This is a genomic window from Streptomyces sp. Tue6028, from assembly GCF_002300165.1.
Taxonomy (GTDB): Bacteria; Actinomycetota; Actinomycetes; order Streptomycetales; family Streptomycetaceae; genus Streptomyces; species Streptomyces siamensis.
In genome coordinates this window covers 288073-345421 of record NZ_MLCE01000031.1, presented here as the reverse complement: position 1 = coordinate 345421, position 57349 = coordinate 288073, and the positions used below count along the sequence as shown (strand labels likewise).

Below are 57349 nucleotides of genomic sequence, written 5' to 3'. Positions count from 1 at the left end.
GGACTCCGACTCGTCCACGGCCGTGCTGTCCTCGATCGAGCCCGACGACGGCTGGGCCTCGGGCTGGTGGTCGGACCGCTGGGTGTGGACCGCGATCGGCGGTGTCCTCGCGGCGCTCGCCGGCATCGGCGGTTACGCGCTGACCCGGGGCGCGGGGCGGCCGTCGCGGGTGCCGCCGGGCGCCTGAGGCACCATCGGAACCACCTGAGGGGGCCCGCCGTACCGCACCGGTACGGCGGGCCCCGGTTTGGTCCGGCACCGCCCCCGGCCTCCCGGCCAAGTCCCGGCCCGGATCTCCCGACCGGCGCCGGGACCGCGCCCGGCGGGCGATGCCGAGGCCAGGTCTCCCCGACCGGTCCTGGGGCCGGCGGCCTCCGTGATCGGCCCGGGGGCTCTGACCTCCCGACTTCGTCCCGGAGCAGGGGCTCAACGATCCGCCCCGGAGCCAGGCGGCCTCGCCGAGCCATCGGCAGACCCGGCGCCTCGCCTCGCCTTCGGCAGGATCGGTCTCCCCGACCCGCAGGCGGGCGTCCGTCCTCCCCGCTTCACCCTGACCCGCCCGGGTACGGGCCGGCACCGCGGGCCGGCCTCCGGCGGCGGCGGTGCGGCAGCGGGGCCGCTCGCGGGCGGCCCGTCAGTCCTCGCGGAGCGCCTTGGCCGGTGCGCCGTCTCCCGTCACCTCGATGCGCCCCTGCCGGACGGCTTCCCGCAGGCCCAGCGCGCCACGGCTCACGGCCTCGCAGGTCTCGCTGTCCAGCGTCAGGCGCGCGTCCGGCTCGCCGTGGGCGGGGCCCTCCCCGTAGACCGGCCCCTCCGCGGTGCCCAGCCACATGTGGAACACGCCTTCGTCCAGGCGCACTTCGACCAGGCCGTCCCCTTCCAGGGCGCGCAGCAGCGGCAGCGCGAACCAGTGCGCCCGCACCGCGTCGGTGGGTCGCCGCTCGTCCAGCACGGGCGCGCCCCACTCCCCGAGCGCCTGGAGCACGGGGAGCAGGTCACGGCCCCGGCGGGTGAGTTCGTAGACGTACGCCGCGCCCGGCGGGGGCAGGCGCCGCCGTGTGGTCAGCCCGTCACGCTCCATGTCCTTGAGCCGGGAGGCGAGGACGTCCGTGCTCACGCCGGGCAGATCGGCGTGCAGGTCGGTGTAGCGGCGCGGTCCGCCGAGCAGCTCACGGACGATCAGGAGGGTCCACCGGTCACCGACGGCGTCGAGCGCACGGGCGGCGGAACAGTACTGGTCGTAGCTTCGGCGAGGTGACATGCGGCGCAGTCTAGCCATCTTGTTGGACTTTCCAAGCTCACACTTGGTAAAACCAAGCAACACCACGAACCGGAGGGCGCACGCATGGAGTTCCGGCAGTCGAGCAAGCTCAGCGAGGTCTGTTACGAGATCCGCGGCCCGGTGATCGAGCACGCCGACGCACTGGAGGCGGCCGGCCACAGCGTGCTGCGCCTGAACACCGGCAACCCCGCGCTCTTCGGCTTCGAGGCGCCGGAGGAGATCCTCCAGGACATGATCCGGATGCTGCCCCGGGCACACGGCTACACCGACTCGCGTGGCGTCCTCTCCGCGCGCCGCGCCGTCGCCCAGCGCTACCAGGACCGCGGTCTCGACGTCGGCGTGGACGACGTCTTCCTCGGCAACGGCGTCTCCGAACTGGTCTCCATGGCCGTGCAGGCGCTCGTCGAGGACGGCGACGAAGTCCTCATCCCCGCACCGGACTTCCCCCTCTGGACGGCCGTCACCACGCTCGCGGGCGGCAAGGCGGTGCACTACCTCTGCGACGAGCAGTCCGACTGGTACCCGGACCTGGCGGACATGGAGGCGAAGATCACCGACCGGACCCGGGCCGTCGTGATCATCAACCCCAACAACCCCACCGGCGCGGTGTACCCGAAGCAGATCGTCGAGGGCATCCTCGACCTGGCCCGCCGTCACGGGCTGATGGTGTTCGCCGACGAGATCTACGACCAGATCCTGTACGACGACGCCGTGCACCACTCGGCCGCCGCGCTCGCCCCCGACCTCGTGGTCCTCACCTTCTGCGGGCTGTCCAAGACCTACCGGGTCGCCGGCTTCCGCTCCGGCTGGCTGGTCGTCACCGGCCCCAAGCAGCACGCCCGCAACTATCTGGAGGGCCTCACCATGCTGGCCTCCATGCGACTGTGCGCGAACGCCCCCGCCCAGTACGCCATCCAGGCCGCGCTCGGCGGCCGGCAGTCCATCCACGAGCTCACGGCGCCGGGCGGACGGCTGCGCGAACAGCGCGACCGGGCCTGGGAGAAGCTCAACGAGATCCCCGGCGTCTCGTGCGTCAAGCCGAAGGGCGCGCTCTACGCGTTCCCGCGGATCGACCCCGAGGTGCACAGGATCCACGACGACGAGAAGTTCGTCCTCGACCTGCTGCTGCGCGAAAAGATCCAGGTCGTGCAGGGCACCGGATTCAATTGGCCGCGCCCCGACCATTTCCGCATCCTGACCCTGCCGCACGCCGACGACCTGGACGCGGCGATCAGCCGGATCGGACGCTTCCTGAGCGGGTACCGCCAGTAGGGCCGACCGGCGCAGCCGGTGCTGCGCCCGCCGCCGGCCGGTGACACCGTACGGAGGGACGGCGGGACAGAAAGGGTTCGGCGATGGGTGACCTCCTTCTCGTGCGGCACGGTGAGACCGAGTGGTCCTTGTCCGGGCGGCACACCGGCTCGACCGACATCCCGCTGACCGACCGGGGCCGGGAGCAGGCGCGCAAACTGGCCCCGCTGGTCGCCCGGCACCACATCGCCGCGGCCTTCGTCAGCCCGATGCAGCGGGCCCGTGAGACGGCCTCGCTGGCCGGGGTCGACGGCGCCGTGGTGGACGCCGACCTCTCCGAATGGGACTACGGCGGCTACGAGGGAATCACCACCGTCGAGATCCACCGCAGCAGGCCCGACTGGTTCCTGTTCACGGACGGCGTCGCGGCCGGCCCGCCCGAGCACCCCGGGGAGGGCCCGGACGAGGTCGGGGCGCGCGCCGAGCGCATGCTCGCCAGGATCGACGCGGCGCTCGCGGAGTCGGAGGGCAGCGTGGTCGTGTTCTCGCACGGGCACTTCCTGCGGGTGCTGACGGCGCGGCGGCTGGGGCTGCCCGCCCAGGCGGGGGCGCTGTTCCAGCTCGGCACCGGCACGCTGAGCCGGCTCAGCACGGAGCACCGCCGCCATGTGGTGGCGGGCTGGAATGTCAGACCCGACGCGTACTGTTCCCATGGGCCGCTCTCCCCGGCGGGACAAGGGCCCGCGGAGCACTGACCGGCGGCGGAGCGCCGCCGACGACGCCGGAGGGAGCGCGCCGTGACCCGACCCCCCACCGCCGCGCAGCGGCGCGTGATCGACACCGCCGATCCGGTGACCGGCCGGCTGAAGGGCACCCCGGCGCAGCTCGCCGCGCTGGTGCAGCGCGGGCTCGCCTTCCGGCATCCCCGGCCGCCCCACGACCACTTCCTGACCCCCGCCGGCCATCGCATACGCGAGGCCCCGGAGCCGGCCGGAGCACCGCCGCCGCCATCCGCCCCGGCGGACGCCGGTGTGTTCGCCGCGCGGACCGGCGGCGAAGGGCCGTCCGACGCCGGGCCCGCGCGCGGGCGTGAGGTGCACAGCGCCTGGCAGGGACTCCTGGAGCTGCGCCGCATGACCAATCCGGGCGGCGACACGGACCGGCCGTGCGGGTGGGAGCGCACGCATCTGGTGCAGGCCGCCGCGCTCGCGCTGGAGGCGGCGGGGCACCGCCCCGCGGGCCCGGAGGGCGGGGGCTACCGGGTGCGGGCGACGCCGCAGCCGGAGGCCGTCGCCGTGCGCGAGCCGGACCCCGAGGCGCTGCGTGCCTGTGCGGCGACCCTGGAGAAGGCGGGCTGGCAGGTCGGCGAGCACAGCGAACCCCGCACGGGCGCCCGATACGTGCTGGCCTCGCCGCGACGCGTGTGAGCAGCCCCGGCACGCCGCACCGGACCACGGCGCCCGGAGTCCGGAAGTGCCGTGCGGAGCAAGGGGACAGGGCACCGTTCATACAGGTGTGCCGCGTAGGGTTGCGCCGTTCCGACCGTCGTAGAAGGGGAAGTCGTGGCCGAGCCGTTTTCCGTCCCGGTGACCGTCCGCGGGTATGAGACCGACATGCTGGGACACCTCAACCAGAGTGTCTATCTCCAGTACGCCGAGCACGCGCGCTGGTCGCTGCTCCAGGCCGCCGGGATCGGCCAGAGCGAGCTGATCGGCCGGGGCGTGGGGCCGGTGGTCCTGGAGACGACGCTGCACTACCGGCGCGAGCTGCGCGCGGGGGACGGGGTCGAGGTGTCCTGCGCCTTCGTCTGGGGCGAGGGGAAGACCTTCCGTGTCGAGCAGACCATTCGGAAGACGGACGGCACGGTGGCCGCCGAGGTCACGGCCGTCGGCGGACTGCTGGACCTGCAGAGCCGCAGGCTGCTTGCCGACCCCCGGAAGGTGTTCGAGTCGCTGGCGGCGGATCCGGCACCGTTCGGCCGCTGAGCCCCACGTCGGCTCCGGCGGCACCGCGGGAGGGTGCGGCCGGCCGCGCGCCGGCTCGCACGGGCGGGGCTATGCGGCCGGCAACTCCGGGCTGTGCTCGGCGTCGTAGGCCGCGCGCGACTCGGCGACGGTCACCCGGTGCCGCTCCGCCCAGTCGGTCAGGGACAGCAAGGTCGCATGCAACTCCCGTGCCACCGACGTGAGTTCGTACTCGACCTTGGGCGGGACCGTCGGATGGACCGTGCGGGTGACGAGTCCGTCGCGCTCCAGATTGCGCAGGGTGAGGGTCAGCATGCGGCGGCTGATCCCCTCCACGCTGCGCTCCAGTTCGGTGAAGCGGATCGGGCCGTGGGCCGCCGCCACGATGATCAGCACGCTCCATTTCCCGGCGACCCTGTCAAGAACTTCGCGGACCGGGCACGCCTGCGCGAGCACTGCCTGCGAGGTAACACCGGTGTTCCCCTGGGACATCCAAGTGCCTCCTTATGCCGGCCTCCATGGTCTTCCACGATGTACCCCGTTACAAGTCGTGCACCTTTGGAGAAGGCCGAGGTCATCGCCATGTCGTCGACGAGTGGGTCACCGACACCACGAACGTACTCCCGCTGGGCCGCGCTCGTCGTGCTGTGTGCGGGCACGCTGATGACGATCCTGGACGGGAACATCGTCACGGTCGCGATGCCCGCGATCCAGAGCGATCTGGGCTTCTCCGGCCCGGGACTGGCCTGGGTCGTGAACGCGTATCTGATCCCCTTCGGCGGACTGCTGCTCCTCGCGGGGCGGCTCGGGGACCTGGTGGGCCGCAGGCGGATGTTCGCCGCCGGGCTCGTGGTGTTCACCGTCGCGTCCGCGCTGTGCGGGATCGCGACGGACCGGGGCGTGCTGATCGCGGCCCGCGCGCTCCAGGGCGTCGGCGGGGCGATGACCTCGGCCGTCGTGCTCGGCATGCTGGTCGCGCTGTTCCCGGAACCCCGCGAACGGGCCCGTGCCATCGCCGTGTTCAGCGCGGTCGGCGCGGCGGGCGGCGCGCTCGGCACGTTCCTCGGAGGGGCCCTCACCCAGGGCCTCGGCTGGCACTGGATCTTCCTGATCAACCTGCCGATCGGAGTGGCGGCGTGGGTCGCCGCGCTGCGGATCCTCGCCCCGGACGACGGGCTGGGGCTGGGCAAGGGGGCCGACTACCCCGGGGCGGCCCTGGTCACGGGTGCGCTGATGCTGACCGTGTACACGATCGTGAGCGCCGGGGACCACGGGCCCGGCACCACCCTGGCCCTCGCCGCGCTCTCGCCGGCTCTCCTCGCCGCCTTCGCCGTGCGGCAGGCGCGTGCCGCCCGCCCGCTGCTGCGGCTGCGGCTCTTCCGCTCCCGGGTCCTGGTGAGCGCCAACGTCGTGCAGATCCTGATGATCGCCGGCATGTACGGCTTCCAGTACATCGGGGCGCTGTATCTCCAACGGGTGCTCGGATACGACGAGTTGCTCACCGGCACGGCCTTCCTTCCCGCGCCGGTGCTGATCGGCGTGCTGATGCTGAGCCTGTCGGCGCGCACCGTCGCCCGCTTCGGCGCCCATCGCGTCCTGTGCGCCGGGCTCGTCCTCATCACGGCGGGCATGGCGCTGCTGAGCAGGATCCCGGCGGACGGCGCCTACCTCGCCGACGTGCTGCCCGCGATGCTCCTGCTCGCCGCCGGTTTCGCGGCCGCGATGCCCGCGGTCACGGGACTCGCGATGGCGGGCGCCCGCGAGGAGGACGCGGGTCTCGCCTCCGGACTCTTCAACACCACACAGGTGGTGGGTGGTTCGCTGGGTCTCGCGGCCCTGACGACGCTGGCGGCAGCCCGCACGGAGCGCCTGACCGCGCGGGGCGGACAGGTCGTGGCGGCGACGGCGGACGGCTATCGGCTCGCCTTCACGGTGGCCACGGGGATCGCGGCGCTGGCCCTGGTGCTGGCGGCGGTGCTCCTGCGTCCGAGGAGCACCCCCTCCTCCCCTGCACCGGAGGAGGCACCGGTGCCCGCCAGGGCCCCTTCGGTGTAGTCCTCGGACCGGCCGGCCTCGGTGAACCGGGCGCGGAGAGCGTCCGGTTCACCGAGGCCGGCGCCTGCGACCGGTCGCACACAGGGCGGCCGACTTCCGCACACCGACGTGCGTCCCGCCGACGTACTGCTTCACCGGGCGTCGCCCGGCAGCACGGCCTTGTCGGGCTCTCGGGTCGGTACGGGTACCTGGTTGAACCCGTAGTAGACCGCGAGCAGGCCGTGCGCGGCCAGCGTCAGCGGGGCGGAGACGTAGGCGAGGCCGACCGTGGCCGGGTAGGCGAGCGATCCGAGGGCGAAGCGGACCCGGGTGCGGCGGGCGGCGGCCACGTCGACCCGGCCGTCGAAGAGATGGCCGGTGCGGGTCAGGTGCCACCACAGGGCCTGGAAGGCGAGGGCCATCGCGACCATGACCAGGCTGTAGACCGCGGCCGCGACATGGGAGGCCTCGTCCTCGCGGAGGTACTCCGCGAGCATCGCGGTCGGCCAGGGCACGGCGGCCACCACCATCAGCACGAGCAGGTTCAGGAACATCAGCGTGCGGTCGACCCTGACGACGTAGCCGAAGAGCTGGTGGTGGTTGATCCACATGATGCCGATGACCAGGAAACTGACCACATAGGCGGCGTACGAGGGCCATTGCGCACCCAGCGCGTGCCACAGGCCGCCGTGCTCCCCTGCCTCCGGGACCTTGATCTCCAGGATCAGCAGTGTGATGGCGATGGCGAAGACACCGTCGCTGAAGGCCTCCACACGGCCCGACTCGTTCATGACACGCACTCCCCCTCGTGACCCCGACCCCGGTGCGCCGTCCCGACCGCGCGCTCCGACCGTAACGGAGCGATCGACGCCCGTCTCGCACCAACTCGCTTTGCCCGTACGGGTGTACGGCCTTCCCAATCTCTGGTAGGAAACTTTCCTAACAGTACGCGGAACCACACACCCCACTCCGGAGGTACCGTGCACACCCCCCACATACGGACGTCGCGCCGCACCCTGCTCGCCCTGATCGGAGCCTCGCTGGTGGCAGGTCCCCTCGTCGCCACACAGTCCGCGACCGCCGCGCCGGCCGGTCTGGACGACCCCGCGAAGAAGGAGATCGCGATGAAGCTGGTCTCCAGCGCGGAGAACTCCTCGCTGGACTGGAAGGCCCAGTACAAGTACATCGAGGACATCGGCGACGGGCGCGGCTACACCGCCGGGATCATCGGCTTCTGCTCGGGCACCGGCGACATGCTCGACCTGGTGGAGCTCTACACCCGGCGCAAGCCCGGCAACGTGCTGGCCAAGTACCTGCCCGCGCTGCGCGAGGTGAACGGCAGCGACTCGCACGACGGCCTCGACCCCGGTTTCCCGGGCGACTGGCGCAGGGCCGCGCAGGACACGGCCTTCCAGCAGGCGCAGAACGACGAGCGCGACCGGGTGTACTTCGACCCGGCCGTCCGGCAGGGCAAGGCCGACGGCATCGGCGCACTCGGCCAGTTCACCTACTACGACGCCATCGTGATGCACGGCGACGGCGGCGACAGCACCGGTTTCAGCAGCATCAGGCGGCGCGCGCTGGCCAAGGCGAAGCCGCCGTCCCAGGGCGGCGACGAGGTGACCTGGCTCAACGCCTTCCTCGACGCGCGCGTGTGGGCCATGAAGCAGGAGGAGGCCCACTCCGACACCAGCCGGGTCGACACCGAGCAGCGGGTCTTCGTGCGCAAGCGGAACCTGAACCTCGATCCGCCGCTGGACTGGCAGGTCTACGGCGACAGTTACCACATCGGCTGACGGGTCCGGGAAGGCCGAGGGCGCGGCACGGTTCTCGTGCCGCGCCCTCGGCGGGCCCGCCGGGCGGGTGCGCCCCGGTCAGTGCGCCGGGACCGCCTTGAGGTCCTCGCCCGCCTCCATCGGGTGCGTCACCTCGCCCGCGTCGTGGCATTCACCCTTGCCGAGGTGGTTGAAGACCAGGTTGAGGACCACGGCCGTGACACAGCCCGTCGAGATCCCCGAGTCCAGTACGATCCGCGCGGTCTCGGGGAACGCGTGGTAGAACTCCGGCGCGGTGATCGGGATGATGCCGACGGCCAGCGAGACGGCCACGATCAGCACGTTGTTGTCCTTCTCCAGGCCGGCCCGGACCAGGGTCTGGATGCCGCTCGCGGCGACCGAGCCGAACAGCACGACGCCCGCTCCGCCGAGCACCGGACGGGGCACGACGGCGATGAGCGACGCGGCCATCGGGCACAGGCCCATCAGCACCAGGAAGCCGCCGCCGGTGGCGACGACGTACCGGCTGCGGATCCTCGTCATCGCGACCAGACCGATGTTCTGCGCGAAGGCGCTGCACATGAAGCCGTTGAACAGGGGGCTCAGCGCCGAGCCGAGGGTGTCGGCGCGCAGGCCGGCCGCGATGGTCTTCTCGTCGGCGGGCCGCTCGACGATCTCGCCCAGCGCCAGCATGTCCGCGGTCGACTCGGTCATGGACACCACCATCACCACGCACAGCGAGAGGATCGCGGCGAGCTGGAACTGCGGGGCGCCGAAGTGGAAGGGCGTCGGGAAGCCGACCACGTCCGCGTCGGCCACGGGGCCGAAGTCCGTGACGCCGAAGGGGATCGCGACGAGCGTGCCGATCACCAGGCCGAGCAGCACCGCGATCTGCTTCACGAAGCCGCGGGTGAAGCGGCGCAGCAGCAGGACGACGACGAGCGTGGCGGCGGCGAGGCCGAGGTAGGTCGTCGAGCCGTAGTCGTGGGCCGCGGGGTCGGGGCCCTGCGCCCAGCCGAAGGCGACCGGCAGGAGCGAGACGCCTATCAGGGTGATCACGCTGCCGGTGACGACGGGCGGAAAGAAGCGGACGGCCTTGCTGAAGAAGGGGGCGGCGACGAACCCGAGGACACCCGCGACGATGACCGCGCCGAAGATGATCGGCAGCGCGTCGCTCTTGTCCTTGGCGGACGCGACGACGGCGGTCATGGGGGCGACGCCGGCGAAGGTGACGCCGTTCACGAACGGCAGCCTGGCGCCGATCTTCCAGAAGCCGAGGGTCTGCAGGAACGTGGCGAGGCCCGCGGTGAACAGGCAGGCGCCGGTGAGGAAGGTCAGTTCGGTGGCGGACAGACCGACGGCGGCGCCGACGATCAGCGGTGGGGCGACAACTCCCGCGTACATCGCGGCCACGTGCTGGAGGCCGCTGGTCGCCATCTTGAGGGCGGGCAGTTTCTCGTCGACTGGGTGCTTGGACTGGCCAGTCGGTCGTGCATCGGTGCGGGGCGCGGGCTGAGCGGCCACAGCGGCTCCTCCGGTCGGGTACACGTCGGCATTGACGCGGGTTTCAGGGAGGTGATGCGCGGTCGTGCGGGACCGGGACGGATCCGTTCGGGGCGAACGGCACCCGTTTTCTGGGGACGGGGACCGTTCCGGGGCGTGCACGTCCATGCCCGCCCCGGACACGGCCGCCATGGACCCCGCTCGGGTCCACGGCTACCGGCAGAGGGCCGTCCCCCTCTGCCGGAGATCTCCGGTTGCCGGGCCCGCGCGCCGGACGGCGCACGGGCCGGCGCGTCACTCCCGCCCGGCGATGCCCGCCAGGCGCTGCGCCTCTTCTCGCGTGGAGCGGGCGATGGCGTCCTCGTCGACGTGCAGCAGACGGCCGTCCTCGACGACCGGCCTGCCGTTCACGAGCGAGAGCGTGACCGGTGCGGCGGCGCCGAAGACCAGCGCGGTCACCGGGTCGGCGATCGAGGCGTGGGCCAGGGTGTCCAGCTTCCACAGGACCAGGTCGGCGAGCTTGCCCGGTTCCAGGGAGCCGACCTGGGAGGCGCGGCCGAGGACCTGGGCGCCGCCGTAGGTGCCGAGGCGCAGCGCCTGACGGGCGTTCAGGGCGGCCTCGCGGTGGGCGCCGAGCCGGTTGATGAGCAGAGCGTTGCGCAGTTCGGTGTGCAGTTCGCCGGACTCGTTGGAGGCGGTTCCGTCGACGCCGAGGCCGACCGGGACTCCGGCCGCGAGCATGTCGGGGACGCGGGCGATGCCGGCCGCCAGGCGGGCGTTGGAGGACGGGCAGTGGGCGACGCCCGTCCTCGTACGGGCGAAGGCGGCGATGTCGGAGTCGTTCATGTGGACGCAGTGCGCCATCCACACGTCCTCGCCGAGCCAGCCGGTGGACTCGAAGTAGTCGGTCGGGCCCATGCCGAACAGTTCCTTGCAGAACTGCTCCTCCTCGACGGTCTCCGATCCGTGCGTGTGCAGCCGTACGCCCTTGCGCCGGGCGAGTTCGGCGCCCTGCCTGAGGAGTTCGGTGGAGACGGAGAACGGCGAGCAGGGCGCTACCGCGATCTGCGTCATCGCGTCGAAGGAGGCGTCGTGGTGCTCGTCGATGGTCGCCTCGGTCGCGGCCAGCGCTCCGTCGAGGGTCTCGACGGCGAAGTCCGGGGGAAGGCCGCCGTCCGACTTGCCACGGTCCATGGAGCCGCGGGCGAGGGTGAAGCGGACGCCCGTCTCGCGAGCGGCCCGGATGATGGCGCCGGACAGGTCGCCGGAGCCCCTCGGGTACACGTAGTGGTGGTCCATGGCGGTGGTCACACCGCCGCGGGCCATCATGGCGAGGGAGCCCTGCGCGGCGGAGTACGCCATCTTCTCGTCGATGCGCGCCCAGGTCGGGTACAGCGCGACGAGCCAGTTGAAGAGGTTGTGGTCCGTGGCGAGGCCGCGGGTGATCCACTGGTAGAAGTGGTGGTGGGTGTTGACCAGGCCGGGCGTGGCCAGGTGCCCGGTGCCGTCGATGCGGCGTACCACGTTCTCCAGGTCGTCGGGGGCCCTGCCCGCGCCGACCGACTCGATCCTGTTGCCGGCGACGACGATGTGGCCCGAGGCGTACTCGGTGTCGCCTCCGTCCACGGTCGCGATGGCGCAGTTCTCGATGACGATGCGCTCGACTGCCACGGCGGTTCCTCGTTCTTCCCATTGGTGGACGGATCCGGGGGTCGAGCGGGGTGACGACCGGATCCGTGGTGCTGTTGTTGCGCAGATGCCCCCGCTCTCCCCTGGGACTCGACGCCGGCGCACGCGTCGGGGAATCGGGCACGTAGTCCCGCGGAGCAGTCCTACAGGTTGGTGAGGTCCACCGGGATGCGCGGCTCGCAGCCGTCACGCAGGATGGTCGCCTCGATGAGGCCGTACGGGCGATCGGCCGCGAAGTAGACCTCGTTGTCGTTCTCCAGCCCGAACGGCTCAAGGTCGACGAGGAAGTGGTGCTTGTTCGGGAGGGAGAAGCGCACCTCGTCGATCTCACTGCGGTTGTTGATGATGCGCGCGCCCATCTGGTACAGCGTCTGCTGCAGCGAGAGGGAGTACGTCTCGGCGAAGGCCTGGAGCATGTGCTTCTTCACCTGGTCGTAGGACTTCTCCCAGTTGGGCATCTTCTGCTCGTCGCCGCTCCAGTTGAAGCGCCAGCGGCCGGACACCTGGGTGGCCAGGATGCGGTCGTAGGCCTCCTTGAGCGTCGTGTACTTGTCCTTGACGTAGCCCCAGAACTCGGAGTTCGTGGAGTTCATCACGACGAGGTCCTTCAGCCCGGAGATGACCTCCCAGTTCTCACCGTCGAAGGTGATCTGGGTGACGCGGGTCTCCTGGCCCTTGCGGACGAAGGAGTGCTTGACCGCGTCCGCGCCGATGAACTTGGAGTTCGCGTCCGAGGCCTCGATTCGCTCCCAGGCGTACTCCTCGATGCGGATGCGCGCCTGCTTGATCGGCTCCTGGCTGGTGACGAAGTGCCGGGCGAGGTGGATGCCGAACTGCTCGGCGGACTCGATGCCGTACTCCTTGGCGAAGGCGTACACCGTGTTCTTGGTGGTGTCCGTCGGCAGGACGTTCGCGTTGGAGCCCGAGTAGTGGACCTCCTCCATGTCGCCGCTCAGCGCGACCGACACGTTCAGGTCCTTGATGTGGTGCGTGGCGCCGTCGCGGGTGATCCTGACGACTCGGTTCTCGGCCTTGCCGTACTGGTTCTGTCCCAGAATCGTGGGCATGTCTGCTAGCTCCCTCGGTAAACGGAGTAGCCGAACGGGTTGAGCAGCAGCGGTACGTGGTAGTGCTCGCCCGGCCGGACGGCGAAGGTGATCGCCACCTCCGGGAAGAACACTCCGGGCGCGCCGCTGTCCCGATTCGCGGGGGCGTCCTGCTGCGCATCGGCTTGCTTCTTTTCGAAGTACTGCTCGACGGCGAAGTCGAGCCGTACGTGGGTCGTCCCCTCCGGCAGTGCCGGAAGGTCCTTGCACCGGCCGTCCGCGTCGGTCGCGGAGCCGCCGAGCGCTGCCCAGTCCGCCTCGCTGCCGGCGCGGGCGGCGAGTCGGACGGCGACGCCCTCGGCGGGGCGTCCCGCGCTGGTGTCCAGGATGTGCGTGGACACGGAGGCGGTGGTGTCGGTGCTCATGCCTCATCTCCCTCTACGAGACCGGCCAGACGGATGCAATTGATCTTGCCCAGTTCGGAGCGGACGATCTCCCGCTCCTGCTCGGGCGAGTTGCCGATCCGTTCCTTGACCGCGTCGCGCATCTGCTCCCCGGTCCGGCCGGTGGCGCAGATCAGGAAGACGTGGCCGAACTTCTCCTGGTAGGCCAGGTTCAGTTCGAGCATCTCCTCCTTGAGTTCCGCGGAGGCGCCGGCCATGCCGCGCTGCTCGCGGGAGGAGGTGGGGTCCCCCGGCTTCGGGCGCCCGATCGGCGGGTGTCCCGCCATCGCCTCCGCCAGGTCCGCGGCGGTCAGTTCGCCCATGGCGGCGTCGCTCGCCAGGTGCAGATCGTCGGTGGTGGCGTAGGGGCGCCGGGCGAGCAGGATGCGGGCCCACGCGGTGGAGGCGCACACCTCGTGGAGTGCAGCGAGGGCCGCGTGCTCCTCCAGGGCGTTGAACCGGGCGAGGCCGCCAGGTGTCGTACTCGAAGTCACGGGAAGCCTCCGTGGCCTTGTGCTGGACGGGCTGCGGATAGCTAACGCCCTCGGAAACACCACGTCAACACTTTGTTGAAAACTTCGGGTAACAAAAACCGCCGCCCGGCAGTCCGGACGGCGGTGCCTCGCGCGCGAGCCGACCCTCGCCGCGTCGTGCCTGGTCAGGCCCCTTTTTCGCGGTTCAGATAGTTGTAGACGGTGAACCGGCTCACGCCGAGCGCGCTCGCCACGGTCTCCACGCCGTGCCGTACGGAGAATGCTCCGCGCGCTTCCAGTATGCGCACGACCTCCTGCTTCGCCTTGCGGTCGAGATCGGCCAGCGGCCGACCCCGCTTGCGCTCCAGGGCGGCCAGGATGTGGTCCAGCGAGTCGGCGAGCTGAGGCAGGCGCACGGCGACGACGTCCGCACCCTCCCAGGACAGCACGACGTCGTCGGCCCCGGCCTCGCCGGGCGGCAGCATCTCGCCCCCCATGGCGTCGACCAGCGGCTTGACCGCCGTGACGAAGGGGTCGTCCCCGATACCGGTCACTTATCGCCCTCCCCGACCACGTTCACCTGGAGCGAGACCCGGGTGGCGCCCGCCCCCAGGGCCTTGCGCAGCAGTGCGTCGACCGCGGTGAGCACCGCGTCCGCACCGCCCTCCGCGGTGTTGCCGAACGGGCCGACGTCCACGGCGTCCAGCTCGGCCGCCTCGATGACCTCGCGGGCGACCAGCGCGTGCGGGGGCGCCTCGTCGAGGTCGAAGGGCTCGGTCGTGAACTCCACTCTCAATCGCACGGGCTCAACCTACTGCGCGCCACGGTTTACCCGGCAGCCCCCTCCACGCCGGGCCCCCCGTACGGGCCGGTTTCCTGCGGCACCCCCTTGACAAGCCACGACGGCCGACGGCAATCTTCCATTAAGCAGAAACGAACTTCCGTAATACGGAATCTCGACAACGGAAGGGAGCGCCGACCCCCATGGGATTCGCAGACCAGCGCTTCAACGTCAACCTGTCGATCCTCTTCACGGAACTCCCGCTCCTGGAGCGCCCCGCGGCCGCCGCCGCGGCGGGCTTCACCGCGGTCGAGCTGTGGTGGCCCTGGGTCGACTCCCCCACCCCCGAGCAGTCCGAGCTCGACGCCCTGAAGAAGGCGATCGAGGACGCGGACGTCCAACTGACGGGCCTGAACTTCTACGCCGGGCAACTGCCGGGCCCCGACCGGGGCGCACTGTCGATCCCCGGGTCCGAGTCGGAGAAGTTCCGCGCCAACATCGACGTGGCCGCGGAGTTCGCCCGGTCGCTCGGCTGCAAGGCGCTCAACGCGCTGTACGGCAACCGCGTCGAGGGCGTGGACCCCGCCGAGCAGGACGCCCTCGCGCTGGAGAACCTGGTCCTCGCGGCGCGTGCCGCCGACCGGATCGGCGCGATCCTCCTCGTGGAGACGCTCAACCAGCCGGAGTCCCCGGCCTACCCGCTGGTCAGCGCACCGGCCGGCATCGGCGTGGTCGACAGGGTCAACGAGGCGACGGGCCTCGGCAACGCCAAGTTCCTCATGGACCTGTACCACCTGTCCATGAACGGCGAGGACCTGCCGCAGGTGATCGCCGAGTACAGCGACCGGACCGGGCACGTGCAGATCGCCGACAACCCCGGCCGCGGCGCCCCGGGCACCGGGACCCTCCCGCTGGAGGACCTCCTCGACCAGTTGAGGAAGGCCGGTTACGAGGGCTGGGTCGGCCTGGAGTACAAGCCCGGCGACCGCCCGAGCGCGGAGGCCTTCGACTGGCTGCCCGCACAGGCCCGCGCCGCCCGCTGACGGACCCCGCCCCCACCGCACGGCACATACGGACCCAGCCGCCCGCCGCGCGGACCTCGCAGCGGCAGCCGCGCGGCACCCGTGACCGGCGCGGCCGCCCGCCCTGCGGCACCCCCAGACGCAGCACAGACGCCAGAGAGGCACCCTCATGAGCAACAACCCCGCAGACTCCGCCCGCCCGACGGTGGCCTGGATCGGCCTCGGCATCATGGGCTCGCCCATGTCGGAGAACCTGATCAAGGCCGGCTACGAGGTCACCGGCTACACGCTGGAGCAGGACAAGCTGGAGCGTCTGGCCGCCGCCGGCGGCACCGTGGCCGGCTCGATCGCCGAGGCCGTGCGCGACGCCGACGTCGTGGTCACGATGGTGCCCGCCTCCCCGCAGGTCGAAGCCATCGCATACGGCCCCGACGGCATCCTGGAGAACGCGAAGTCCGGCGCGCTGCTGATCGACATGTCGTCGATCACCCCGCAGACCTCCGTGGACCTGGCGAAGGCGGCCAAGGACAAGGGCGTTCGCGTCCTGGACGCCCCGGTGTCCGGCGGCGAGGCCGGCGCCATCGAGGCCGTGCTGTCCATCATGGTCGGTGGCGAGCAGGCCGACTTCGACCAGGCCGAGCCGATCTTCGAGGCGCTCGGCAAGACCATCGTGCTGTGCGGTCCGCACGGCTCGGGCCAGACCGTGAAGGCCGCCAACCAGCTGATCGTCGCCGTGAACATCCAGGCGTGCGCCGAGGCCGTGGTCTTCCTGGAGAAGTCCGGCGTGGACCTGAGGGCCGCGCTCGACGTCCTCAACGGCGGTCTCGCCGGCTCCACCGTGCTGACGCGCAAGAAGGACAACTTCCTGAACCGCGACTTCAAGCCGGGCTTCCGCATCGACCTGCACCACAAGGACATGGGCATCGTCACGGACGCCGCCCGCAACGTCGGCGCCGCGCTGCCGGTCGGCGGCGTGGTCGCGCAGCTCGTCGCCAGCCTGCGCGCGCAGGGCGACGGCGGCCTGGACCACTCCGCGCTGCTGCGCTCGGTCGAGCGCCTCTCCGGCGCCCAGGTCTGAGCCCTCCCGAACGTCCGGACCGCGGTGGCGCCGACACCTGTCCTGTCGCGCCCAGGCGCCGCCGCGGCCCGGATCCCTCTTCAACAAACTGTTGACGCCCAGTTCGCCCCGAACCTAGGCTCCACCAAGCGGAAGGTCCATAAAGCGGAATCTGTTTTCCGCTGACCCCGCTGCCCCCTCGTACGGAAGGTCACGATGTCGAAGCGCGTGCTTACGACCGAGTCCGGCGCCCCGGTCGCCGACAACCAGAACTCCGCCACCGCCGGCGTCGGTGGCCCGCTCCTGCTCCAGGACCAGCACCTCCTGGAGAAGCTCGCCCGGTTCAACCGCGAGCGCATCCCGGAGCGCGTGGTGCACGCCCGCGGTTCCGGCGCGTACGGCTACTTCGAGGTCACCGACGACGTCACGGGCTTCACCCACGCCGACTTCCTGGACACCGTCGGCAAGCGCACCGAGGTCTTCCTGCGCTTCTCCACCGTGGCCGACAGCCTCGGCGGCGCGGACGCGGTCCGCGACCCGCGCGGCTTCGCGCTCAAGTTCTACACCGAAGAGGGCAACTACGACCTCGTCGGCAACAACACCCCGGTGTTCTTCATCAAGGACCCCATCAAGTTCCCCGACTTCATCCACTCCCAGAAGCGCGACCCGTTCACGGGCAAGCAGGAGCCGGACAACGTCTGGGACTTCTGGGCGCACGCCCCCGAGGCGACGCACCAGATCACCTGGCTGATGGGCGACCGCGGCATCCCGGCCTCGTACCGCCACATGAACGGCTACGGCTCGCACACCTACCAGTGGACGAACGCCGAGGGTGAGGCCTTCTTCGTCAAGTACCACTTCAAGACGAACCAGGGCGTCCGCTCGCTGTCCGCCGAGCAGGCCCAGGAGATCGCGGGCAAGGACCCGAACTCGCACCAGACGGACCTGCTCCAGGCCATCGAGCGCGGCGTGAACCCGTCCTGGACGCTGTACGTCCAGATCATGCCGGCGGCCGAGGCGGCGGACTACCGCTTCAACCCGTTCGACCTCACCAAGGTGTGGCCGCACCGCGACCACCCGCTCCAGCGCGTGGGCCGCCTGGTCCTGGACCGCAACCCGGACAACGTCTTCGCCGAGGTCGAGCAGGCCGCCTTCTCCCCGAACAACTTCGTTCCGGGCATCGGTCCCTCCCCCGACAAGATGCTCCAGGGCCGTCTGTTCGCCTACGCGGACGCGCACCGCTACCGCCTGGGCGTCAACCACACCCAGCTCGCGGTCAACGCCCCGAAGGCCGCGGCCGCCGCCAACTACGGCCGCGACGGCCTGATGGCCACCAACGGCCAGGGCCGCCACGCCAAGAACTACGAGCCCAACTCGTACGACGGTCCGGCCGAGACCGGCCGCCCGCTGTCCGCACCGCTCGCGGTGTCGGGCCACACGGGCACCCACGAGGCCCCGCTGCACACCAAGGACGACCACTTCTTCCAGGCGGGCGAGCTGTACCGCCTGATGTCGGCCGAGGAGCGGTCCCGGCTGATCGCGAACATCGCCGGCGGCCTCTCCCAGGTCTCCCGCGACGACGTGATCGAGAAGAACCTCGCCCACTTCCACGCCGCCGACCCGGAGTACGGCCGGCGTGTGGAGGAGGCCGTCCGCGCCCTGCGCGAGGACTGAGCCTCGACACGAGCCGCCCGTGGCGGCGTTGGACCCGGATGAGGGGTGGTCCAGCGCCGTCCGGGCAGGACCGGGACCGCGGCGGCGTGCGAGCCAGTGCGGTGGTGACGGTTCACCGGCCCCCTTCTCGACCTGAGGGAAGGGGAACCGGGTTCCATCGCATCCGCCGCGGTCCTCTCCGTACCCTTGGTACGGCTCTTTCCGCACCCCGGTGCGGCCCTGCCCGCACTCCCGTGCGACTCCTCTCCGCGCCCACGTGCGGACCCTGATGCTCCGTCCGGCGGCGCGAATGTCCTGTCGCGCCCAGCCTCGCGCCGTCGGACGGCAACCACCACACGGCTCACCGGCCCGAGGCGCCGGGTACGGACGGTCCCGTACCCGGCGCCTCGCCCTGTTCTCCGGGTAGCGCCTCGCCCTGTTCTCCGGGTGCGGATACGGCCGCCGCGCAGCAGCCTGAGGACATGGACTTTCCCAGCATCGTTGTGCACGCTCCGGCACTGGACGGGTCGCGGCGGGTCACCGCCGGGGACGAGACGCTCGGTATCGCCTACCACCTCGACGACGTCGTCGAGATCCTGCGGCACGCCGACGTCGACCTCGACGAGGTCGAGGTGGAGGCGACCGACATCATCGACTGGCAGGGCGGCGGGCCGGACGACTGGCCCGGACTCTCGGAGCACCCCGGCCATCCCGCGCAGCCGTCCCACTGAGGGCGCGGAAGGACCCCCGGCGTACGCAACCGGGCGTACCCGTCCTACGGAACCCTCAAATCAACCTCTGAACACCGTCCCGGGGGCTTCAACTCCCCCCGGATGAGGCACATTCTCAGCACACGGGGCCCGCCGGCACGGGGGCGGCGGGCTCCGAACGGAGGTACGGAAGTACGGGGGCCGGAAGTACGGGGGTACGGGGGAAGCACCGAGAACAGCGGCGCGGCGGTCGAGGGGCGAGCCCCGGACCGCCGCGCCGCTGCGTGACGTTCAGCCGCGGGAGCGGCCGGCGCCGGCCGCCCTCGGATCCTTCAGGAACGGCAGGACGTGGCTCAGGAAGAGGTCCGGGCGCTCGTTGTACGGCTCGTGGGCGGTGGGCAGCACCACGCTCGACGTCCGCACGGGAAGCGCGCCGCGGGCCCTGCGGCCGTCCAGCAGGGCCGGGACCACCGGGTCGCGCCGGCCCCACAGGAGCAGGATCGGCACGTCCAGGACGGCCGGGTCCGCCATCCCGAAGGCGGGGTCGGTGAGACCGCGCCAGAGGGCGCAGTGCACGGCGAGCCGCACCTCGTCGTCGGGCAGGCGCCGGACGCGCGCGAAGGTCGCCCGGGCGCTCGGCGTACCGAGCCGGCCCAGGTACGCGCGGGCCAGCGGGACGACCAGCCGACGGGCCCGCTCCGGCCGGCCCATCACCTCGCGGCAGAACCAGCGGGTGAGGGCGGTGTGCCGGGTGAAGCCCGCCGGATCGACGAGGACGAGCGCGGTGACCGTACGGCTGTGGCGGCCCTCGGCGAGACGGCAGGCCACGTAGCCGCCGAGGCTGTTGCCGAGTACGGCGATCTCGCGCACCCCGTGCTCGTCGGCGAGCACGTCGAGGACCCGCTCCGCGGCCTCCACCAGTCCTTCGGGGGTGACCAGGTGCGGGTGGGGCGCGGTGGAGTCGCCGTAGCCCGGCCAGTCGACGACGAACGTGCGACGACGGTCGGCGAGGGCGGGCAGGACGGCGTCGTAGTCGCGGCCGTCCCCGGGGTTGGCGTGCAGGAGCAGCAGGGCGGGGGCGCCGGGTGTGCCGTGGCAGCGCACGGCGAGGTCGCCGAGGGGCGTGGGGACGGTCATCCGCATGGGGCGAGGATGCCAAGCCGGGGCACGGTGTGAACAGAGCGCCGCTGCCGGGCGACCGCGGGCGCGGGACGCGGCTCCGTCAGCCGTGCGACCGCGGGCACGAGAAGCGGCTCCGTCCGCCGTGCGACCGCGGGCACGAGAAGCGGCCCGGCCTGTCGGGCGACCGCGGGCACGAGAAGCGGCCCGGCCTGTCGGGCGACCGCCTGCCTGCGGGGGAAGCGGCCCAGGCGACCGCGGGCGCGGGACGCGGCTCCGTCCGCCGTGCGACCGCGGGCACAAGAAGCGGCCCGGCCTGTCGGGCGACCGCCTGCCTGCGGGGGAAGCGGCCCAGGCGACCGCGGGCGCGGGACGCGGCTCCGTCAGCCGTGCGACCGCGGGCACGAGAAGCGGCCCGGCCTGTCGGGCGACCGCCTGCCTGCGGGGGAAGCGGCCCAGGCGACCGCGGGCACGGGACGCGGCTCCGTCCGCCGTGCGGCCGTGGCCGCGGGTACGCGAAGCGCACGGGCGGCCGGGCGGGCACGGGCACGGGAAACGCTCGGCACGCCGGGCGACCGCTGGCACGGTGCGGGCCCGCCGCGCACCGTGCGCAGCCTGCCGCGCGCGAAAGGGGCGGCCCACCCTCCGGTGAGCCGCCCCGTCCGGGAATCGGCGGTACCCCCTGCGGCGCCGCCCGTGTCGGCCTGTGTCAGACCTTCAGGGTCTTGATCGAGGTGGGCGCGTGGCCCGGCTCGGTGGCGAGCTCCTCGAACTCGACGACGTTGCCGATGTCGTTGGTCGTGGACATCGCGATGTTGGTGACCCGCTCCAGGATCGCCTCGACGACCACGGGGACCTGGTGTTCGGCGGCGAGCTTCTTGGCCTGCTCGAAGGCGGCGCCCAGCTCGGCCGGGTCGGTCACGCGGATCGCCTTGCAGCCCAGGCCCTCGGCGACCTTGACGTGGTCGACGCCGTAGACGCCCAGTTCGGGCGAGTTGATGTTCTCGAACTCCAGCTTGACCTGGAAGTCGATGTCGAACGCCCGCTGCGCCTGGCGGATCAGGCCGAGGTAGGCGTTGTTCACCAGCACGTGGACGTACGGGATCCGGTGCTGTGCGCCGACGGCGAGTTCCTCGATCATGAACTGGAAGTCGTAGTCGCCGGAGAGTGCCACGACCTGCGCGTCGGGGTCGGCCTTGGCCACGCCGAGCGCGGCCGGGATCGTCCAGCCGAGCGGACCCGCCTGGCCGCAGTTGATCCAGTGCCGCGGCCGGTAGACGTGCAGCATCTGCGCGCCGGCGATCTGCGAGAGGCCGATGGTGGAGACGTAACGCGTCTCCGGTCCGAAGGCCTTGTTCATCTCCTCGTAGACGCGCTGCGGCTTGATCGGGATGTCGTCGAAGTGCGTACGGCGCTGGAGCGTGGCCTTCTTCTCCTGCGCGGACGCGGCCCACGCGGAACGGTCGGGCAGCCTGCCCGCAGCCTTCAACTCCCGTGCCACCTCGACGAACAGCTCCAGCGCGGCCTTGGCGTCGGACGCGATGCCGTAGTCCGGGGCGAAGATCTTGCCGATCTGGGTGGGCTCGACGTCGACGTGCACGAAGGTGCGGCCGGCCGTGTAGACGTCCAGCTTGCCGGTGTGGCGGTTGGCCCAGCGGTTGCCGATGCCGAGGACGAAGTCGGACTCCAGGAAGGTGGCGTTGCCGTAGCGGTGCGAGGTCTGCAGACCCACCATGCCGGCGTTGAGCTCGTGGTCGTCGGGGAGGATGCCCCAGCCCATCAGGGTCGGAACGACCGGAGTGCCCGTCAGTTCGGCGAACTCGACGAGGAGTTCGCAGGCGTCGGCATTGATGACACCGCCGCCCGCGACGATCAGCGGCCGCTCTGACGCGTTCAGCAGCCCGATCGCCTTCTCGATCTGGGCGCGGCTGGCGGCCGGCTTGTACGCCTGGAGCGGCTCGTACGTCTCCGGGTCGAACTCGATCTCGGTGAGCTGGACGTCGATGGGCAGGTCGATCAGGACGGGGCCGGGGCGACCGGACCGCATCAGGTGGAAGGCCTGCTGGAAGACGCCGGGGACCTGCGCCGCCTCCAGGACGGTGACCGCCATCTTCGTCACCGGTTTGGCGATGGAGGCGATGTCGACGGCCTGGAAGTCCTCCTTGTGGATCACGGCGGTCGGGGCCTGACCGGTGATGCACAGGATCGGGATGGAGTCGCCGATGGCGGAGTAGAGACCGGTGATCATGTCGGTTCCGGCAGGGCCGGAGGTGCCGATGCAGACGCCGATGTTGCCCGGGTGGGTCCGGGTGTAGCCCTCCGCCATGTGCGAGGCGCCCTCGACGTGCCGAGCGAGGGTGTGGCTGATCCCGCCGGAGGCCTTGAGCGCCGCGTAGAAGGGGTTGATCGCCGCACCCGGCACGCCGAAAGCGTTGCCGACGCCCTCGCGCTTGAGGATCTCGACTGCCGCGCGGGCAGCGGTCATACGAGCCATGGAGTACTCCTGCTTCGGCTGTCGGATTCGCGCTCCCGTCGCGCCCCGCGGAGAGCTGTTGATTCCTTTGCGGTTCCGCGTCGGCCCCTCGGACCCTTCAGTCCTTGGATTCCGTATTGCGGAAAATAACTTCTACTATCTGGAAGCAATGTAGGCGGCGTGATGAGGGGCGTCAAGAGCGGGCCCGGGCGCGGACCCCGACGGTGGACGTCGAACCGTTTCGCCGCCTTCGAACCTCCGGCAGGAGGACGATGGGAAAGCTGTCCCGACGTGACGACCTGGAGTGGGCCATGGCCGAGAGCGTGCCGGTGAGGTGTCCGGTCTGCCGACGCGAGCACCTCTACGCGGCACCCCCCTATCCCTGCGTGTGCGGCGCGCCCGTCACGCCCGAGCTGGACCGCCTCGCGAACCCGTCGCCCGTCACGCACCGCATCTGGGACGAGGAGTGGGCCACGGTCCGGTGCCGCGCCTGCGACCACGTCGCCCAGTGGCCGCACCCCGAGCTGGGCTGCCCCTGCGGCACGACACTGCGCATCCCGGTGGTCCCGCCGGCCGGGCCGGGCACGACGGACACGGCGTCGGAGGACGGGACACGAGAAGACGCGGCACCACGGGACGACATCGACTCCGGCGACGGCCAGGGCGGGAGGGGGCGCGGCGGGGCGGAGGCGGACACGGCGTGCGCCCCGGACGTACACGCCGCGGGAGTCCCGGACGCCGACATGGCAGGGGGCCCGGACATCGGCGCGGAAGGGAGCCCGGGGTCGGGCCCGGACATCGGCGCGGCAGAGGGCCCGGGTTCCGACCCGGCAGAGGGCCCGGGTTCCGACCCGGCAGAGGGCCCGGGTTCCGACCCGGCAGGGGGCCCGGGTTCCGGGGGTGAACAGGGACGGGGCCCGGCGCGGCTCGCGCAGGGTGCGGGTTGCCGGCCGGCCGACCCCGCGGGTGCGCCCCGGCCGGCGTTCCAGCCGGTCACCATCCGTACCGCGCGGGACGCGGTCACGGCCGCGGCGCTGTACCTGCGCTGGCTCGGTTACCGCGACATCCGGCGGGCGGACCAGCGTCCGCCCTCCGGGATCGGGCTGGCCGCCCGCGGCATCCTGGCCCAGGTGGACCCCACCGTGCACCCGGCCTCACTGCGCGACGTCGAGTGCCTGTGGCTGACGGCCATGACCGAGTCGGCGGGCTGCGTCTACTTCTCCCTGGCGGGCTACGCCGACGAGGCCCGCGCCCGCGCGGACAGCCTCGGAGTCCCCCTCTTCGTCCTCGACCTCACGGGCACCCCTCAACCCGTGAACACCCTCGCGGACGAACTGGCCGTCTCGGGCGCGTGACGCACACACCTGCCGCACCGGCCGGTTCACCCGGCGGTCGTCGGCGGCCGGCACGACGCACGCCCGCGCCCCGTCACCGCTCCCGCGCGGCCTCCTCCCGCAGTTCGATCTTGCGGACCTTTCCGGAGACCGTCATCGGGAAGGCGTCCAGGATGCGCAGCCGGCTGGGGATCTTGTAGTGCGCGAGCTGTCCCTCGCAGAAGCCGCGCAGTTCCTCCAGGGTCAGCGGGTCGTCCGGGTCGCGGGGGATGACGCAGGCGAGCACCTCCTCGCCGTAGCGTTCGTGGGGTACCCCGACCACCTGGACGTCGGCGATCTTCGGGTGGGCGTACAGGAATTCCTCGATCTCGCGGGGGTAGACGTTCTCCCCGCCGCGGATGATCATGTCCTTGATGCGGCCGACGATCTCCACGTAGCCGTCCTCGCGCATCACCGCGAGGTCGCCGGTGTGCATCCAGCGTCCGGGGTCGACGGCTTCGGCGGTCTTCTCGGGCTCGTCCCAGTAGCCGAGCATGACGCTGTAGCCGCGGGTGCACAGTTCGCCCGGTTCGCCGCGCGGCAGCGTGACGCCGCCGACCGGGTCGACCACCTTCACCTCGATGTGCGGCAGGACTCGTCCGACGGTGCCGGTGCGGTGTTCGAGGTCGTCGTCCATCCGGGTCTGCAGGGACACCGGGGAGGTCTCGGTCATGCCGTAGCCGATGGACACCTCCCGCATGTGCATCTCGGCGACGACGCGCTTCATCACCTCGACCGGGCAGGGCGAGCCCGCCATGATGCCGGTGCGCAGGGAGGACAGGTCGTACGTCGCGAAGCCGGGCAGGTTCAGCTCCGCGATGAACATGGTGGGGACGCCGTACAGGGACGTGCACCGCTCCTGCTGCACGGCCTCCAGCGTGGCCGCCGGGTCGAACGACGGGGCCGGGATGACGATGCACGCGCCGTGCGAGGTGGCCCCCAGGTTCCCCATGACCATGCCGAAGCAGTGGTAGAAGGGCACGGGCAGACAGACCCGGTCCTGCTCGGTGTAGCCGACGGTGCGGCCCACCCAGTAACCGTTGTTGAGGATGTTGTGGTGGGAGAGCGTCGCGCCCTTGGGGAAGCCGGTGGTGCCCGAGGTGTACTGGATGTTGACCGGGTCGTCGCAGCTCAACTCAGCCGCGGCGGCGGCCAGTCGCTCCGCGGGCACGGCGGCGGCACCCGCCGTCAGGGTGTCCCACGACGGGTCGCCGATGTACACCGTCTCCCGCAGCTCCGGACACTTCTCGCGGACCTGGTTGACCAGCGCGCGGTAGTCGCTGCTCTTGTGCTCCTGCGAGGCGACGAGAACCGAGATCCCCGCCTGCTTCAGCACGTACTCCAACTCGTGTGCGCGGTAGGCCGGGTTGATGTTCACCATGATCGCGCCGATCCGGGCGGTCGCGTACTGGACGAGCACCCACTCGGGGCAGTTGATCGCCCAGATGCCGACGCGGTCGCCCTTGAGCACGCCCTTGGCGAGCAGTCCGCGCGCCACCTCGTCGACCGCGGCACCGAACTCGGCGTACGTCCAGCGGCGTCCGGAAGGCACGTCCACGAGGGCTTCGCGCTCCGGGTGCGCGGCGATCGCCCGGTCCAGGTTGGCGCCGATCGTGTCGCCCAGCAGGGGTGTGGTGCTCGTGCCGTGGGCGTAGGACAGTTCTGTCACCGGAAGTCCTCCTCGCGGTACTCGGCGGCGGATCCCGCGGCCGTGGCCTCACGCAGTTCGATCCGGCGGATCTTGCCGGAGACGGTCTTGGGGAGCTCGCCGAACTCCAGGCGGCGGATGCGCTTGTACGGGGCGAGGACGGTACGGGAGTGCTCGAAGAGCACCTTGGCCGTGTCGGGACCGGGCTCGTACCCCGCCGCGAGGACGATGTACGCCTTCGGGACGGCGAGCCGCAGCTCGTCGGGGGCGGGGACCACGGCGGCCTCCGCGACCGCCTCGTGCTCCAGCAGGGCGCTCTCCAGCTCGAACGGCGAGATCTTGTAGTCGCTGGCCTTGAACACGTCGTCGGCGCGGCCCACGTACGTGATGTAGCCGTCCTCGTCCCGGGAGCCGATGTCCCCGGTGCGGTAGTAGCCGCCGGCCATCGCCTCCGCCGTGCGGTCGCCGTCCCCGTGGTAGCCGGTCATCAGGCCGACCGGGCGGTCCGACAGGTCGAGCGAGATCTCGCCCTCCGCCGCTCCCGGCGCGCCGGTCACCGGGTCGAGCAGTTCGACGCGGAAGCCGGGACAGGGCCGTCCCATGGAACCCGTCTTGAGCTTCTGCCCGGGGCTGTTGGAGACCTGGACGGCCGTCTCGGTCTGCCCGAAGCCGTCCCGGATGGTGACACCCCAGGAGCGCCGGACCTGCTCGATGACCTCGGGGTTCAACGGCTCCCCCGCGGCGACGGCCTCGCGGGGCGGCGTCCGCAGCTGGGTGAGGTCGGCCTGGATGAGCATCCGCCACACCGTGGGCGGGGCACAGAAGGTCGTGACGCCCGCCCGGTCCATCTCCGCCATCAGCCGGCCCGCGTCGAAGCGCGTGTAGTTGTGGATGAAGACGGTCGCCTCCGCGTTCCACGGCGCGAAGAGGTTCGACCAGGCGTGCTTGGCCCAGCCGGGCGAGGAGATGTTGAGGTGCACGTCGCCGGGCTTGAGCCCGATCCAGTACATGGTCGCGAGGTGTCCGACCGGGTAGGAGACGTGGGTGTGCTCGACCAGCTTGGGGCGGGCGGTGGTGCCCGAGGTGAAGTAGAGCATCAGCGGGTCGTCCGCGAGGGTGGGGCCGTCGGGTTCGAAGGCCGCGTCCGCCGTGTACGCCTCCTCGTACGCGAGCCAGCCGGGGCGGGCTCCGCCGACCGCGATCCGGGTGTAGCGGCCCGGCACGTCGTCGAACTTCGCCGCGTCGTCGGAGCGGACGACGACGTGCCGCACCCGGCCCCGCTCGACCCGGTCGCGCAGGTCGGCGGCGCCGAGCAGCGGGGTGGCCGGGATGACCACGGCCCGCAGCTTCATCGCGGCGAGCGCCGTCTCCCACAGTTCGACCTGGTTGCCGAGCATGACGAGCACACGGTCCTCGGCGCCCACGCCCTGCGCGCGCAGCCAGTTGGCGACCCGGTTCGAGCGCTCGGACATCGCTGCGAAGGAGACCTCGGTGCGGTCGCCGTCCTCCTCCACGATGTGCAGGGCGGTCCGGTCGTTGCCGCGTGCGACGACGTCGAACCAGTCGAGCGCCCAGTTGAAGTGCTCCGGGCGGGGCCAGCGGAAACCCTCGTAGGCCGTGAGGTAGTCCTCGCGGTGCTCCAGCAGGAAGTCCCGCGCGGCGCGGAACTCGTCCGTCGCGCCCGTCGTCGCCGTCATGTGTCCTCCTCGTTGCCGGACCGCCGCCTAACATCGTGTATTCCGTGATGCAGGTCTCACCACCCCCGAACGGGGGGTGCGCCGCGAAGAGGGGGCGAACAGGTGGCAGCAGACGCAGCCGAGGCAGTGGAGATGCGTGGTGCGCTGGTGCGGCTGCGCCGCGTGACGGGGCTGCCGGTCGCCTTCGGCGGCCTGGTCGATCCCGGGCGCCGGCACGTGCGCATCAGCGAACTCAGCGGTACCGCGACGGCCGCGCTCAGCGCGCTGGCCGTCTCCTCGGGGAACGGGCTGGGCGGCAAGGCGGTGGCCCTGGCCCGGCCCTGCGCGGTGACCGACTACTCGACCTCGCGGCAGATCAGCCACGAGTACGACGTGGCGGTCGCCACCGAGGGGCTGTGCTCCGTCCTCGCGGTGCCCGTCGTCGTACGCCGGCGGGTGCGCGGTGTGCTGTACGGCGCCCTGCGGACGGCGCAGCCGCTGGGCGACCGCACGCTCGGCGCGGCGGTCGCGGCGGCCCGGGACGTGGAGCAGGCGCTGGTCGTACGGGACGAGGCGCGCGACCTGCTCGCCGTCGCGCGCAAGCAGCAGCCGTCGGTGACGGACGGCGCGTGGGAAGAGGTGCGGGAGGTCCACGGCGCACTGCGTGCGATGGCCCCGCGGATCGCGGACCCGGCGCTGCGGGACGAACTCCTCGCCGTCTGCGGGCGGCTGGCCGACGCGGCGGCGCCGTCCGCGCCCGAGCGGGAGGCGGGCCTCACCGCGCGGGAGGTGGGTCTCGCGCCCCGCGAGCTGGACGTCCTCGCCTGTGTCGCGACGGGGGCCACCAACGCGGTCGCCGGACAGCGCCTCGGGCTGCGTCCGGAGACGGTGAAGGGGTACCTGCGCGCAGCGATGCGGAAGCTGGGCGCGCACACCCGTCTGGAGGCCGTGGTCGCGGCGCGGCGGGCGGGGTTGCTCCCCTAGGGGGTTGGCCGCGGGGTCCTCCCGTGGCGCTGGGTCGCCTGCGGGGTTCCCGTGCGGGGCGGGCGGGGCCTCTTCCCTGCGCGACAGGTTTCTTCGGCCCGCGCGCGGGCAGGCGTCCGCCCGTGCGCGACAGGTGCGACCACCTCGCGGCGTGGGACCGCTCCCGTGGCGCAAACAGGGCCTGTCCGGGCCCGGGAGAGGCTCCGGCCGCACCGGACGGAAGGGGCCCCCGAGGCGGAAACGGCCCCGGACGGCGCGCGGGAGCGCTCCCCTTCTGCGGCTGTCCATTCACTCCGCGCTGCACTGAAATGACTTATGCGGCACGCTTGTTATTTCCCTCACCATGTCGACAGTCCGAAATTCAAAGAGTCGTTGCCTAATATTGGCCCGGACACGACACACGAGGGGAGCGGTGACCGTGCGAGGGGACTTCAACGAACCTGCCAGACCCCGCCCCGACCTGGTCATCGGCCGGGAGGAACTCTTCACCGAGGCGCGTGCGCAACTCTCCGGCGGTGGCAGTGTGCTGCTGCACGGCCCCGCGGGAATAGGAAAGTCGACCGTCCTGCGGTCATTGGCCGCGGAATGCGCCGAAACGGCACGGACCGTGTTGAGGTGCTCCGCCACCGAGTCCGAATCCCATCTCCCGTTCCTCGCGCTCGCCGACCTCTTCGGCCTGGTGGTCGACGAGGTCTCGGACGGGCTTCCCGCCCCGCAGCGCACGGCTCTGGAGTCCGCCCTCACCGGCCGCGGCGAGTCCACCCTCCAGCGCGACGGTCTGGCGCTGCGGCTCGCCGTGCTGTCCGTGCTCCGCGCCCTGGCCGCCCGAGGCCCCGTGCTGATCGTCGCGGACGACCTCCAGTGGCTCGACCCGGCCAGTGCCGAACTGCTCGGCTTCGCCGCCCGCCGCCTCGGCGGTGTGCCCGTACGGATGCTGTGCGCCGTACGCACCGAGACCGAGTCGCAGGAACTGCAGACGGACCGCTATCTACGCCAGTCTCCTCCGGACACCGTCGCCCTGCGGATCAACCCGCTCACCCGCGCCCACGTGGCCCGGCTCCTCGACCGGCGCGGCCACACCGGCCTGTCCCGCTCGACCGTGCGGGACATCCACCGCACCAGCGGCGGCAATCCCCTCTTCGCGCTCGAACTGGGCCGCGCCCTCGCCGAGTCCCGCACCCCGCCGAGTCCGGGCGAGCCCCTCCCCGTGCCGACGTCCCTGCGGGCGCTCGTCCTCAGCCGGCTGGACATGCTGTCCGCGGAGGCCCGTCGCACCCTGCTCGTGGCGAGCGCGGGTGCCCGGCCGACCCTGGCGCTGCTGCACGCGGCGGGCCGCGTGAACGCCGAGGCCGACACCGCGTCGGCGGCGGCGCTCGGACTGCTCGCCACGGAACGCGAGACACCGGGCATCCGGTTCGCGCACCCCCTGGTGTCCGCCGCCCTGTACGCGGAGGCGAGCGCCCAGGAGCGGCGGGCCGCGCACGCCGCCCTGTCCACGGCCGCCTCCGACCCCATCGAACGCGCCCGGCACCTCGCCCTGGCGACCACCGGGACGGACCCGGGCGTCGCCGCCCGGCTCGGTGACGCCGCGGCCGCCGCCCGGGACCGGGGCGCGCCCTCCGTCGCCGCGGGCCTCGGACTGCTGGCCGCCCGGCACACCCCGCCCGACGCCGTGCCCGGCCCCGACCAGCGTCGCCTCCAGGCCGCGGAGGACGCCCTGACCGCCGGAGAGACGGACCTCGCGCGGGACGTCGCGCGTCAGGTGTTGTCCCACGCCACCGGGCCCGCGGACCGGGTACGGGCCTGGATCGTCGTCATCGACGCGGCCGGACAGGCCATGGCGGAGGTCGACGCGGTCTTCCCGCAGGCGCTCGCGGACGCGGGCGAGGACCCCGGCCTGCTCGCCCTGGTCCGCTACCAACTGGCCTGGCGTGCCCTCCTCGTGGAGGGCGAGATGGCCAAGGGACGCGAGGAGGCGGCGATCGCCGCGCGGCTCGCGGCGCGCGCCGGCGACCGGCGCACCGAGCTCCTGGCCCTGGGCTTCCAGGCGCAGATGGAGACCCTGATGGGCCACCCCGGCGCCCCGGGAACCATCCAGCGGGCGATGCGCGAGCCGCAGGACCCGCGCGTGGCCTGCGACCACAACGGCGCGGGTGCCGCCCGCTTCCGCTGGCTGATCATGGGCGACCGGCTGGCCGAGGCCCGTACGACGATCACCGCGCTGCTGCGCGAGGCGCAGCGCCGCGGGATGGTCGAGAGCGAGGTGCACTTCCTGCGCGGGCTCGCGGAGACCGAGCTGCGCGCCGGGCACTGCGGCCGGGCGCTGGACCTGGCCAGGGAAAGTCTGCGGCTCGCCCGTGACACCGGGATCGGGGAGGCGGCCACCGCCATGTTCACCTCGCTCGCCGAGGCGGCCGGCGGCGACGTGGACAGGGCGCTCGCGCTCGCCCGGGAGGCCGTGGACCGCGCCGAGGAGGACGGCGACCTGGTCTACCTCTCGCGCGCCCTGGGTGCCCTCGGGCACGCCCGGCTGGTCGCCGGTGACGCGGCCGGGGCCGTGCAGTCCCTGCGCCGGGTACGGGAGTTGGAGGGCAATCTCGGCGTCGTCGATCCCGCTCGCGGACGCTGGCACGGCGACCTCGCCGAGGCACTCGTGCGCGTGGGGGAGGTCGTGGAGGCGCAGGACGTCATCGACGTGACCCGCGAGCGGGCGCTGCGGCTGGAACGCGAGAGCGTGCTGGCGGTCCTGGACCGCGCCGAGGCCCTCGTCCGCGCCGTCCGTGGCGAACAGGGGCCCGCCGAACGACAGTTGGCCTCCGCGCAGGACCGTCTCGCCAAACTGGGCTACGGCCTGGAGGAGGCCCGCGCCGCGTACGCGCTCGCCGCGCTGCGCACCTTCCCCCACGCCCTCGGCTTCGCGCGGGCAGGAGGGACCGCTGTGCCCGGCCCCACCCCGTACGACGAGGCGGCCCGGCTCTTCCGTCGCTGCCGGGCCCTCCCCTGGCTCCGCCAGGTCGAGGCGGCGTCCGCCGCGGATGCGCCCGCGCCGCCGCTCGCGCCCGCGGCCCTGGACACCCTCGCGGCGACCGAGCGACAGGTCGCCGCGCTCGTCATGGAGGGCGCCACCAACCGCGAGATCGCCGCGCGGCTCTTCATCAGCGTCAAGACGGTCGAGGCGACCCTCACCCGGGTGTACCGCAAGCTGGGGATCCGTTCCCGGGTGGACATCGTGCGTCTGGCGGCGGAGCGCAGACCGGGCTGACGCGCCGCCCGACCGAACGGGACCCGGCGGGCCGGCGGACCAGGCGCACCCGGCCGGAGACCACCGGCCGACCGGAACCGCGACGGCCCCGAGAACCCGGCCGAGCGGAACACCGGCCGAGCGAGGTCCCGGCACGGCGGACAGCCCCGCTCCGGGAACGTCCGGCACGGGGGGGGCGACCCGGCTCCGGGAACGCCCGGCCCGGCGGAGACCCCCTCTCGGCGGCCCCCGCTCGACGAACATCCCGCTCGCCCGGCACCCGGCACGGCGACCACCCCGCTCGCCGGACGTCGGGGAACGGGTCCGGGCCCGCGCGCACGACCCGTTCGGCCGAACCCCGCCCCGCGTACGACCCGTTCGGCCGAGCGGGTCCGAGGAGCGGGTCCGTTCGGCCGAACGGGCGTACCAGGAGCGCCCCTTGCATCCGAACGGAGCAGCGTGGCCGCCCCGTTCGGCGCAACGGCGCGGGCCGGCGGAGCGTTCGGCCGAACGGCCGAACGGCGGCCGAGCCCCGTCACAGGACCAAACGGGCGGCACAGCACACCAAACCCCACCCCGCCCACCCAAGGGTTTTCCCTCCCCCAATCCCCCTAGGGGGTTCCCTCATTGGGCAGCGGCGGCAACCGCTCCTAGCGTGATCCACGTGCCGCTCGCTCGGGCACACGGCTCCCCAGCCAGGGGCGTCGTGCACCACCCCCCACCCGCGCGTCCCCCCACCGGCAAACCTCCGAGGAGACCCATGTCCGGGCTCAACCGCGCCAAGAAGACAGCCGCCGTCTGTGCGGCGACCGCTGCCGCCGCCACGACCGCCCTGCTCGGCGCCCCCTCCGCCGTGGCCCTCCCGCAGCCGATCGTCGGCGGCACGACGACCACGACGACCGCGTACCCGTTCATGATGCAGATCACGGACGCCTCCCAGAACCAGTTCTGCGGGGGCACCCTGGTCGCTGCGAACAAGGTCGTCACCGCCGCCCACTGCATGGTCGGCGAGACTACGGGCAGCGTCCGCGTGGTCGGCGGCAGAACCTATCTGAACGGCACGAACGGCACCGTCAGCAAGGTCAGCAAGATCTGGATCGACCCCGACTACACGGACGCCTCCAACGGCGACGACGTGGCCGTACTGACCCTGTCCACGTCGATGCCGTACGCCACCGCGAAGTACGTGTCCTCCTCGGACACCGGCGTGTACGCGACCGGCGCCACCGCCCGCATCGTCGGCTGGGGCACCACCTCCGAGAACGGCGCCTCCTCCAACCAGTTGCGCACGGCGACCGTCCCGATCGTGTCCGACTCCGGCTGCGCGAGCTCGTACGGCTCGGACTTCGTGGCGTCCGACATGGTCTGCGCCGGGTACGCCTCGGGCGGCGTCGACACCTGCCAGGGCGACAGCGGCGGCCCGCTGCTCATCGGCGGTGTCCTGGCGGGCATCACCTCGTGGGGCGAGGGATGCGCCGAGGCCGGCTACCCGGGCGTCTACACCCGGCTGACCACGTTCTCCGGCCTGGTGACCGCACAGGTCGCCTCCTAGCCGGCGCCCGCCCCGGCCATCGGGCCGGCCATGAATTCCTGAGGTACACCTCAGGTGAGAGCCAGGGGGCGCTGCGAGCCTCCACGAGCGGTCCGCAGCGCCCCCTGTCCAACCCCTCTACTTGTCGGCGGTCAGCTTCCCCGCGGTACCCCAACTGTCCGCCGGCACCTCGTGGATCCACACCTGCACCGACTCGGCCGGGATCCTGTACGCGTCGACGAAGGCGTCGGTGACACGCTTGACGAGGTCCCGCTTGAGCTCGGCATCGCGCGGACCCTGCTGGACGGTGACGATGGGCATCGCTGAACTCCCTTGCGTACGGCGGCTCGTGCCGCTTCGTGCGGACGGGAACAGTCCATCGCGCGGGGCGCGGCCGGCCAAGGAGCAGACCGAGAGCGCAGCGATCAGTTCCCGTGATCGCCGCAGGCCGCGAGCAGCGCGTCCCAGTGCGGCGGGGGTGCCGCGGCATGCACCGCGAGCCCCGTGGTCAGCGTGAGGCCCGGCGCCCGGAACGGCACGAAGGCGACCCGCGGCGTCTGCACGACGCGTGCGTGCGAGGCGTACACGACCGTCCACAGCGGGCGGCTGCCGATGGTGGCGAGGGTGTCCTGCAGCGATCCGCTCACCGGCCCCGCCGGCGGTTCGAATCCGGCGTCGTGACAGGCGCCGATCACCAGGTCGACGAGCGCGGGGTTGTGGCGGCGCTCGGTGATGCTGAGCGGCAGCGCGGCCAGCTCGCCGAGGTCCAGCGTGTCCCGCGCGGCGAGCGGATGGGTGGCCGGGACGGCGGCGACCAGCGGGTCGGGCCACAGGGGCACGATCCGCAGGCCGGGCGCGGGCTCCGGGGACCGGACGAACGCCGCGTCCAGACGCCCGTCCGCGACCTGCGCGAGCCGCTCCCGCGCCGGCACGGAGACCAGTTCGACCGGCACTCCGGGGGCGAGCCGCGCGAACGCGGCCAGTACCCGGTCCAGATGCTCACCGAGGCCGGTGCTGGTCCCGATCCGCAGGCCGTGGCGCGGGGCGACGGCCGCACGGGCCCGGTCGGCCGCGGCGAGCACCGCACGGGCCTCCGGCAGCAGCCGCTCCCCCGCGCCGGTGAGCCGCACGTGCCGCGGCGAGCGGTCGAAGAGTTCGGCGCCCAACTCCCGTTCCAGGCGCCGGATCTGCTGGCTCACGGCGGACTGCACGATGTGCAGCCGCTCCGCCGCCCGCCCGAAGTGCAGTTCTTCGGCGACCGTCACGAAATAGCCGAGCTGCCGCAGTTCCATGCCACGGACTGTAGGCCGCGCCGAGCACCGGCTGTTTGAATGGGGTCCCTTGGGGGTGATGGGCATGGTGTCCACGGACCGTTTCCTGGCCTTCGCCGCGATGTCGCTGCTGGTGATCGTGATTCCCGGACCCAGCGTGCTGTTCGTCATCGGGCGGGCGCTCGCGCACGGCCGGCGCACCGCGGTGGCGACGGCGCTCGGCAACGTGGTCGGCTCGTACCTGCTGGTCGTAGCCGTCGCCTTCGGGATCGGCTCGCTGGTGGAGCGTTCGGTGACGGTGTACCTCGCCGTGAAGCTGGCCGGCGCGGCCTATCTCGTGTTCCTGGGCGTGCAGGCGTTCCGGCACCGCAAGGAGATGAAGGCCTCCACGATCCGGACGGACGCCGCGGCTGCGCCCCGTGGCGACCTCCGCACCCTGCTGGACGGTGCGCTCGTGGGGGTCACCAACCCCAAGGGCATCGTCTTCTTCGCCGCGGTGCTCCCCCAGTTCGTCGACCACGCGGCGGGGCACGTGCCGTTGCAGATGCTGCTGCTCGGTCTGGTCCCCATCTCGATCGGCCTGGTCACGGACACGCTGTGGGGCCTGACCGCGTCGGCGGCCCGCGCCTGGTTCGCCCGCTCCGACCGCCGTCTCTCCCTCATCGGCGGCGCGGGCGGCTTCACGATGATCGGGCTCGGCGTGACGGTGGCGGTGACGGGCCGGGCGGACTGACTCCCGGGCGAGCCGGCGGACTTCAGGCCCGTACGACGGTCCCGAACCGGATGTCGTACGTCTTCCCCGGCTCCCCCTCGTGCAGGACGCCGAGCATCCGCTGCCCCTCCTCGGTCACCTCGGCGCGCTGCGCCCTCGTCAGGGTGCCGAACGGCTCGATGACGAGGGCGTCCTCCGTCAGCTTCCACACCCCGGCCAGGAAGCCGTCGACGAGCAGGGTGCAGTACGCCTGGTTGCCCTGCCAGGAGCGCCCCTTGAGGTCGGCGGGCACCACCCGGGTGCGGTCGGCGTGGGACAGCAGCAGATTGTCGAACTCGGGCAGGAACCGCGGCGGGGCGGGGGTGTCCGCGTCCGGGCGGGGCGCGTCGGGGAGGTCGAAGAGTTCGACGCCGTGTTCGTCGCGGAAGACGAGCAGCCGGGGCCGGAGCCGTTCGAAGACCTCGCGCAGGCGAGTCAGGCCGGCCCAGGTCTGCATGTCCTTGACGGAGGCGGGGCCGAAGGCCCGGAGATAGCGCAGGACGGTCTCGTCGGGAGCCGGGGCCGGTTCGGCGGGGCGGCCCAGCCAGTGTTCGGCGGTGGTGAGCGCGACCTGCCCGCTCTGCCCCCACAGGCCGCGCGGGGTGACCTGGACGAGCGGCAGCCGGCAGCGCGCGGCGACCGACAGCGCGAAGGGATCGGCGTCCGGCCAGTCGGCCAGCAGCGCCTCACGCAGCTGCTTCATGGTGCGCGGCTCCGCCTCCACCAGTTCACGGGCGACCGCGGCGAGCCGGTCCAGGTCGACGCCGGTCAGCCCCTTGCGGAAGCCGACGAGCTCGCGGTCGCGGGCGGCCTGCACGAGGGGGCGCAGGGTGAGGGCGTCGTCGGCGGTGTGGGTGTGGATGGTGGAGCGCAGGGTGACGATGCGGACGGCCTCCCGGTCGGCCATGAGCCGGGACAGCGCCTTCGGGGCGAATCCGTCGAGGCGGGCGGCGAGCGCGTAGTACGGCGGCTTCACGTTCTGCGCCTGGAGACCGAGCAGGTGCTCGACGGCGGCCTTCGCGGACAGCGGGGAACGGCGCAGCAGCAGCTGGCGGTCGAGGGTCGCGCGGTTGAGCGCGCGGGTGCCGAGCACGGGGGCCGTCGTGGTCGTCTTCGTCATGCTCCGCACGCTAGCCCCACTTGCGGACAATCTCTGTCCTCGATTCTCACCGGATCCCCGAGGGAGCGGGCGCCCCAGGCCGTTTGCCCCGTATATCCTGCTCCGTGATCACACAGACGCGCGTTCGACGGAGGAGGCAGCCGCGATGTCCGACCGACGCGCCCGCCCGACCTCGAAGAACGGCCGCGACGCGGGCGAGGCCGCGGACGCCCGGGGCGGGAAGGACACCCGGATGTCCGCCTGGCGGCGCGCCCTGAACCCGCCCGCCGCACCGCCCTCGTCGGCCTCCGCGCCCCGCTCCGGACCGCCGGCGCCGGAACCCGCCGACATGGGCAGCGTCGTGCAGGCGGCGCTGTACCGCGACGGTGTCCGCGTCTCGACGCCCGCGTCGCTGGCCGACACCTTCCGTGAGCTGCGCGAGCAGCCGGCCGGGATGGCCTGGATCGGCCTGGCCCGTCCCACCGAGTCCGAACTCCTGTCGCTGGCGGCGGAGTTCGACCTGCATCCGCTGGCCGTCGAGGACGCGATGGAGGCCCATCAGCGTCCGAAGCTGGAGCGCTACGGCGAGACCCTCTTCGTCGTGCTGCGCGCGGCGCGGTATCTGGACGCGCCTGAGGAGGTCGACTTCGGCGAGCTGCACGTGTTCGTGGGGCCCGACTTCGTGATCACGGTCCGGCACGAGGCGGCGCCGGACCTCTCCGCGGTGCGCCGCCGCATGGAGGACACCCCGGAGCTGCTGAAGCTCGGCCCGGAGGCCGTGCTGTACGCGATCCTCGACTCCGTCGTCGACGGGTACGTGCCGGTCGTCGCCGGCGTCCAGAACGACATCGACGAGATCGAGACCGAGGTCTTCCGCGGCGACCCGGAGGTCTCCCGCCGCATCTACGAACTCTCCCGGGAAATGGTGGAGTTCCAGCGCGCCACCCGCCCGCTGGTCGGCATGCTGCACGGCCTGATGGCGGGCTTCGCCAAGTACGGCACCGACGAGGAGCTCCAGCGCTACCTCCGTGACGTCGCCGACCACGTCACCCACACCAGCGAGCGGGTCGACGGCTTCCGCCAGGCCCTCACCGACATCCTCACCGTCAACGCCACCCTGGTGACGCAGCAGCAGAACGCCGAGATGCGCGCGCTGGCGGAGGCGGGCTTCGAGCAGAACGAGGAGATCAAGAAGATCTCGGCCTGGGCGGCCATCCTCTTCGCGCCGACCCTCGTGGGCACGATCTACGGCATGAACTTCCAGAGCATGCCGGAACTGCACTGGGGTTTCGGGTACCCGTTCGCGATCGGCCTGATGGGCGTGGTGTGCGTGAGCCTGTACGTCATCTTCAAGCGGCGCGACTGGCTCTAGGCCGGCCCGGGACCGGTCCCGGCGGGAGAGCCGGGGCGTCCGTCCGGTGCCCGGAGCCGGGTGCGTATGCTCGCCGCCGTGTCCGCACGACCAGGAGGAGCACGGTGTTCGAGTACGAGAAGGACGGCGCGGCGATCTACCGCGAGTCCTTTGCCACCATCCGCGCCGAGGCGGACCTCGCGGGACTGCCCGCCGACGTCTCCCAGGTCGCGGTGCGGATGATCCACGCCTGCGGGATGGTCGATCTCGTCGGTGACATCGCGTACTCGGCCGGTGTGGTGGCCCGTGCCCGAGAGGCCCTGCGCTCGGGCGCGCCCGTTCTCTGCGACGTGTCCATGGTCGCCAGCGGTGTGACCCGCAAGCGGCTGCCCGCCGGCAACGACGTGATCTGCACCCTGTCCGACCCTGCCGTGCCGGACCTGGCCGCGAAGCTGGGCACCACGCGCAGCGCCGCGGCACTGGAACTGTGGCGGGACCGGCTGGAGGGTGCCGTCGTCGCGGTCGGCAACGCGCCCACCGCGCTGTTCCGGCTGCTGGAGATGATCGAGGAGGGTGCGCCCCGTCCGGCCGCCGTCATCGGCGTCCCGGTGGGTTTCGTCGGCGCCGCCGAGTCGAAGGACGCGCTCGCCGCGCACCCGTCCGCCCTGGAGTACCTGGTCGTCCGGGGCCGTCGCGGCGGCAGCGCCATCGCGGCCGCCGCCCTCAACGCGATCGCGAGCGAGGAGGAGTAGCGGGCTGATCGGCCCGCCGCGCCGCAGCCGACACGACAGGGCGATCAGCTTCACCCGGCGCCGTACGACTTCGGTCGGCGCCCGCCCGCGAGGAGCCCCCTGGGCGCAGGTCGGCGCCCGTGTACGAGGAGCCCCTCGGCCCGAGTCGGCACGGCGTACGGCGAGCCCCTCGGCCCGAGTCGGCGCCCGTGCGCGAGAAGCGGGCGCCGGTCAGCGGCCGTGCGTGAGGAGCCAGTGGGCGGCCTCGTCCGGGCCCGCGGCGCAGCGGACGCCCTCCGGCAGCGGCGGGCGCCGTACGACGACCACCGGCAGGCCCGCCTCGCGTGCCGCGCGCAGCTTCGCGGCCGTGGCCGCGCCACCGCTGTCCTTGGTGACCAGGACGTCGATCCGGTGCCGGCGCAGCAGCTCGCGCTCCCCTTCGAGCGTGAACGGGCCGCGGTCCAGGACGACTTCCATGTGCCGGGGGTGCGGGGCCTCCGGCGCTTCCACCGAGCGGACCAGGAATCGGATCGCGTCGAGGTGGGCGAAGGCGGCCAGCCCCGTCCGGCCCGTGGTGAGGAACACCCGCCGCCCCAGCGCGGGCAGCAGCCCCGCCGCCTCGGCGAGCGATCCCGCCTCGTACCAGTCGTCGCCCTCTTCGGGGACCCACCCGGGTCGGCGCACGGCGAGCAGCGGAACGCCGGTGCCGGCCGCGGCCTCGGCCGCATGGGCGCTGATCGTCCGGGCGAAGGGGTGTGTGGCGTCGACGAGCGCGTCCACCCGGTGCGCGCGCAGCCACGCGGCCAGTGCCCCGGCCCCGCCGAAACCGCCCACGCGCACCTCGCCCGGTGGCATCCGGGGCGCGGTCACCCGCCCTGCCAGGGAGGTGGTCACCCGCAGCTGCGGAGCCCGGTCCTTCAGGGTCTCGGCCAGGCGGCGGGCCTCGGTCGTCCCACCGAGAATCAGTACGTGCACGGTGCTTCAGTTCCCTTCTCCGTCCGCCCGATTCTCCGCGTCCTGCCCGGCCACGGTCCGCAGACGGGCCCCGAGGCGTTCCACGGCCGACGGGTCGCGCGGGCTCTCGACGAGGTCGGCGTGGTCGAGGAGGACGACGGCGCCGAGCAGGACGCGCGGCAGCCGGATCTCCCGGACGATGGTGTAAGGGGCGGCATCCTCGGCGTGCACGGTTCCGCCGGTGGCGCCGGCCCAGAGGAACCGGAGGACCTCTCCCCAGCCGATGCCGGCGGCTCGGAGTCCCACCCCGCCCACGAGCGACACGAGCAGCAGGAGTCCCAGGACACCGACCGTCGGCGGGACGGGTGTTCGGCCGGGGTGTCGGCGCACACGGTCGGCGGTCCTTCGCCTCGGGCCGCGGGGCACCGAGCAGGAGTCGGCCCGGGCGGCACACGCCGCCGCGCGGTCCCCTCTCGCAGTCCACGGCGAGCAGTCAACGGGTCGCGCCACCCTCGGGCGATCGGGCTCGCGCGACGGACCGTCCGGTCCGCGCGCACACCGTTGCGGGTCAGCGCCGGATTCTCACCGGACTTCCCCCGCGGGAGGCCAGGGGAGCCTAACAGAGGCCATCGGCGGGCCCGGGTGCCGTTCCCGTCCGGGCCGCCCCCGGCCGCGTGGGACCGGGCCGGGGTGTCAGAGCCGTACGACGACCAACGCGATGTCGTCGCGGGCGCCGCCGATGACGCCGAGGCGGCCGAGCAGTGCGTCGGCGAGGCGCTCGGGACCGAGCCGGCTGCAGGCCGCGAGGGAGTCGGTCAGCCGGGCGAGGCCCACGTCGATGTCCTCGCCGCGGCGCTCGATGAGCCCGTCGGTGTACAGGACCAGGGTGTCGCCCGGGTCGTACAGGAGGCCGACCTGGGGGCGGGCCACGTGTGCGGGGCGGGCCCCCAGTGGTGGGTCGGTGGCGCGGTCCAGCAATTGGAAGGTGCCGTCGGTGTGCAGCAGGACGGGCGGTGGGTGACCGGCGCTGCTGTACAGGATCCGCCGCCTGCGGGTGTCGATGAGCACCGACACCGAGGTGGTGACCAGCGCGCCCTCGACCGAGCGCGCGTACAGGCCCAGCACCTCCAGGGCCTTCGCGGGACCGTCCACGGTACGGGTGGCGGCGCTCAGGGCGCTGCGGAGCATGCCCATGACGGTCGCCGCCTCCAGGCCGTGGCCGACGACGTCGCCGACCGAGACGGAGAAGCGGCCGCCGGGCAGGTCCACGACGTCGTACCAGTCGCCGCACACGTTCAGGGAGCCCACGGCGGGCAGGTAGCGCACGGCTATGTCGGTGTGCCGGTCGAGATCCGGGGAGTGCAGCATGGCTTCCTGGAGGGTGACGGCCACCTGGCGTTCGCGGGCGTGGGCCTGGCGCAGCTCCTCGTTGAGGTGCTGGAGCTCCCGGGCGCGGGCGTACAGCTCCGCCTCGACCTCCTCGCCGGGCGTGCCCACGCTCTCCTCTCCGCGCCCGTCCGTGTCCCCGCTCCGTTGCCGGTCGTGTGAGCGGCGTTGTTGGACGAAGGCGGTGACGTCCTCCACCCGGTGGATGATCCAGGCCACCTTGCCGTCCGGGCTCAGGACGGGGGTGTTGATCGGGGACCACCAGCGTTCCTCGAACTGGCCGGGCCGGAGGATGATCGGGATGTCGTACTTCTGCAGCGCCATGGTGTCCGGCTTGCCGGATTCCAGGACCCGGCGCAGGGAGGCCCCCAGATTGCGCACGCCGTCCGCGTCCGGGTCGGACGGGTTGTCGGGGAAGGCGTCGAAGATGTACTGGCCGAGCAGGTTCTCACGTGTGCGGTCGGTCGCCTCCAGGTAAGCCCCGTTCACGTCGACGATCACCAAGTCGGGTCCCAGTACGAGATAGGGACTCGGCGTGGCCGCGAAAAGCGCCGCGTAGTCGATCTCAGGTGACGTCACGTGATTCCCACCGGTCCTAGTGACCCGCCTTCTCCTAATCTAGGAGCCCTCCGTCGGTCGCGCCCGGTCACGGGGCGGAGTCGCGCCGCGGGGCCGGTGCCTCCGTGCGGGGCGGGCCCGCAGCCGCCCGGACCGGCGGGCGGCGGCCCCGCCGTGCCCCCCCCCGGCGTCGATGTGAGCCCTGCGGGGCCCTCGCCTCCCGGTGTCCCGCGCCCCGGCCCGGCGGCCCGCAGCGCTCGCCTCCCGGTGTCCCGCCACGCCCGCCCCACGGCACCCGGGCACCCTCGCCTCCCCGGCACACCAGGGCCCGCACCTCACCGCGTCCCGGGGCCCGCACCTCACCGCGCCCCGGGGCCCGCACCTCACCGCGCTCCGGAGTCCGCGCCCCATGCCCGGTGCGGGTCGTGTCAGCCGGTGTCGAAACCTGTCGAAAGCGTTGACGTGTCCTTGCCGGAAATCTATCTTCTGGTCGACTCTTCGCACGATGCACGGTATTTCGAACAACAGGACCGTCGACCGTCCTGCGCCCGGCAGCCGGCCCCATCGAGACGAGGAACGCCCGCCATGACACCCCTGTCCCGACGCTCACTGCTGCGGTCCGCGCTGGTCGCCACCGCGGCCCCCGGAGTCGCGTACGCCGGCTCCGGTCCGGCGGCCTCCGCCGCGCTCCCCACGCCGACCTCCTGGGCCGTCCGGCCCTTCCCGCTGAGCGAAGTCACGCTCGGCGAGGGCGTGTTCGCCGCCAAACGCGCCCTCATGCTCGATCACGCCCGCGGCTACGACGTCGACCGGTTGCTCCAGGTGTTCCGCGCGAACGCCGGGCTCTCCACCCGCGGGGCGGTCGCGCCCGGTGGCTGGGAGGGCCTCGACGGCGAGGCGAACGGCAACCTCCGCGGCCACTACACCGGGCACTTCCTGACCATGCTCGCCCAGGCGTACGCCGGGACCGGCGACCGCGCCCACGCCGAGAAGGTCGGCTCCATGGTCACCGCGCTCACCGAGGTGCGCGAGGCCCTGCGACACGAGCCGCGCGTCCTCGGCGTCGCGGGCAGGTTCGGCACCGCCACCGAGCACGTCCGGGGCTCCCACCTGTACGTCGACCTGCCGGCCGGAGTGCTCGGCGGCGCCCACGCGATCACCCTGTCGGCCTGGGTGAGGCCGAGCCACGACGCCGCCTGGGGCCGCGTCCTCGACTTCGGTGACGACACCACCCGCTACCTCTACCTCGCCGCCCGCAACGCGGACGGTGTCCCCCGGTTCGCCGTCACCACCGCGGGCCCCGGCGGGGAACAGGGCCTGGACGGCACCGCCGCGCTGCCCCTGGGCGAGTGGAGCCATCTCGCGGTCACGATCGCGGACGGCACCGGCACCCTCTACGTCGACGGAACCGCCGTCGCCCGCAACCCGGCGATGGCCCTCACGCCGGCCGCCCTCGGCACTCTGCGGAACAACTGGCTGGGCCGCTCGAACTTCTCCTCCGACCCGGTGTTCGCCGGTGCCTTCGACGAGTTCAACATATGGCCGCGGGCGCTGACCGGCGAGGAGATCGCGGCGCTGCGGGGCAGCCGGGCCGCGGACACCTCCGCGGGCCGCGGCGACCTGGCCGCGTACGCCTTCGACGAGACCGCCGGTTCCGCCTTCGCGGACGGCTCCGGCCGCGGGCTGGACGCCACCCTGCGCCGCACCTGGGGCGGGCCGAGCCATCCCGGGTTCCTCGCGGCGTACCCCGAGACGCAGTTCATCCTGCTGGAGTCGATGACGAGCGGCGACTACACCAAGGTGTGGGCGCCGTACTACACCGCCCACAAGATGCTGCGCGGACTGCTCGACGCCCATCTGTACACCGGCGACGAACGGGCCCTCGACCTCGCCTCCGGGATGTGCGACTGGATGTACTCCCGGCTGTCGCGGCTGCCCCGCGCCACCCTCCAGCGGATGTGGGGCATCTTCTCCAGTGGCGAGTTCGGCGGCGTCGTCGAGGCGGTCTGCGACCTGCACGCCCTCACCGGCAACGCCGAACACCTCGCGCTGGCCCGGCTGTTCGACCTCGACAGGCTCATCGACGCGTGCGCGGCCGGCGACGACGTCCTCGACGGACTGCACGCCAACCAGCACATCCCGATCTTCACCGGACTGCTGCGGCTGTACGACGCGACGGGCGAGCGGCGCTACCTGGACGCCGCGACGAACTTCTGGGACATGGTCGTCCCGGGCCGGACGTACGCGATCGGCGGCACGAGCACCGGCGAGTTCTGGAAGGCCCACGGGGTGATCGCGGGCACGCTCGGCGCCACGAACGCCGAGACCTGCTGCGCGTACAACATGCTCAAGCTCAGCCGGATGCTGTTCTTCCACACGCGGGACGCGAAGTACATGGATCACTACGAACGGGCCCTGTACAACCAGGTGCTCGGTTCGAAGCAGGACAAGCAGAACAAGGGGGACGCGGAACGGCCGCTGGTCACCTACTTCATCGGTCTGGAGCCGGGCCATGTGCGGGACTACACCCCCAAGCAGGGCACCACCTGCTGCGAGGGCACCGGCATGGAGAGCGCCACCAAGTACCAGGACTCGGTGTACTTCACGGAGGCGGACGGCAGCGCGCTCTACGTGAATCTGTACAGTCCGACCACGCTGACCTGGGCCGAGAAGGGCGTCACCGTCACCCAGACCACCCGCTATCCGAGCGAGCAGGGCGCCACGCTCGTCGTCGGGGGCGGCCGTGCGGCGTTCGAGATGCGGCTGCGGGTGCCGGTGTGGGCGGGCGACGGGTTCCGGGTGACCGTCAACGGCCGTGCGGTCGACGGGACTCCGGTGCCCGGCAGCTACTTCGGCGTGTCCCGGACCTGGCGGCCGGGCGACACCGTCCGTGTCGTCGTGCCGTTCCGGGTGCGGGTGGAGAAGGCCCTGGACGACCCGTCCCTCCAGGCCCTGTTCCACGGGCCCGTCAACCTGGTCGCCCGGAACACCTCCACCGACCTGCTGCCGTTCGGGCTCTACCGCGACGCGGCCCTCTCCGGCGACCTGCTGCCCACGCTCACCCCCGTCACCGGGAGACCGCTCCACTACACGCTGGACGGCACGGAGTTCGCCCCGTTCTCCGAGGGGACCGAGGACCCGACGCACGTCTACTTCAGGCGCGCCGAACCCTCGGTGGTGTTCGGCGGCACCGACTCCGGCGTCGCCAACCCGGCCCGGGAGGACGGCGCCACCCTGCTCGACGAGATCTGGGCGGCGGCGCCCTTCGGCGGAAAGAGCGCGCTGGTGCGGCGGGTGCGGGAGACGGTGGACACCTGGGTGTCGGCGGGACTGCTCTCCGCGGGCGACGGCCGGAAGGTGGTCGACACGGCGCGGAACGCCTCCTACGCGCGGGCAACCTGACCGGCGCTCCGCGTACGCCCTCCGCGCCCGCCGGGACTCGGCGTGGGCCCTCCGCCGGGCTTCCCTGAACGTCCTCCCGCGCGCCGGAGCCCCGCGGGCTACCAGGCCCGCAGCGGTTCGCCCGCCACCAGCCGGGAGGTGAAGCCGTCCGGGCCCACCGCGGGTTCGCCGAGGAGCGTGACGCGGTGCATCACGCGGTCGGCGCCCAGCTGCGCGAAGTCGGTGGGCGCGAGGTGGCAGGTGGTGCGGTTGTCCCAGAAGGCGATGCTGCCGGGCTCCCAGCGGAAGCGGACCGTGTACTCGGCGCTGGTCAGGTGCTCGAAGAGCAGGTCGAGCAGGCGGCGGCTCTCCAGTTCGGAGAAGCCGACGACGCGGGTGGTGGAGCCGGGGCTCACGAACAGCGCCCGCTCCCCCGTCTCGGGATGGACGCGGACGACGGGATGGACGGCGACCTGCGGGTCGTCGCAGTACAGCTTGAGGATCTCGCGGTCGCGCGCGTCGGAGTGGCGCAGGTGCACGCCGGTGAAGAAGGCGTGCTCGGCCTGGAGCGAGTCGACGAGGTCCCGCAGCGGCCGGGACAGGCCCTCGTAGGCGGCCACCGTGTTGGTCCACTGGGTGTCGCCGCCGAACCAGGGTGTCCGCTCGGCGCGCAGGATGGAGGCGGCGGGCGGATTGACGGCCTGGGTGAGGTCGCTGTGCCAGCCGGCCAGCGGGGAGACCCACTTGCGGCGGTAGTGCTCCTCGAAGTCGCTGCCGTAGCGCTCGGTGTCCGCCTTCGGGTCGACGGTGAGGATCTCCGGGAAGCCGTCGGGGGCGACGCCGTGCTTCTTCCCGGGCCGTCGCGTCAGTTCGCCGAAGAGCCGTCCGAAGGCGACGTGCCGGGCGTGCCCGATGTCGGGGCCGCGGAAGAAGACGACGCGGTGGGTGAGCACGGCCTGCCGGATCTCGGCGATCGTCGCCTCGTCCAGGTCGTCGCGCAGATCGATCCCGGAGATCTCGGCGCCGATGTGGCCGGCGACCCGGCGCACGTCGATGCGGGTGGCGGGCGCGCCCGCTTTCGTGGACACGGTCATGATGCTGCCTTCCGTACGAGGGATGGAGGACCGCTCAGCCGACGTGGACCGCCCACTGCATCCACAGCGGGAGCAGGAAGAGGGCCGCGACCGAGCTCTTGATCACGAGGGCGGCCGACAGGTCGACGCCGATGTCGTAGCGCTGGGCGAAGAGGAACAGGTTCTGCGGGGCGGGCATCGCGGCGATCAGCACCAGGTAGCGCAGCCAGTCGCCGCCGACGCCGAAGACGGCGCCGCAGACCACCCACGCCATCAGGGGGAAGACGACGCACTTGAAGCCGACCAGCGCGATCTCCTCCCTGGTGGTGCCCCGGATGCCGAGGCCGCTGCCGCCCAGGTGCAGTCCGAGGGCGAACAGCGCCACCGGGGAGGCGCTGTCGCCGACGAACGAGAAGGCGTCCAGCGCCGCCTTCGGGACGTGCACCGAGAGCAGGTTGAGCAGGATCCCGGCGTTGCATGCGAGGACGACGGGTGTGACGAGGGAGGCCCCGACGGCCCGTAGCAGCGTCCGCCCTCCCGGCGCCGCGGCCCGGCCGCCCGCCGGCCCGCCGAGTTCCATGACGGAGACGACGACAAGGGTCAGGACGCACACCTGGAACAGCAGGACCGGGAAGACGGGCGCCGCGTCACCGAAGAGCGTGATGAACACCGGTACGGCGAAGTAGGCGGTGTTCACCTGCACCCCGGCCATGATCCGCAGCGCCACGCCCCGCGGGTCGCGGACACCGCGCAGGCCCGCGAGGGCGGCGACGGCGAGGATCGCGAGGGCGGCCGTGGTCGCGTAGGCGAGGACGGCCCGCCAGTCGAACAGGGCGCCGAGATCGCTGCCGTAGATGTTGCCGAAGAGGTAGCAGGGGACCGCGAAGAGGAACGCGTAGTCGGCGAAGGCCCGCGAGCTGTCCGCGGACACGGCCTTGTGGCGCGCGAGCAGCGCTCCGCAGCCGAAGGCCAGCACCACCGGCACGAGTTTCTCCAGCGCCGTCAGCGACCCCATGCGCGGGCGGCCTCCCCCGCGGTGGTGAGGGCGCGGTAGCCGGTGACCATCCGCCGGACCAGGTCGTTGCGCCGCGGCTCGTAGGTGTGGTCGTCGATCCGTGACACGGGCAGCACCTCGCAGGCCGTGCCGCAGACGAAGGCGCCGTCCGCCTCCCGTACGAAGTCGGGACTCAGGTCCTCCACCGCGCAGGGAATGTTGGCGCGGCGCGCCAGCTCCAGGATCTGGGCGCGGGTGATGCCGTCGATCGTGCACCGGGTGGTCGGTGTGTGCAGGGCGCCCGCGCGGGTGAAGAAGAGGTGCGCGCCGGTGGCCTCGGCGATCAGTCCGGCGTCGTCCAGCAGCAGCGCGTCGTCGTAGCCGGCGCGCAGCGCCTGGTTCTTGCTGACCGTGCCGATCATGTAGTTCCCGGCGGCCTTGCTCTTGACCGGCGCGAACTGCGGAGAGGGCCTGCGGTACTCGGCGGTCCGCAGGGCGATGCCCTGGTCCTGGGCGTCGGCCGCCGCGTAGTAGCCGGCCGGGATCTCCCATGCGGCGACCGACGTGTGCACGGAGGTGTGCAGTGCCGCGGTCTGGATGACCTCCGAGCCGCGCCAGGCGTTCATCCTGACGTATCCGTCGCGGATGCCCGCGCGGGCCACGACGTCGAGGGTCGCCGCGTGCAGGACGTCGTCGTCGTGCTCGAGGTCGAAGTCGAGCAGCCGTGCCGAGGCGCGCAGCCGCGCGACGTGCTCGCGCAGCAGGAACGGGGCGCCGCCGTACACGCGCACGCCCTCGAACACGCTGCTGGCGTAGTGGAGTCCGTGGCTGAGCACGTGCAGGCGGGCCTGCGCCCAGGGGACGTGCGTACCGTCGAGCCAGATCTCGCCGGTGCGCCGGTCGAAGGGAATCAACGGGTCTCCTCAGAGCGCCAGGTCGAAGAGCGGGTGCTGGAGGTCGCCGACGAGGGCGACGAAGCGGCGCTCGTGCGGGGTGACGCTGCGCACCGAGACCCCGTGCAGGGCGAGCGGGTTGATCGGGTACATCACCAGGACGTTGCTGTCGTAGGTGATGGTGCCGACCTCCTCGACGTACTTCGGGTCGATGTCGAAGCGGTTGTCGCCGTACTCGGACGGGCTCGTGGTGAACCGGTGGGCGCCGTCGCGGTACTTGTAGAGCTCCAGGTGGCCGCCGGTGGCGTCGTCGTCGGGCCGCTTCATGTAGAAGAGACCGCCGAAGAGCTTGTACGGCTTGTCGACGTGCGGGCCGCGGTAGGAGGAGGGGCGCCCGGTGACCGCCGAGTTGATGACGGCGGTGCAGTCCATGAGGATGTCGTGGGTGTCGAACGTGTCGTGGTTGCGGCGGCCGACACGCAGCGAGCGCAGCGGGCCGCACCGGTTCTCGGTGTCCGGCAGCGCGGCGATCAGGTCGTCGCGGAACAGGTCGAGGAACTCCCGGTAGAACGCGGGCGAGGCGTGGTACGTCGCGAAGTCCTTCCACACCTGCGGCATGTCGTCGTCGCGCAGGATGTGCTCGGACATGTAGTTGTAGCGCTCGTTCGAGGTGATCGGCTTGCCGATGCGGGTGCCGATGTACTCGGCGGTCGGCATGGTCGTGGCGAGGGCCTCGTAGAGGGCGGGACTCAGCGGGTCGCGCAGGACGACGTGCGGGAACGGGTCGCGGCGGATGTCGGCTTTCGTCGCCTTGCCGAGGAGTGACTCGACGGCGAGCGTGGTCGTCGGGGTGTGCGGCATCTGCGGTGCTCCTTCGGGTCAGGGGTGGAGGTTTCTGGTGGCGAACCAGGTTTCGAGGACGAGCAGCGACCACAGGACCCCGGCCGTGTGCGCGTCGGGCCGCTCGGTCTGCATCCGGAACAGTTCGCGTACGGTGTCGCGGCGGACATAGGCCGCGCAGCGGGTGCGGGGGCCGAGCAGGGTGTCGCCCACGAGGTCGTACAGCGCCTCGCCGGGCCTGATCATCGCCGTGACGGGCAGGGTGAAGGGCTGTTTGGGCCGGTCGAGGACGCTGCGGGGGATCCAGCGGCGGGCGGCCTCGGCGACCGGTGCCTTGACGGTCCCGCCGACGACCTTGTGCGCGGCCGGCACGGCGTGCGCGAGCCGTGTCACGGACGGCTGGAGGAACGGGATCCGCGCCTCGACGGCGTGGGCCATGCTGAGATGGTCGACGCGCCGCAGGATGTAGGAGGGGAAGCGCCGCTCCTGGTCGTGGCGGAGCAGGGTCTCCAGTTTCCCGTGCGGGCCGGTGCGCACCCGGCGGTCGAGGGCGTCGCCGTTGCGGTCCGCGAAGTGGCCGCCTCCGGCGTGGATCCGGTGCAGGTAGTCGGGGGTGAAGAGGCGGGCCAGGGTGGCGGTGCCTGCGGCGGCCATCGTGTCCTGGTAGGCGCGCTGCCAGTTGGCGCCGTCGTCGCGGGCCGCCTTCACGAAGCGGGCGTAGCCGCAGAACAGTTCGTCGGCTCCGTCGCCGGTGAGGGCGACCTTGAATCCGGCGTCGTGCACCGCTTCGAACAGGGCGAAGGTGCTCAGGCCGTGGGGGGCGTTGTTGGGCTGGTCGAGGTGGCGGACGAACCGGTCGACCAGGTCGGGGAAGTCCGCCGGGTCGAGTTCGACCTCGTGGTGGCGGGTGCCGCAGTGCGCGGCGACCTCGCGGGCGAAGTGCCGTTCGTCGCCGGGCCAGTCACCGCGGTAGGCGATGGTGAAGGAGTGCGTCTCGGGTACGGCGTCGGCGGCCAGCGCGGTGAGATAGCTGGAGTCGAGTCCGCCGCTGGTGATGACGCAGACGGGCACGTCGGCCCGGATCATCCGGCCGAGTTCGTGGCGCAGGGTGGCGTCGAGGAGTTCGGCGGCGGAACCGTCGCGGTCGGCGGGTGTCGGCGGTTCCGGCTGCCACTGTGTGACCTCCGGCCGGGTGCCGTCGAAGCGCAGGACGCCGCCCGGCGGCAGGGCACGGACGCCGGTGTACACGGTGTCCGGTCCCCAGACGGCCCGGCCGCCGAAGTAGCGGTCGACGGTCAGCGGGTCGACCGTGCCGGGGAAGTCCGGGAAACGGGACAGGGCCCCGAGTTCGGAGGCGAAGCTGAGCCGGCGGCCGTCGGCGGACAGGTGGTAGTAGAGGGACTTCATGCCGGCGTGGTCGGTGAAGAGCTTGAGGCAGGGTTCGGCCCGACGGTCCACGACGGCGATCGCGAACATGCCCTCCAGCCGTCGTACGAAGGCGTCGCCGTGCCGCTCGTACAGCGGCAGGAGCACGTCGCCGTCGCAGTCTCCGCGGAACTCATAGCCTACGGCGGCGAGTTCGGCACGCAGTTCCCGGTGGTTGTAGATCTCGCCGTTGAAGACGCAGGTGAGGTCGCCGAGTTCGTAGGGCTGCCGGCCGTCGGCGACACCCTGGACGGCGAGGCGGTTGTTGCCGAGCGCCCAGCCGTCACCGGAGTGCAGGGTGGTCGCGTCGGGGCCGCCGTGGCGCTGGGCGCGGGCGACCGCGTGCAGGATCTCGGGGGCGACGGGCTCGCCGCCGAAGCAGCCGTGGATGCGGCACATTCGGGTTCCCCGGGTCAGCCGGCGACGGGTGCGTGACGGCGCCCGGCCGGTGTCTGGCGGGCCGTCGGCAGATGACGGTCCAGGAACTCGGTGACGATCTCGATCTGCCGCAGGATGTCCTCCAGCTGGCAGGGCGTGGGGGTGACGCCGTGGCCCTCCAGCGCGCTGTTGCCGGTCTTGAGGTGGACGGGCGCGGCGGCGCGCACGAACTCGGGTGCCTCGTAGGTGCGGACGAAGCCGCCGGACAGGCGCGGATTGTCGACGTGGCAGTCCAGCGGGATCGACACGGCCGCGCGGATCGCGGCGATCATCGGCAGCGGAAGGTCGCGCACCGGGTTGAAGCTGTTGGCGCCGAGCATCTCCAGCATCTGCGCGGAGCTGGGGTTGCCGTGTCCGCAGTGCGCGGAGACCTTCAGATGGATCCCGGCCGGCAGTTCGCCCGCGGTGCGCAGCCGGTGCAGCACCCACAGCAGGCCCTCGTCGTAGACGACGAAGCCGCGGATCCCGGCCTCGATGCCCCGTTTCACGTCCTCGACGGCACGCACGACCTGCTCCTGGCCGCGCAGCCGGTAGCCGATGCGGGCGCCCTCGGGCGTCTGGACGCCCGCTCCGATGTCGTACGGGGCGCGGGGGCCGACCGACATCAGGATCTGGGCGCCGTACTCCTCCCCCAGCTGTGCGTAGGCGCGCAGTTCGCCGGCGGTGTGCCGGTACATGCCGCGGGTCTCGGTGACGCGGTTGACGGTCAGGCCCCGTCGGCGGCTCTCCGCGAGGAGGGTCTCGGCCGCCTGCGCGGAGTTGACGGTGGGGACCTCGATCCGGAAGTGGCACCCGTCCTCGAAGGTGCGGGCGGACTCCTCGGCGGGCGTGGTGTCGCGGTCGGGCAGGCCGAGCCGGTCGAGCTGGGCGCGGGTCTGGGCGAACAGGACGTTCGTGGCGTTCATCGCGTCACCTCGATGCCGAGCTGGGCCGCCGCCCTGGCGACGATCTCCTCGGCGACCCCGATGGAGGTCGCGTGGTCGGGGTGCACGACCTGCACCTCGCCGAAGTTGCCGAGGTTGCCCCGGCAGGGTGCGAGGACCTCGGCGTCCGGGAGGTTCACGGTCAGCGCGTGCAGGGCGTCGCCGTACTCTGCGGCCCAGTCGAGGGTCGGCGGGTCGGCGGGCCTCGGCACGGGGTCGGCGGCACCGAACCAGCGGACCGTCGCGTAGCGGTCGAAGGCGATGTCGCCGGTCTCCACCTCCTCGTCGAGGTGGACGCGCACCAGGAGCTCGAACGGGTCGCCGCCGCCGGCCAGCTGGAACAGGTTCGGCAGACAGGAGCCCATCAGACGGGGGTTGAGTTCGATGAGCCGGGGCCGCCCGTCGTCCGCCAGCATGATCTCCACGTGGAAGATGCCGAGGCGCAGCCCCACGGCCGAGACCACGGACTCCGCGAAGGCCATGACCCGCTCGTACGTGTCGGCGTCGATGGCGGCGGGGATCGTGGTGCCGACCTCCAGCGCCTCGTGCCGGTGCCAGGTCTTGCGCTCGCTGACGGCGAGCCGCAGGAAACGTCCGTGGGACAGGCCGAGTTCGGCGGACAGGAACCGTCCGGTCAGGTACTGCTCGACGAGCACGCCGTCCTGGTAGGGCGCTCGGCCGGGCCGTATGTTCTGCCACAGTTCCCGCATGCGGTCCGCGTCGGGGACGATGTGCGCTCCTTCGCTGGCCGAGCCCCTCGCCGGTTTGAGGACGACGGGATAGCCGGTCCCGGCGGCGAACGCGGCGGCCGCGGCGTGGTCGGTGACGACGGCGTGCCGGGTGTCGTCGACGCCGGCCGCGGCGAGGACCTCGCGGCAGCGGTGCTTGAGTTTGGCCGTGGCGGCGCCGTCCGCGCTGGTGAACGGGACGCCGAGCTCGTCGGCGATGCGGGCCACCGGCACGACGAGGGCGTCGACCGTGGCCACGAAGGCGTCGATCGGCCGCTCACGGTGGATGGCGTGGAGGCAGGCCCGCAGCGACGCCTCGTCGGTCGCGTCGTCGAGGACGTGCACCGTGTCGACGTCCTGCCGGTAGGGCGAGGCGGTGAAGTCGATGTGCTGGGCGCGTTCCATGCGCAGCGACCGGACGAGTGTCACCTCGTGGCCGAGCCGCGCGGCCGCCCGGAAGGCGGGGGCGTTGCCGGTCTTCCAGGTCACGAACACCACGTGTCGGGATCCGCGCGGGGTGCGCGCACCGGTGGGGTGCGCGACGGCCGGGTGCCCGCTGGCTGGGTCTGTCATCGGACCTTCCTTGTGAATCGCTGGCCTATGCGTACGTAGCCCGGGGTGTCCGTTCCGGGCCTGGGGACGAAGGAGATGGAGCCGGCGAGGATGTTCCGCTCGGACATGGAGGTGAAGCCGCCGGCGCCGGAGGACACGAGGTCTCCCTCGTCGAGGAGTTGCCAGTCGCCGTCTCGCCGGCGCTCGGAGTAGGCGTAGCGGAGGTGTTCCGGGCCGGGCAGGACGTCGAGCCGGTAGCCGTCGGAGGCGTAGACGCCCACGCAGTCGTCGAGGGGCGTGCCGAAGGTGCGTCCGGTGCGGACGAGTCCCTCGCCGGTGAAGGCGCGCAGGAGGTCCTCGTAGAGCCCGAAGGCGGGGTAGGCGTTGGTGAGGAGCAGGAGGAAGGACCGGTCCTCGGGGAAGATCTGGATGAAGTTGTGGTGGCCGCTGCCGTTGGAGTTGAAGCCGAAGGCGCTGGGCCCGAACATCAGCCAGCCGAGTCCCCAGGCGTGCATGAAGTGGTGGCCGGGCACGTCGATCTGCGGGGTGCGCATCTGGGTGGCGAGTTCGGCGGACAGCAGGCGCTCGCCGCTCTCGGTGACGCCGTCGCGCAGCGCGAGCAGGGCGATGCGTGCGAGTTCGGGGAGGGTGAGGCAGACCGAGAAGGATCCGGCGGCGTCGTCGGCGATGGTCTGCGGCCCCGGTTCGTGTCGTACGTAGCGCCGGTCCGTCTCGTTCCACAGGTATCCGGTGGCCACGGTGCCGTAGTGGGATTCGGCCGTCCCGCTCTCCGGGACCGGGGTGATGCCGAGGGGGGTGAGCAGGAGGTCGTTGAGGGCGCGTCGCCAGGGGATGCCGAGCAGGTTCTCGATGAGACCGGCGACGATGGAGGTGCCGCAGGCGGAGTACGCGAAGACGCTGCCGGGTTCGAAGAGCTGCCCGTAGGCGCGGAAGCCGGCCAGGTAGGTGTCGAGGTCCGGCAGCCGGGTGTCGTGCCAGACCTCGTAGGAGTCGTCGATCCCGCTGGTGTGGGACAGCAGGTGACGGAGTGTCAGTGGAATGGTGCGGCCGTCACGGCGGGCGCACGCGCGGGGCAGTCGACCGTCGAGCGGTTCGTCGAGGCCGACGAGTCCCCGGTCGACGAGGCGGAGTGCGACGAAGGCGAGGAGTGCCTTGGTGACACAGGTGACGCGCTGCCGGGAGGCGGCCGAGCGAGCCGGGCCGCTTTCGGTGTCGTCCGTGCCGTGGTAGGTGAACTGAAGTGCCCCGTCCGCGTAGACGGCCGCCGCGGCGGCGGGGATGCCGTGGCCCCGGGCGGATTCGTGCAGGGTGTGGGCGACGGCGCGCAGGCGCTCGGCGGTGCCGGTGGCGGTATGCGCGTCGGGGGTGCGTACCCGGGCCCGGCGCAGCAGTTCGGCCTGGGCCCCGAGGGTGCGGTTCTCGTGGATGTCGGCGACACGGATCACGGCCGTGCTCTCGTCGCTCAGGCGGGCGGCGAGGAGCGTGGCGAGCAGGGAGTGCCCGCCGACGGTGAAGAAGTCGAGGTCCGGGGAGAGCGTGGAGAGGCCGAGCAGGTCGCCCCACACCCGGGCGACGGCGGCCTGCTCGGGGTCGCGGGCCGTGCCGCCGTCGCCCGTGTGCGCGGTGTCGCGCGCGGGACCCCAGTCGACGGTGCGGGCGGCGAGGGCCTTGCGGTCGACCTTGCCGTTGGGCAGCCGGGGCAGCCGGTCCTCGACCACGATCTTCGCGGGCTGCATGTAGTGCGGCAGCTTCCGGCGCAGCAGGGCGGACATGTCGTCGACGGTGACGGGATCGCCCTCCAGGCCGGCGTAGCAGACGAGGAGGGTGTCGTCGCCGCGGCGGACCGCGAGGGCGGCCACGTCGCGCAGGCCGACGGCCTGGCGCAGTACGGCTTCGATCTCGCCGAGTTCGATGCGGAAGCCGCGCACCTTGACCTGGGTGTCCGCGCGACCCATGAAGCGCAGTTCGCCGGTCTCGGTCCAGCGGACCAGGTCGCCCGTGCGGTAGAGGGTGCGCACGGGCGCTCCGGCCAGGTGCGCGGGGGTGGGCACGAAGGCCGCCGCGGTGCGTTCCGGGTCGTCGAGGTACCCGGAGGACAACCCGGCTCCGCCCAGGTGGAGTTCGCCGATGGCGCCGCGGGGAACGAGGCGGCCCTCCGGGTCGAGCACGTACGCGACGGTGTTGGGAAGGGGAACACCGATGGTGGGCTGTTCGCGGACCGGGCCGGTGAAGGACTTCCACGTCGAGTACGTGGTGTCCTCGGAGGGTCCGTACAGGTTGAACAGCCGTCGGACGGAGGTGTTCTCGAAGGCGGCGTCGACGAGTTCCCTGGAGAGCGGTTCGCCCGCGACGTTGAGGACGGCGGTGCACGGCGGGACGGCGGCCCGCTGGAGGAGCACGTTGAGGGCGCTGGGCACGGTGTTGACGAGGGTGGGCCGCAGGGTGTCGTCCTCGGTCAGCGCGAGCACGTTGTCGGCGACCACGACACAGCCGCCCATGGTGAGCGGGCACCACAGTTCGAACACCGACAGGTCGAAGTTGAGCGAGGTCGCGAAGAGGACGCGGTCGACGTCCTGCCGTGTGTACGTGTCCCACGCCCAGGCCAGCAGGGCCATCACGTTGCGGTGGCTGATGACCACGCCCTTGGGCCGGCCGGTCGATCCGGAGGTGTGGATCAAGTGGGTCGCGGCCGCGGCGCCCACGGCGACGTCAGGGGGGTCGGGGCGCTCGCCCCGGGACTTCTCCCACAGCTCGTCCCACGGCAGGGCGGTGGCGACGACCGTGCCGATCCGCTCCCCGACCTCGGGGTCGTCGTGGACCACGGCGGCCATCCCGGCGGTGGCGGCGATGGCGGCGAGCCGGTCCGCGGGATAGGCGGGGTCGAGCGGCACGTACGCGCAGCCCGCCTTGTGCAGGGCCAGCAGCAGACACACGGTGTGGTGGGAGCGAGCGGTCGAGACGCCGACGCGCGCACCGGGGGTGAGGCCGTGGGCGAGCAGGGCGCGGGCGATGCGGTTGGCCGTGGTGTCGAGTTCGCGGTACGTGAGGACGGTGCCGCGCCATTCCACGGCGGGCGCGTCGGGGGTGCGGGCCGCCTGCGCCTCGACGTGGGTGTGCAGGGGGCTGTCGTCCGGGTAGGGGCGGGCGGTGGCGTTGACCTCGTCCAGCAGGAAGCGGGTCTCCCGCTCGGACAGGCGCAGTGCGTGGACCGGGGTACGGGGGCGGCGGACGCCGTCCAGCAGCAGGGCCTCGTGGTTGGCGGCGATGCGCGCCACGACCTCGGGCGTGAAGAGCGCCGTGTCGTAGTGCAGGGTGCGGCAGCCGTCCGCGCCGAGTTCGAGCAGCAGGTCGAACCCGGCCTCGGGCAGACGGTGTTGTGGGCTGTCACCCGTGCCGTCCGCCGTGCCGTCGAGGAGGCCGACGCGCAGCCCGCCGCCGAGGCTGTCGACGCGGTGCGGAGCCGGTCGCCCCACGGCGGTCGTGGCGGGCGTGGGCTGCCCCTCGTCGCCGGGTTCGGCGGTGCCGTGCGCCGTCCGGGCCGTCGGGGGCGCCGCGTGGCACTGCTTCGCGAGCGACGCTGCCAGGTCCGCGAGGCCGGTGTCCGCCCCGGCCCTCGACCGCAGCGTCACGACGACACGGCCGGGTGCTCCCGCCAGGCCGAGGGCGAGATCGCCCTGCCCGCTGTAGCGGTGCAGCAGGGCCGCGAATGCGGCCAGGGGCAGTGCGGCGGCGTCCGTGCCGGCGTCCGAGGGTGTGCGGGCGTCCGAGGACCAGGAGTGCGCGGCTCGGGGGGCGCCGGTGTCGTCCCGGTCGCCGCGGGCGACGGGCAGCCGGAGGGCGGGCGGTGCGGCGCCGGCGGCGGACTCCGGCCGCCGAGCCGGGCGCCCGGTTGCGGCAGGCATGTCATCCACGGGCTGAACTCCTCGTCTTCTTACGGGACTTGTGGGGTGGTGATGACTTCCGGGAGCGGCCGGCAGGCACGCCGCAAGACGCCGGGGCCGCGTGCCGCCCCCTGCGCTCGCGCGTACCGTCTCCGGGGCAGGGCACGGCGCGCACCCGGCACGGGATCACGTACCGGCGCGGAGCGGGCGGCGACCGGCTCGAACGGTCGTCCGGGGGAAGGGACTTCGGTGAAGGAGAGCCCGGCGTGGTGTGCCGCACGGCCCGGGACTCCGGGCGCCCGTCGGGGCGTACGACGCGGGGTCGCTCACGCCATGGCCGGGGCGGAGCGCTCCTTGCTGCGCCGTCGGGCCAGCGCCACCACTGCCGGCATGACGGAGCCGAGCGCGGCGAAGCCGGCCGCCATCACCACCCAGCCCACCGTGCCGTGCTCGACGGCGAGCCAGGTCAGCAGGGCGGGCGCGGCCATCTTGCCGATGTCGGCGCCCATCGCGTAGGTGCCCTGGTACTGGCCCTGGGCGTCGTCCGGGGCGAGCCCGAAGGAGATGCCCCAGCTGCCCGCCGACTGTCTGACCTCGCCAAGGACGTGGACGAGCGCGCCGAGGACCAGCAGGGCCGAGGCCAGGAGCGCGGGTGCGCCCTCGGTCAGCGCGAAGACCAGGCAGGCGGCGCCCAGACACCAGGACCCGGCACGCGAGGCACGTGCGGCGCCCGCCGGGTCGTCGGTGCCGCGGGCGGCCCTGACCTGGAGCAGCACCACGGAGACCGTGTTGGTGAGCAGGATGACCGCGATCATCCAGCGCGGCGCGTGGGTGTGATGCAGGACCCAGAGCGGAAGGACGACGTCCAGGAGGAGGTTGTGCATGGAGAGCAGCCCGTCGAGGACGACGAACGCCAGGTAGGGGCGGTCGCGCAGGACGACGAGTGCGGGTCCCGGCCGCGCGGGCTGCGGCGGCACGGCCGGCAGGAGCAGCGTGAGCAGGCCGGTGCCGAAGTAGGTGAGGGCGTTGAGGACGACCGCTCCGCGGTACGCCGTCGGGGTGCCGACCGCGAGCAGGGCGCCCGCGATTCCCGCGCCGACGGAGACGCTGACGTTGGCGGCGGCGCGCAGTCGGGCGCGGAGGGTGACCCGCTCCGCGGCCGGCACCAGTCCGGCGATCATGGCCATGCGGGCGCTCCGGCTGGCGCTGTAGGCCACCGCCTGCACGGACATCACCGTCACGTAGGCGCCGAATCCGTCGACGAACAGGAGGGCGGCGGTCAGCGGCCCGAGGGCCAGGAAGGACCAGATCTGCACGGCACGCGGCCCGACCCGGTCGGCGAGATGTCCGGTGGGGGTGCTCAGCGCCAGG

General features: G+C 72.4%; 48 protein-coding genes (2 of these 48 running past the window's edge). 19 read left to right on the top strand and 29 right to left on the bottom strand.

All coding sequences use genetic code 11. The features are described 5' to 3' along the window. A protein-coding gene (locus tag BKI49_RS30070) for a hypothetical protein (RefSeq protein ID WP_095937401.1) crosses the window boundary here: on the top strand, positions 1-187 show its 3' portion. It extends 653 nt beyond the left edge of the window; the window shows 187 of its 840 coding nt (coding positions 654-840); its start codon lies beyond the left edge, outside the window; the stop codon is at positions 185-187. Positions 188-634: 447 nt separating this feature from the next. On the opposite strand, the gene BKI49_RS30065 is transcribed toward BKI49_RS30070, so the two are convergent. Continuing rightward, positions 635-1261 (bottom strand): winged helix-turn-helix transcriptional regulator, encoded by a 627-nt coding sequence (locus BKI49_RS30065; RefSeq protein ID WP_095937400.1) that lies wholly within the window; start codon positions 1259-1261, stop codon positions 635-637. A gap of 84 nt (positions 1262-1345) precedes the next feature. Between BKI49_RS30065 and BKI49_RS30060 the strand changes: the two genes are divergently transcribed. The 4 genes from BKI49_RS30060 (at position 1346) to BKI49_RS30045 (ending at position 4518) form a co-directional block, all read left to right on the top strand. Then, on the top strand, positions 1346-2554 hold the full coding sequence (locus BKI49_RS30060) for a pyridoxal phosphate-dependent aminotransferase (protein WP_095937399.1): 1209 nt from the start codon (positions 1346-1348) through the stop codon (positions 2552-2554). Between the two features lie 83 nt (positions 2555-2637). Next, positions 2638-3288: a histidine phosphatase family protein gene (locus BKI49_RS30055; RefSeq protein WP_095937398.1), complete on the top strand. Its 651-nt coding sequence runs from the start codon at positions 2638-2640 to the stop codon at positions 3286-3288. A gap of 42 nt (positions 3289-3330) precedes the next feature. Beyond that, complete coding sequence (locus BKI49_RS30050; protein WP_095937397.1) at positions 3331-3960, top strand: hypothetical protein; 630 nt, start codon at positions 3331-3333, stop codon at positions 3958-3960. A 135-nt stretch (positions 3961-4095) separates the two neighbouring features. Continuing rightward, complete coding sequence (locus tag BKI49_RS30045; RefSeq protein WP_095937396.1) at positions 4096-4518, top strand: acyl-CoA thioesterase; 423 nt, start codon at positions 4096-4098, stop codon at positions 4516-4518. Positions 4519-4587: 69 nt separating this feature from the next. Here BKI49_RS30045 and BKI49_RS30040 read toward each other — a convergent pair whose 3' ends face one another. Continuing rightward, positions 4588-4989, bottom strand: a complete 402-nt coding sequence (locus BKI49_RS30040; RefSeq protein WP_095937395.1) for a winged helix-turn-helix transcriptional regulator — start codon at positions 4987-4989, stop codon at positions 4588-4590. Between the two features lie 90 nt (positions 4990-5079). On the opposite strand from BKI49_RS30040, the gene BKI49_RS30035 reads away from it, so the two are divergent. Further along, positions 5080-6552 (top strand): MFS transporter, encoded by a 1473-nt coding sequence (locus tag BKI49_RS30035; protein WP_095937452.1) that lies wholly within the window; start codon positions 5080-5082, stop codon positions 6550-6552. A gap of 131 nt (positions 6553-6683) precedes the next feature. On the opposite strand, the gene BKI49_RS30030 is transcribed toward BKI49_RS30035, so the two are convergent. After that, positions 6684-7322, bottom strand: coding sequence for a TMEM175 family protein (locus tag BKI49_RS30030; protein ID WP_095937394.1), 639 nt, complete (start codon positions 7320-7322; stop codon positions 6684-6686). A 189-nt stretch (positions 7323-7511) separates the two neighbouring features. On the opposite strand from BKI49_RS30030, the gene BKI49_RS30025 reads away from it, so the two are divergent. Further along, positions 7512-8327: a chitosanase gene (locus BKI49_RS30025; protein ID WP_095937393.1), complete on the top strand. Its 816-nt coding sequence runs from the start codon at positions 7512-7514 to the stop codon at positions 8325-8327. A gap of 78 nt (positions 8328-8405) precedes the next feature. Here the strand turns inward: BKI49_RS30025 and BKI49_RS30020 are convergent, their stop codons facing one another. The 7 genes from BKI49_RS30020 to BKI49_RS29990 all read right to left on the bottom strand — a co-directional run bounded on the left by BKI49_RS30020 (position 8406) and on the right by BKI49_RS29990 (position 14262). Next, positions 8406-9743: a nucleobase:cation symporter-2 family protein gene (locus BKI49_RS30020; protein WP_095937392.1), complete on the bottom strand. Its 1338-nt coding sequence runs from the start codon at positions 9741-9743 to the stop codon at positions 8406-8408. Between the two features lie 360 nt (positions 9744-10103). Continuing rightward, entirely contained in the window at positions 10104-11480 is a 1377-nt protein-coding gene (locus BKI49_RS30015) for an 8-oxoguanine deaminase (protein ID WP_095937391.1), read from the bottom strand. Between the two features lie 161 nt (positions 11481-11641). After that, the gene (gene pucL / locus BKI49_RS30010; protein WP_095937390.1) at positions 11642-12565 is read right to left on the bottom strand and encodes a factor-independent urate hydroxylase; all 924 of its coding nucleotides are present in this window, start codon (positions 12563-12565) and stop codon (positions 11642-11644) included. Positions 12566-12570: 5 nt separating this feature from the next. Then, positions 12571-12969, bottom strand: a complete 399-nt coding sequence (uraH, locus tag BKI49_RS30005) for a hydroxyisourate hydrolase (protein WP_095937389.1) — start codon at positions 12967-12969, stop codon at positions 12571-12573. Continuing rightward, entirely contained in the window at positions 12966-13481 is a 516-nt protein-coding gene (uraD, locus tag BKI49_RS30000; protein WP_095937388.1) for a 2-oxo-4-hydroxy-4-carboxy-5-ureidoimidazoline decarboxylase, read from the bottom strand. Before uraD ends, uraH begins: the two co-directional genes overlap by 4 nt. 164 nt (positions 13482-13645) lie before the next feature. Then, a complete protein-coding gene (locus BKI49_RS29995; protein ID WP_095937387.1) occupies positions 13646-14014 on the bottom strand; it encodes a helix-turn-helix domain-containing protein in 369 nt (122 codons plus the stop codon). Next, positions 14011-14262: a YkoF family thiamine-binding protein gene (locus BKI49_RS29990; RefSeq protein ID WP_037763576.1), complete on the bottom strand. Its 252-nt coding sequence runs from the start codon at positions 14260-14262 to the stop codon at positions 14011-14013. Before BKI49_RS29990 ends, BKI49_RS29995 begins: the two co-directional genes overlap by 4 nt. Before the next feature lie 182 nt (positions 14263-14444). Between BKI49_RS29990 and BKI49_RS29985 the strand changes: the two genes are divergently transcribed. The 4 genes from BKI49_RS29985 (at position 14445) to BKI49_RS29970 (ending at position 18704) form a co-directional block, all read left to right on the top strand. Further along, a complete protein-coding gene (locus BKI49_RS29985; protein WP_095937386.1) occupies positions 14445-15284 on the top strand; it encodes a TIM barrel protein in 840 nt (279 codons plus the stop codon). A 148-nt stretch (positions 15285-15432) separates the two neighbouring features. After that, positions 15433-16341, top strand: a complete 909-nt coding sequence (locus BKI49_RS29980) for a 2-hydroxy-3-oxopropionate reductase (RefSeq protein WP_095937385.1) — start codon at positions 15433-15435, stop codon at positions 16339-16341. A gap of 195 nt (positions 16342-16536) precedes the next feature. Further along, positions 16537-17994, top strand: a complete 1458-nt coding sequence (locus BKI49_RS29975; RefSeq protein ID WP_095937384.1) for a catalase — start codon at positions 16537-16539, stop codon at positions 17992-17994. Between the two features lie 461 nt (positions 17995-18455). Continuing rightward, complete coding sequence (locus BKI49_RS29970) at positions 18456-18704, top strand: hypothetical protein (protein ID WP_095937383.1); 249 nt, start codon at positions 18456-18458, stop codon at positions 18702-18704. A gap of 270 nt (positions 18705-18974) precedes the next feature. Here the strand turns inward: BKI49_RS29970 and BKI49_RS29965 are convergent, their stop codons facing one another. Next, on the bottom strand, positions 18975-19826 hold the full coding sequence (locus BKI49_RS29965) for an alpha/beta fold hydrolase (RefSeq protein WP_095937382.1): 852 nt from the start codon (positions 19824-19826) through the stop codon (positions 18975-18977). Between the two features lie 685 nt (positions 19827-20511). Beyond that, complete coding sequence (gene gcl / locus BKI49_RS29960; RefSeq protein WP_095937381.1) at positions 20512-22296, bottom strand: glyoxylate carboligase; 1785 nt, start codon at positions 22294-22296, stop codon at positions 20512-20514. Between the two features lie 722 nt (positions 22297-23018). Between gcl and BKI49_RS36380 the strand changes: the two genes are divergently transcribed. Further along, positions 23019-23630: a hypothetical protein gene (locus BKI49_RS36380; protein ID WP_441350894.1), complete on the top strand. Its 612-nt coding sequence runs from the start codon at positions 23019-23021 to the stop codon at positions 23628-23630. Positions 23631-23703: 73 nt separating this feature from the next. Here BKI49_RS36380 and BKI49_RS29950 read toward each other — a convergent pair whose 3' ends face one another. Then, on the bottom strand, positions 23704-25350 hold the full coding sequence (locus BKI49_RS29950) for an AMP-binding protein (RefSeq protein ID WP_373557606.1): 1647 nt from the start codon (positions 25348-25350) through the stop codon (positions 23704-23706). Next, positions 25314-26993, bottom strand: coding sequence for an AMP-binding protein (locus BKI49_RS29945; RefSeq protein ID WP_095937379.1), 1680 nt, complete (start codon positions 26991-26993; stop codon positions 25314-25316). The genes BKI49_RS29950 and BKI49_RS29945 overlap by 37 nt, the downstream gene beginning before the upstream one ends. A gap of 102 nt (positions 26994-27095) precedes the next feature. Between BKI49_RS29945 and BKI49_RS29940 the strand changes: the two genes are divergently transcribed. The 3 genes from BKI49_RS29940 to BKI49_RS29930 all read left to right on the top strand — a co-directional run bounded on the left by BKI49_RS29940 (position 27096) and on the right by BKI49_RS29930 (position 32749). Beyond that, the gene (locus BKI49_RS29940) at positions 27096-27956 is read left to right on the top strand and encodes a helix-turn-helix transcriptional regulator (protein ID WP_095937378.1); all 861 of its coding nucleotides are present in this window, start codon (positions 27096-27098) and stop codon (positions 27954-27956) included. Between the two features lie 412 nt (positions 27957-28368). After that, positions 28369-31218 carry a helix-turn-helix transcriptional regulator gene (locus BKI49_RS29935; RefSeq protein ID WP_257005009.1) on the top strand — a complete coding sequence of 950 codons (2850 nt, stop codon included), beginning with the start codon at positions 28369-28371 and terminating at the stop codon, positions 31216-31218. A gap of 739 nt (positions 31219-31957) precedes the next feature. After that, complete coding sequence (locus tag BKI49_RS29930) at positions 31958-32749, top strand: S1 family peptidase (RefSeq protein WP_095937377.1); 792 nt, start codon at positions 31958-31960, stop codon at positions 32747-32749. A gap of 117 nt (positions 32750-32866) precedes the next feature. On the opposite strand, the gene dmpI is transcribed toward BKI49_RS29930, so the two are convergent. Continuing rightward, the gene (gene dmpI, locus BKI49_RS29925) at positions 32867-33049 is read right to left on the bottom strand and encodes a 4-oxalocrotonate tautomerase DmpI (RefSeq protein ID WP_095937376.1); all 183 of its coding nucleotides are present in this window, start codon (positions 33047-33049) and stop codon (positions 32867-32869) included. Positions 33050-33153: 104 nt separating this feature from the next. Then, positions 33154-34020 carry a LysR family transcriptional regulator gene (locus BKI49_RS29920; RefSeq protein ID WP_095937375.1) on the bottom strand — a complete coding sequence of 289 codons (867 nt, stop codon included), beginning with the start codon at positions 34018-34020 and terminating at the stop codon, positions 33154-33156. A 64-nt stretch (positions 34021-34084) separates the two neighbouring features. On the opposite strand from BKI49_RS29920, the gene BKI49_RS29915 reads away from it, so the two are divergent. After that, positions 34085-34732, top strand: coding sequence for a LysE family translocator (locus tag BKI49_RS29915; RefSeq protein ID WP_095937449.1), 648 nt, complete (start codon positions 34085-34087; stop codon positions 34730-34732). Between the two features lie 22 nt (positions 34733-34754). Here the strand turns inward: BKI49_RS29915 and BKI49_RS29910 are convergent, their stop codons facing one another. Next, positions 34755-35870, bottom strand: a complete 1116-nt coding sequence (locus BKI49_RS29910) for a winged helix DNA-binding domain-containing protein (RefSeq protein WP_095937374.1) — start codon at positions 35868-35870, stop codon at positions 34755-34757. A gap of 145 nt (positions 35871-36015) precedes the next feature. On the opposite strand from BKI49_RS29910, the gene BKI49_RS29905 reads away from it, so the two are divergent. Both BKI49_RS29905 and BKI49_RS29900 read left to right on the top strand, forming a co-directional pair. Continuing rightward, positions 36016-37221 carry a magnesium and cobalt transport protein CorA gene (locus BKI49_RS29905; protein WP_179332622.1) on the top strand — a complete coding sequence of 402 codons (1206 nt, stop codon included), beginning with the start codon at positions 36016-36018 and terminating at the stop codon, positions 37219-37221. Positions 37222-37325: 104 nt separating this feature from the next. Then, the gene (locus BKI49_RS29900) at positions 37326-37952 is read left to right on the top strand and encodes a precorrin-8X methylmutase (protein ID WP_095937373.1); all 627 of its coding nucleotides are present in this window, start codon (positions 37326-37328) and stop codon (positions 37950-37952) included. A gap of 210 nt (positions 37953-38162) precedes the next feature. Here BKI49_RS29900 and BKI49_RS29895 read toward each other — a convergent pair whose 3' ends face one another. From BKI49_RS29895 to BKI49_RS29885, 3 genes are all read right to left on the bottom strand, one after another. Continuing rightward, on the bottom strand, positions 38163-38906 hold the full coding sequence (locus tag BKI49_RS29895) for a cobalt-precorrin-6A reductase (protein WP_095937372.1): 744 nt from the start codon (positions 38904-38906) through the stop codon (positions 38163-38165). Between the two features lie 6 nt (positions 38907-38912). Beyond that, a complete protein-coding gene (locus tag BKI49_RS29890; protein ID WP_257005012.1) occupies positions 38913-39275 on the bottom strand; it encodes a hypothetical protein in 363 nt (120 codons plus the stop codon). Between the two features lie 303 nt (positions 39276-39578). Continuing rightward, the gene (locus BKI49_RS29885; RefSeq protein ID WP_095937371.1) at positions 39579-40850 is read right to left on the bottom strand and encodes a PP2C family protein-serine/threonine phosphatase; all 1272 of its coding nucleotides are present in this window, start codon (positions 40848-40850) and stop codon (positions 39579-39581) included. Between the two features lie 564 nt (positions 40851-41414). Between BKI49_RS29885 and BKI49_RS29880 the strand changes: the two genes are divergently transcribed. Further along, positions 41415-44231, top strand: coding sequence for a beta-L-arabinofuranosidase domain-containing protein (locus BKI49_RS29880; RefSeq protein ID WP_095937370.1), 2817 nt, complete (start codon positions 41415-41417; stop codon positions 44229-44231). A gap of 98 nt (positions 44232-44329) precedes the next feature. On the opposite strand, the gene BKI49_RS29875 is transcribed toward BKI49_RS29880, so the two are convergent. The 9 genes from BKI49_RS29875 to BKI49_RS29835 form a co-directional block, all read right to left on the bottom strand. After that, positions 44330-45304 carry a TauD/TfdA dioxygenase family protein gene (locus tag BKI49_RS29875; protein ID WP_095937369.1) on the bottom strand — a complete coding sequence of 325 codons (975 nt, stop codon included), beginning with the start codon at positions 45302-45304 and terminating at the stop codon, positions 44330-44332. Positions 45305-45338: 34 nt separating this feature from the next. Next, positions 45339-46298, bottom strand: a complete 960-nt coding sequence (locus BKI49_RS29870; RefSeq protein ID WP_095937368.1) for an AEC family transporter — start codon at positions 46296-46298, stop codon at positions 45339-45341. Continuing rightward, the gene (locus BKI49_RS29865) at positions 46286-47191 is read right to left on the bottom strand and encodes an aminotransferase class IV (RefSeq protein WP_095937367.1); all 906 of its coding nucleotides are present in this window, start codon (positions 47189-47191) and stop codon (positions 46286-46288) included. Before BKI49_RS29865 ends, BKI49_RS29870 begins: the two co-directional genes overlap by 13 nt. Positions 47192-47200: 9 nt before the next feature. Next, positions 47201-48031 carry a hypothetical protein gene (locus BKI49_RS29860; protein WP_095937366.1) on the bottom strand — a complete coding sequence of 277 codons (831 nt, stop codon included), beginning with the start codon at positions 48029-48031 and terminating at the stop codon, positions 47201-47203. Between the two features lie 18 nt (positions 48032-48049). After that, positions 48050-49834, bottom strand: coding sequence for an asparagine synthase (glutamine-hydrolyzing) (gene asnB, locus BKI49_RS29855; RefSeq protein ID WP_095937365.1), 1785 nt, complete (start codon positions 49832-49834; stop codon positions 48050-48052). 14 nt (positions 49835-49848) lie between these two features. After that, positions 49849-50778, bottom strand: coding sequence for a peptidase (locus BKI49_RS29850; RefSeq protein ID WP_095937364.1), 930 nt, complete (start codon positions 50776-50778; stop codon positions 49849-49851). Next, on the bottom strand, positions 50775-52097 hold the full coding sequence (locus BKI49_RS29845) for an ATP-grasp domain-containing protein (RefSeq protein WP_095937363.1): 1323 nt from the start codon (positions 52095-52097) through the stop codon (positions 50775-50777). The genes BKI49_RS29850 and BKI49_RS29845 overlap by 4 nt, the downstream gene beginning before the upstream one ends. Continuing rightward, positions 52094-55999 (bottom strand): non-ribosomal peptide synthetase, encoded by a 3906-nt coding sequence (locus BKI49_RS29840; protein ID WP_095937362.1) that lies wholly within the window; start codon positions 55997-55999, stop codon positions 52094-52096. Before BKI49_RS29840 ends, BKI49_RS29845 begins: the two co-directional genes overlap by 4 nt. Positions 56000-56304: 305 nt before the next feature. Further along, positions 56305-57349 carry the 3' portion of an MFS transporter gene (locus BKI49_RS29835; protein ID WP_095937447.1) on the bottom strand. Its footprint extends 176 nt past the window's final position, so 1045 of the gene's 1221 nt are visible here — the last part of the coding sequence; its start codon lies beyond the right edge, outside the window — the gene reads right to left on this strand; its stop codon occupies positions 56305-56307.

What these genes read in the sequence shown, in the direction of transcription:
- BKI49_RS30065 (WP_095937400.1), bottom strand. Translation starts at nt 1,261, where the DNA reads ATGTCACCTCGCCGAAGCTACGACCAGTACTGTTCCGCCGCCCGTGCG.
- BKI49_RS30060 (WP_095937399.1), top strand. Translation starts at nt 1,346, where the DNA reads ATGGAGTTCCGGCAGTCGAGCAAGCTCAGCGAGGTCTGTTACGAGATC.
- BKI49_RS30055 (WP_095937398.1), top strand. Translation starts at nt 2,638, where the DNA reads ATGGGTGACCTCCTTCTCGTGCGGCACGGTGAGACCGAGTGGTCCTTG.
- BKI49_RS30040 (WP_095937395.1), bottom strand. Translation starts at nt 4,989, where the DNA reads ATGTCCCAGGGGAACACCGGTGTTACCTCGCAGGCAGTGCTCGCGCAG.
- BKI49_RS30035 (WP_095937452.1), top strand. Translation starts at nt 5,080, where the DNA reads ATGTCGTCGACGAGTGGGTCACCGACACCACGAACGTACTCCCGCTGG.
- BKI49_RS30030 (WP_095937394.1), bottom strand. Translation starts at nt 7,322, where the DNA reads ATGAACGAGTCGGGCCGTGTGGAGGCCTTCAGCGACGGTGTCTTCGCC.
- BKI49_RS30020 (WP_095937392.1), bottom strand. Translation starts at nt 9,743, where the DNA reads ATGGCGACCAGCGGCCTCCAGCACGTGGCCGCGATGTACGCGGGAGTT.
- pucL (WP_095937390.1), bottom strand. Translation starts at nt 12,565, where the DNA reads ATGCCCACGATTCTGGGACAGAACCAGTACGGCAAGGCCGAGAACCGA.
- uraH (WP_095937389.1), bottom strand. Translation starts at nt 12,969, where the DNA reads ATGAGCACCGACACCACCGCCTCCGTGTCCACGCACATCCTGGACACC.
- BKI49_RS29985 (WP_095937386.1), top strand. Translation starts at nt 14,445, where the DNA reads ATGGGATTCGCAGACCAGCGCTTCAACGTCAACCTGTCGATCCTCTTC.
- BKI49_RS29980 (WP_095937385.1), top strand. Translation starts at nt 15,433, where the DNA reads ATGAGCAACAACCCCGCAGACTCCGCCCGCCCGACGGTGGCCTGGATC.
- BKI49_RS29975 (WP_095937384.1), top strand. Translation starts at nt 16,537, where the DNA reads ATGTCGAAGCGCGTGCTTACGACCGAGTCCGGCGCCCCGGTCGCCGAC.
- BKI49_RS29970 (WP_095937383.1), top strand. Translation starts at nt 18,456, where the DNA reads ATGGACTTTCCCAGCATCGTTGTGCACGCTCCGGCACTGGACGGGTCG.
- BKI49_RS29965 (WP_095937382.1), bottom strand. Translation starts at nt 19,826, where the DNA reads ATGCGGATGACCGTCCCCACGCCCCTCGGCGACCTCGCCGTGCGCTGC.
- gcl (WP_095937381.1), bottom strand. Translation starts at nt 22,296, where the DNA reads ATGGCTCGTATGACCGCTGCCCGCGCGGCAGTCGAGATCCTCAAGCGC.
- BKI49_RS36380 (WP_441350894.1), top strand. Translation starts at nt 23,019, where the DNA reads ATGGCAGGGGGCCCGGACATCGGCGCGGAAGGGAGCCCGGGGTCGGGC.
- BKI49_RS29945 (WP_095937379.1), bottom strand. Translation starts at nt 26,993, where the DNA reads ATGACGGCGACGACGGGCGCGACGGACGAGTTCCGCGCCGCGCGGGAC.
- BKI49_RS29930 (WP_095937377.1), top strand. Translation starts at nt 31,958, where the DNA reads ATGTCCGGGCTCAACCGCGCCAAGAAGACAGCCGCCGTCTGTGCGGCG.
- dmpI (WP_095937376.1), bottom strand. Translation starts at nt 33,049, where the DNA reads ATGCCCATCGTCACCGTCCAGCAGGGTCCGCGCGATGCCGAGCTCAAG.
- BKI49_RS29920 (WP_095937375.1), bottom strand. Translation starts at nt 34,020, where the DNA reads ATGGAACTGCGGCAGCTCGGCTATTTCGTGACGGTCGCCGAAGAACTG.
- BKI49_RS29915 (WP_095937449.1), top strand. Translation starts at nt 34,085, where the DNA reads ATGGTGTCCACGGACCGTTTCCTGGCCTTCGCCGCGATGTCGCTGCTG.
- BKI49_RS29910 (WP_095937374.1), bottom strand. Translation starts at nt 35,870, where the DNA reads ATGACGAAGACGACCACGACGGCCCCCGTGCTCGGCACCCGCGCGCTC.
- BKI49_RS29905 (WP_179332622.1), top strand. Translation starts at nt 36,016, where the DNA reads ATGTCCGACCGACGCGCCCGCCCGACCTCGAAGAACGGCCGCGACGCG.
- BKI49_RS29880 (WP_095937370.1), top strand. Translation starts at nt 41,415, where the DNA reads ATGACACCCCTGTCCCGACGCTCACTGCTGCGGTCCGCGCTGGTCGCC.
- BKI49_RS29875 (WP_095937369.1), bottom strand. Translation starts at nt 45,304, where the DNA reads ATGACCGTGTCCACGAAAGCGGGCGCGCCCGCCACCCGCATCGACGTG.
- BKI49_RS29870 (WP_095937368.1), bottom strand. Translation starts at nt 46,298, where the DNA reads ATGGGGTCGCTGACGGCGCTGGAGAAACTCGTGCCGGTGGTGCTGGCC.
- BKI49_RS29860 (WP_095937366.1), bottom strand. Translation starts at nt 48,031, where the DNA reads ATGCCGCACACCCCGACGACCACGCTCGCCGTCGAGTCACTCCTCGGC.
- asnB (WP_095937365.1), bottom strand. Translation starts at nt 49,834, where the DNA reads ATGTGCCGCATCCACGGCTGCTTCGGCGGCGAGCCCGTCGCCCCCGAG.
- BKI49_RS29850 (WP_095937364.1), bottom strand. Translation starts at nt 50,778, where the DNA reads ATGAACGCCACGAACGTCCTGTTCGCCCAGACCCGCGCCCAGCTCGAC.
- BKI49_RS29845 (WP_095937363.1), bottom strand. Translation starts at nt 52,097, where the DNA reads ATGACAGACCCAGCCAGCGGGCACCCGGCCGTCGCGCACCCCACCGGT.
- BKI49_RS29840 (WP_095937362.1), bottom strand. Translation starts at nt 55,999, where the DNA reads ATGCCTGCCGCAACCGGGCGCCCGGCTCGGCGGCCGGAGTCCGCCGCC.